The sequence below is a fragment of the Streptomyces sp. NPDC001348 genome (assembly GCF_053597535.1).
This window is the reverse complement of sequence record NZ_JBSFIK010000023.1, coordinates 95,078-137,617: the sequence shown is the minus strand read 5'-3', so window position 1 is coordinate 137,617 and position 42,540 is coordinate 95,078. Positions and strand designations below refer to the sequence as shown.

Here is a 42,540-nt window from a genome sequence, read left to right as displayed (position 1 = left end):
ACCGAACTGCAGTCCTCCAACCCCGCCGTCCTCGCCTTCCTCCGCGAGTACGAGGACGACCTGGTCCTCTGCGTGCACAACTTCTCCCGGTTCGCCCAGCCCACCGAACTCGACCTGCGGGCCTACGACGGACGGCACCCGGTGGAACTCATCGGCGGAGTGCGCTTCCCCGCCATCGGTGAACTGCCCTACCTCCTCACCCTCGCAGGCCACGGCTTCTACTGGTTCCGGCTCTCCCGAGTCGCATCCCGCATCGGCCGACGGCGCTGAGCGCGTCGCCGAGGAAAGGACGCGTCACCATGGCGAAGACCGCAATACTCCAGCGGAGAAGCACGGGCATCGAGCGGCGCCTGTCCTCGCTGTGCGAGCTGCTGCGCGAGTGGCTGCCCCGGCAGCGCTGGTTCGCCGGCAAGGACCGGCCCGTCACCGAGCTCACCGTGCTGTCCGCGACGGAGATCTTCCCGGGCTGTCTGCACGTACTGGTCGACGCCGGATGCTTTCCGGTCCCGTCGCCCGGCGGCGGCACTCCCCCGCCCGGTGACTGCTACCAGTTGCTGCTCGGTGTGCACGAGCACCTGTCACCGCGCCTCGGAAGCGCGCTCATCGGCCGGGTGCAGGACGGTCCGCTGGCCGGTCTCACGGTCTATGACGCACTGCACGACCCGCGCTCGGCCGCGTTGCTCCTGGACCGGCTGAGGCGGCCCGGTACGGCGGGCCCGGTACGCTTCGAGGTTGATCCGGCCGCCGAGCTCCCCACCGGACTCGCGCCGCGGCTGCTGGACGCCGAGCAGTCCAACTCGTCGCTGGTGTACGGCGACGCGTTCATCCTGAAGGTGTTCCGGCGCATACAGCCGGGCGTCAACCCGGACCTGGAGGTCACCCGGGCACTGGCCGCGCAGGGCTGTGGCCGCGTCCCCGCCCCGGTGGCCTGGCTGCGCACGACCGAGCCCTGGGCGGCGACGCTCGGTGTGCTCCAGCCGTACCTGCGCGACGCCGCCGACGGCTGGACGCTGGCCCTGCGCGCGCTCGCCGTCGGCGGGGACTTCACCGAGGAGGCCTACGAACTGGGGCAGGCGACCGCAGACGTCCACCTCGCCCTGGCGTCCGCCTTCCCCGCCGGCGTCCACGGCGACACGGCGTGCGCGGCGACGGCGATGAAGGCCCGGCTGGAGGCCGCCGCAACGTGTGTCCCCGCACTCAGGCCGTTCGTCACCGGTCTGCGCACCGCCTTCGGCGCCCTCGCCACCTGCGACGCGGGACCGCCCGCCCAGCGCATCCACGGCGACCTGCACCTGGGGCAGGTGCTGCGGGCGGACCGGGAGTGGTTCGTCATCGACTTCGAGGGCGAACCGTCCCGCCCGCTCGCCGAACGTCGCGAGGCCCAGTCCCCGGTGCGGGACGTCGCGGGCATGCTGCGCTCCTTCGACTACGCGGCCCGCCAGCGGCGCCCCTGGCGCCCGGAGTGGGCCCGGCGCTGCCGGGAGGCGTACTGCGCGGGCTACGCGGCCCGCGCCGGCTGGGACCCGCGCAAGAAGCACGCGCTGCTGCGCGCCTACGAGACCGACAGGGCGGTCTACGAAGTGCTGTACGAGGCCAGGCACCGACCGGCCTGGCTCCCCGTCCCGATGGCGGCGATCGAACGACTGGCCGTACGAGGAGGATGAACCGTGGCACTGCGCGACAACTCACTGCCCGAGTCGGCCGGCCCCCGCCCGCTGCCGGCCCCCGCCCTGGACCCGGCCGACCGGGAACGCCTGCTGGCGGGCGCCCACCACGACCCGCACGCGCTGCTCGGCGCCCACCCGACGGCGGCCGGGATCGTCTTCCGGGCGCTCAGACCGTTCGCCCGCGCGGTGAGCGTCGTACTCGACGGCGAGCGCCATCGGCTGCTCTCCGAGGGGGACGGCCTGTTCACCGCCGTTCTGCCCCTGGACGCGGTTCCCGCGTACACCCTGCTGGTGGAGTACGCGGAGGGCGAGCAGGAGGTGCACGACCCCTACCGCTTCCTGCCTGCGCTGGGCGAGATCGATCTGCACCTGATCGGCGAGGGGCGGCACGAACAGCTGTGGCGGGCCCTGGGAGCCGAGCCGATGGTCCACCAGGGGGTGGCAGGCACCCGGTTCACGGTGTGGGCGCCGAACGCGCGCGGGGTCCGGGTCGCCGGGGACTTCACCTTCTGGGACGGGACGGCGTTCCCGATGCGCTCCCTCGGCTCGTCCGGGGTGTGGGAGCTGTTCCTGCCCGGCGTCGGGGAGGGCGCCACGTACAAGTTCGAGATCACCTCACGGTACGGGCATCGGTTCCTCAAGGCCGACCCGATGGCACGGCGCACCGAGGTGCCGCCCGCGACGGCCTCCGTGGTGACGGCCTCGCACTACGAGTGGGGCGACGCGGAGTGGATGGCGCACCGGGCGAAGACCCCGGTGCACGAAGCGCCGTTCTCGGTGTACGAGGTCCACCTGCCGTCCTGGCGGCCGGGCCTCGGCTACCGGGAGCTGGCCGAGCGACTGCCCGCGTACGTCAAGGACCTGGGCTTCACCCATGTCGAGCTGATGCCGGTCGCCGAGCACCCCTTCGGCGGCTCGTGGGGCTACCAGGTCACCGGTTTCTACGCGCCGACCGCCCGCCTCGGCACCCCCGACGACTTCCGGTACTTCATCGACGCCTGCCACCGGGCGGGCATCGGCGTGATCATGGACTGGGTGCCGGCGCACTTCCCCAAGGACGACTGGGCCCTCGCCCGCTTCGACGGGGACCCGCTGTACGAACCGGGGGACGCGCGGCGGGCGGAGCACCCGGACTGGGGGACGTACGAGTTCGACCACGCCCGTACCGAGGTGCGCAACTTCCTCGTGGCCAACGCCGTGTACTGGTGCGAGGAGTTCCACATCGACGGCCTGCGGGTGGACGCCGTCGCCTCCATGCTCTACCTGGACTACTCGCGCGAGCCGGGGCAGTGGGAGCCCAATGCGCACGGCGGCCGGGAGGACCTGGCGGCCATGGCGTTCCTGCAGGAGATGAACGCGACCGTCTACCGCCGGGTGCCCGGAGTGGTGACGATCGCGGAGGAGTCCACCGCGTGGGGCGGCGTCACCAGGCCCACGGACACCGGCGGCCTCGGCTTCGGGCTGAAGTGGAACATGGGCTGGATGCACGACTCGCTGGAGTACATCGCCCGTGAGCCGGTGCACCGCAGGTACCACCACCATGAGATGACGTTCTCGATGGTGTACGCCTACAGCGAGAACTACGTGCTGCCGATCTCCCACGACGAGGTGGTGCACGGCAAGCGGTCACTGGTGTCGAAGATGCCGGGCGACTGGTGGCAGCGGCGGGCGGGCGTCCGCGCCTATCTGGGCTTCATGTGGGCGCATCCCGGCAAGCAGCTGCTGTTCATGGGGCAGGAGTTCGCCCAGGGCGCCGAGTGGTCCGCGGACCACGGACCGGAGTGGTGGCTGCTGGACCCCGGTCACTGCGCCGCGGGCGACCACCGGGGGGTGCAGGACCTGGTCCGCGACCTGAACGCCGTCTACCGCTCCACCCCCGCCCTGTGGCAGCGCGACGCCGACCCCGGGGGCTTCCGGTGGGTCGCCGTGGACGCCGCGGACGACAACGTCTTCGCCTTCCTGCGCTTCGACACGGCGGGCCGGCCGCTGCTGGCGGTGTCGAACTTCTCCCCGGTCGTCCGTCACGACTACCGCCTCGGCGTGCCCGAGGAGGTCCCCGTCTGGCGGGAGGTCCTCAACACGGACGCCCTGCGGTACGGCGGCAGCGACGTCGCCGTCCCGGATCCGGTCAAGGCGGAGGACGGCGCGATCCGGTTGACGCTTCCCCCGCTCGCCACGGTGTGGCTGACACCGGTGCCGTGAGGGGGCGCCCCAGGTGTCGACAGCCCTCCGAGGGGCATTCGGGGTCGTACCAGCCGCGGCGCCCGGCCGTGGCACGGAAGAAGGGCGGCCCCACGTGCGCACCGTCGGTGTGGAGGAGGAACTTCTTCTGGTCGACCCGGAGAGCGGCGACCCGAAGGCACTGTCGGCCGCGGTGCTCGCGCGTGCCTCGCTGGACGATCCCGGACAGGACGTCTTCGAGAAGGAGCTCTACGGGCAGATGCTCGAGTTCGCCACGCATCCGCAGACGGACATGGCGGACCTCGGCGCGGAGATCGTCCGCTGCCGCAAGGAGGCGGCCCGGCACGCCGGGGAGATCGGCTGCGCGGTCGCCGCGCTCGCCACGTCACCGCTTCCGGTGAGCCCCTCGATCAGCATGAACGACCGCTACCGGTGGATGGCGGAGCACTACGGCATCGCCACCCGCGAGCAACTCGTCTGTGGCTGTCATGTCCATGTGGCAGTTGAGTCCGACGAGGAGGGCGTCGCGGTCCTCGACCGCGTCCGGCCCTGGCTGCCCGTGCTGTCGGCGATCAGCGCCAACTCCCCGTTCTGGCAGGGCCACGACTCCGGGTACGACAGCTACCGCAGCCAGGTGTGGGGCCGCTGGCCCTCGGCCGGACCGACGGAGTTGTTCGGTACACCGGAGCGCTACCACAGCCGGGTCTCCGACATGGTGGCCACCGGCGTCATCCTCGACGAGGGGATGGTCTACTTCGACGCGCGTCTGTCCGAGCGCTACCCCACGGTCGAGATCCGCGTCTCGGACGTCTGCCTGCACTCGGATACGCCCGTCCTCATCGCCACGCTCGCACGCGGCCTGGTGGAGACCGCCGCGTGCGACTGGCGGGCCGGCCGGGAAGCGGCCGAGCACAGCGTGAGCCTGCTGCGGCTGGCCACGTGGCAGGCCTCCCGGTCGGGTCTGAGCGGAGAGCTGCTGCATCCCGGGACGTTGCGGCCGGAGCCGGCCGGGACGGTGGTGCGGGCCCTCCTGGAGCACACCCGGGACGCCCTCGCCGGCACCGGCGACCTGGCCCGGGCCGAGGAGGCCGTGACCGAGCTGCTGGAGCGCGGCAACGGTGCCCGCGTGCAGCGTGAGCTCATGGAACGCACGGGCAGCCTGCGGGACGTGGTCACCGAGTGCGTGCGCCGCACCCAGTCCTGACACGCTCCGGCACGACCGGTCTCACAGGATCAGCGCCAGGGCGTACACCAGGAAGAAGGCCGCGACCAGGGCGACGAGGAGCAGGATCAGCTGAGCGGGGCCTTCGCCCAGCCCTTGGGCGGGTTGTGCGTCTCCAGGGGCCCGGCCTCGGGCATGCTGCTCTCCGCGGGCGGCGTCTCGCCGGGCATACGCCGCCCCCGGGCTCCAGGCCGGTGGTGCGCTCGGGCTCCGGGTCGGGGTGCACGTGAGTCATGCCCTCCGAGTCCCAGGACGGCCGAGATCATCAGTCGGCCACGACTTCTCCGTTCCCGGCACCAACCGCTCGCAGCTGGGCTAGATTCGAGCACCGCCGACGACGGGACTCGTCGGCAACATCACTCTCCGTACACACGAGGAGCAGCGCATGCGCGACCTCGCTCTCGCTCCAGCGGCCGTCCCGCCACTGGCCGGCGGACTGGCCGACGGCGTCTTCGAGACGGCGGCCCGGACTCCGACCCTGCCGGTGCTCGCCCGGCGTCCGGACGGCTCGTCGGCCGCCTGGGAGGAGGTGACGGCCGCAGACCTGCGGGACGAAGTGGTCGACGTGGCCAAGGGACTGGTGGCCGCCGGGATCTCGCCCGGTCACCGGGTGGCCGTCATGGCACGCACCCGGTACGAGTGGACGGTGCTGGCGCACGCACTGTGGGCGGTGGGCGCCGAGGTGGTCCCGATCCACCCGGCGTCCGCACGCGACCAGGTCGAGTTCATCCTGCGGGACGCCGGCTGCGTGGCCGTGGTGGTGGAGGACGAGCAGGGCGTCATGACGGTCGGCACGGTCTGCGCGGTGCTGCCCCGGCTCAAGCACGTGTGGCAGCTGGACGCCGGCGCGCTGGCGCAGTTGGCGAAGCAGGGCGAGTTCGTGTCACTGACCACGGTGGAGTCGCTGCGCCGGATCGTCATGCCGGACTCCACCGCGGCCGTCGCCTACACCTCCGGCACCACGGGCCGTCCGCAGGGCTGTGCGCTGAGCCACCGGGGGCTCGCCCATCCGTGCGACACACTTCTCGCGGGCTGGGGGCACACGGCGGCGCGTCCGGGCGAACAGGCGTCGGTGCTGGCCTTCCTGCCGTTCTCCCATGTCTACGGGCTCATGGTCCAGGTGATGTGTCTGCGCGGCGGGGTCCTCATGGGCCACGAGCCGGAGATGAGCGAGTCGGCGCTCGCGTCGGCGCTGCGCACGTTCCGGCCGACGTACCTCTACGGCGTGCCGTCCCTCTTCGAGAGGCTCTACAAGACCTTTCTGCGCACGGCCCAGCAGAATGGCCGCGGGGCTCTCTTCGAACGGGCCGCGCAGACCGCGCGGGACTTCGCCGCGGCCGAGGAGCGGCAGCGGCTGGGCAAGGGGGCGGGGCCCGGGTTCGACCTGCGCCTGCAGCACGCCCTGTACGAACGGACGGTCTACCGGCGGCTGCGGGCCACGCTGGGCGGCCGGGTGGTCCGGGCCACGTCCGGCGGGTCGTCGCTCGGCCGCGAGCTCTCCCTGTTCTTCGAGGGCATCGGCATCTACGTGCACGACGGGTACGGGCTGACGGAGAGCAGCGGCGGGATCACCATGCAGCCGCTCGGCCGGGAGAAGTCCGGGACCGTAGGGCGGGCCCTGCCGGGCACGGAGATACGGGTGGCCGACGACGGGGAGATCCTGGTGCGCGGGCCCTCGGTGTTCCAGGGGTACGTGGGCGACGAGACCGCGACACGGGCGGCGACCCGCGGCGGCTGGCTGGCCACCGGCGACATCGGGCAGCTCGACTCCGAGGGCTATCTGACCATCACGGGCCGCAAGAAGGACGTGATCGTCACCAGCGGCGGCAAGAGCGTGGCACCGGCCCCGCTCGAGGAGCGCCTGCGGATGCATCCGCTGATCCACCAGGCGGTGGTGGTGGGCGACGACCGGCCCTGTGTGGGGGCGCTGCTCACCCTGGACCCGGACTTCCTCGCGCACTGGCGGACGGTCCTGGCCCTGCAGGGCGACACCGCGGGCCGGGAGGACCGCGAGGACAGCGCGCTGCGCGAGGAACTGAACCGGGCCGTCGCCGCCGCCAACAGCGCGGTGTCGCGCGCCGAGTCCATCCGGGTCTACCGGGTGGTCACCGAGCCGTTCGCCCCGGCCAACGGGCTGCTGACGCCGTCGATGAAGCTGCGCAGGGACGCGATCGTCGAGCGCTTCGCCGCTGAGATCGACGCGATGTACCTGGCACGGAGCCGGGTCTCGACGCGGCCCGCACCGGCCGAGCCCGCCGACTGGGAGGACTCGGACAACGTGTTCCGGTGAGGCGGCCGGCGGTGTGACGACCGCGACCGGACGAGGACGCGTACCCGGCTCGCCTGCGGGAACCCAAGGACGTGGGAAAGCTGAGCAACTACGGCAGCCGCGATGATCCGGGCTGAGGAAGATGTGATGGCTACGGAGCCACGTTGGGACGACACACCGGACTCGGAGGAGACCCACGAGCGCACGGTCTCCTTCGCCGGCGAGCTGCGCAATGTGACAGGTGCGCGGCTCGCCGCGGAAGAGTTCCTGGCTGCCCTGGCGCGGGCGGCACCGCCGTCGGCCCCCGAGTCCTGGGACGACATCCTGCTGGTCGTGACGGAACTGGCGGCCAACGTCGTACAGTACGCACCAGGCCCCTTCGAGCTGCGGATGAGACGCACGTTCGACGGCGTGCACCTCACGATGCACGACACCAGTACCACCCGGCCGGAGCCGCGCCCGTTCCACCCGAACGCCGGCGGCGGCGGCATCGGCTGGCACCTCGTGCACACGCTCTGCGATCAGGTGAGCGTGGTGGTGACGGACACCGGCAAGGACATCCACGCGTTCCTGCCCTGGTGAGGCCCGCACCGCATATTGACGCGGAACCCTGGTTACTCAGCTCGGTGCCGGGGCATGCTGGTGCCCACGCGTTCGTCTGCCTGCCGCACCTGGCTGGCATGGCGGCTCGGGGCACGGTGGGATCGATGTGGTGCGAAGCAGCGATCCAGGGGCATGCGAACGGCGTCGACTCGAACCGCCTGGAGCCGCAGAAAGGGATGGACACCGTGACACGACCCAGGATCCTGGTGGTTGGCGCAGGCTTCGCCGGAGTGGAGTGCGTTCGCCGTCTGGAACGCAAACTCGCACCCGACGAGGCCGACGTCACCCTGGTGACACCGTTCGCCTACCAGCTCTACCTCCCCCTGCTGCCCCAGGTCGCCTCGGGTGTGCTGACACCCCAGTCGATCGCCGTCTCCCTGCGCCGGAGCAAGAAGTACCGCACCCGGATCATCCCGGGCGGCGCCATCGGTGTGGATCTGAAGGCCAAGGTCTGCGTCATCCGCACCATCACCGACGAGATCGTCGACGAACGCTACGACTACATAGTCCTGGCACCCGGCAGCGTCACCCGGACCTTCGACATCCCCGGGCTGACCGAGCACGCCTTCGGCATGAAGACCCTCGCCGAGGCCGCCTACATCCGTGACCACGTGATCTCGCAGCTCGACCTCGCCGACGCCAGCCACGACCCGGCGGAGCGCGCCTCACGACTGCAGTTCGTGGTGGTCGGCGGCGGTTACGCGGGCACCGAGACCGCGGCATGTCTGCAACGGCTGACGCACGCCGCCGTCAAGCGTTACCCGCGCATAGACCCGAAGCTGATCAAGTGGCATCTGATCGACATCGCGCCCAAGCTGATGCCGGAGCTGGGCGACAAGCTCGGCCGCAGCGCGCAGGAGATCCTGCGGCGGCGCGGGATCGAAGTCTCCCTGGGCGTGTCCATCGCCAAGGCGGCTCCGGAGGAGGTCACCTTCACCGACGGCCGGGTGGTGCCCACCCGCACCCTCATCTGGACGGCCGGTGTGGTCGCCAGTCCGCTGATCGCGACGCTGGACGCGGAGACGGTCCGCGGCCGGCTCGCGGTCACCCCCGAGATGTGCCTGCCGGGCCAGGACGGCGTCTTCGCGCTCGGTGACGCCGCCGCCGTCCCCGACAAGGCGAAGGACCAGGAGGGCGCGGTCTGTCCGCCGACGGCGCAGCACGCCATGCGGCAGGGGAAGGTGGTCGCCGACAACGTCATCGCGACGCTGCGCAACCAGCCGATGCAGCCGTACGTGCACAAGGACCTGGGACTGGTCGTCGACCTCGGCGGCAAGGACGCGGTGTCCAAGCCGCTCGGCATCGAGCTGCGCGGCGTGCCCGCCCAGGCCGTGGCGCGCGGCTACCACTGGTCGGCGCTGCGCACCAACGTGGCCAAGACCCGCGTGATGACGAACTGGCTGCTCAACGCGGTCGCGGGCGACGATTTCGTGCGTACCGGGTTCCAGGCCCGCAAGCCGGCGAAGCTCAAGGACTTCGAGTACACGGACGCGTACATGAAGCCGGAGGAGGTACGGGCGCATGTGGAGGGCGGCCAGGACACTCCGCCGCTGCCCTGACGGCCCGGCCTGACTTCAGAACACGGTCCGACGTTCGCGACACGGGAGAGAGCACGGCGGCGTGAGCACAGCGGGACGGTCGGTGCGGACGCGGGCGTGGGACCGGGTCGCGGCGTCCGACCCCGGGCTGCTCCGGCTCACCGCGGGACTGCGGACCGTGTCCGCCATCACGCTCACGCTGCTCGTGCTGGGCCCGCTGCGGGTGGGTGTGACCCATCTGGTGGCCGGCGCGATGGCGGCGATGGCCGCCACCTTCGCCATCCGGGAGAAGCAGCCGGCCCGGCAGGCCGTCACCCTCGCGCTCGGCCTCCCGGTCGCGCTGGCCTCCGTGTCACTGGGCGCGCTGCTCAACGCCCGGGTGGTGACGGGCGACCTGTTCTTCGTGGCGCTCATCTTCTGTGCCGTGTACGGCCGCCGGTTCGGCGACCGTGGCACCGCGCTGGGGCTCATCGCCTTCCAGACCTACTTCGTCTCCCTGTTCGTGCGCGCCACACCGGGCGGACTGCCGGGGCTGTACGGCACGATCGCGGTGGCCTTCGGGTGCGCCGCGGCCGCTCGGTTCGTCCTCGTACGGCAGACGTCCGCGGGCATCCTGGACCGGCTGCGCCGCGCTTTCCGGGCCCGGCTGGCCCAGCTGATCGACGCTCAGGTCCAGTTGCTGGACGCCGCCGGCCCCGAGGAGGCGGACAAGGCGCTGGACGAGGTCCGTACCGGGACGGCCCGGTTGCACGAGGCGGCCCTGATGATCCAGGGCCGGCTGGAGGACGGCACCGCGGACGAGGGGGTGGCCCGCATGGTGCAGCGCCGGATCGCGGACGCCGAGATCGCCGCCGAACGGCTGGGCCTGCTGCTGCTCACCGCGCGCGCCGAGCGGCGGGCGGACACGCTCACCCTGCACCTACCGGGCGCGCCCGTGCCCTTCTCGGCGGGGGAGCCGGTGCGGGACGTGGCGCTCGACGGGCTGCGCCGGGACCTCCTGGCGCTGCGCGTGCTGGTGCTGCGGTCGGCCGGCGGGGCCACCGGGACGGGCGTGTCGCAGGTGCGCAACCGGCTGCTCGGCTACCGGGAGGGCGAGAACCTGCCCTCCGCGCCGCCCGCCGTCCAGGACGTCTTCCGAGGCGTCGGGGAGGCCGCGCGGGCGGTGCTGGGACTGCGCATCGCCCTGGACGGGCCGCAGGACGAGTCCGACGACAGCCCGGCCACCACCCGGTCGCGCGAGGAGCTGGACGCGGAGGACGCCGCCATCGCCGGCGGCGAGGACGAACCGCGGGAGGAGGAGCGGCAGGACCGGCTGCGGCCGACCACCCGGGCGGCGGTACAGGTGTCCGTCGGTTCCGCCCTCGCCATCCTGGGTGGCGAGCTGCTCTCCGCCCACCGCTGGTACTGGGCGGTGCTGGCCTGCTGGATCGTGTTCATCAACACCGCGTCCACCGGGGAGATCCTGGTCAAGGGCTACCGCCGGGTGCTGGGTACCGTGCTGGGCGTGGTGGCGGGGATCGGACTGGCGGGGCTGGTCGGGCACCACACCTGGACGGCGTTCGGGTTGATGCTGCTGTTCATCTTCGCGATGTTCTACACCGCCCCGCTGTCCTACACCCTGATGTCCTTCTTCGTGACGGCGATGATCGGCCTGTTGTACACGCTGCTGAACACCTACAGCACGGCCGTCCTGGTGCTGCGCGTGGAGGAGACCGCGCTGGGCGCCGCCTGCGGGGTCGTCGCGGCGGCGGTGGTCCTGCCGGTGCGCACCGACCGCCGGACCAACGAACTCCTCGTCGGCGCGCTGGACCGCCTCGCGGACGTGACCCGGGCCGCGGTCGACCAGCTCAGCGGCGGCCCGCCGGCCGACCTGCTGGACAAGGCGCGGGATCTGGACCAGGCACTCGCCGACCTGCGCGCGTCCACGCAGCCGCTGACCCATCCGATCACGCCGCTGCGGTCCCGGCGGAACACCGCGCGCTACGTCGTGGCGCTGCTGGAGACCTGCGCCTACCACGCACGCGCCCTGGCCGCCACGGCGGAACTGCTGCCCAGTCATCCCTCGATCGCCGCGGACCCCCGGCTGCGCGGGGCGGGACGGCGCATCGTGCACAACATCGAGACGATCGCCGCGCACGTCCGGGACCGGCGGTCCACCCCCCGGCTGGAGACCGGCCCCAGCATCGCCTCTCTCCTGGAACCCGGCTCGTACCACGCCCCCCGCTACGACCGGGTCACGGACCGGGTCCTACGGCATCTCCAGCGCCTCGACGAAGCGGCGGCAGGACTGGCCCGACCACTGGACATCCCGGTACGGCAGCCGGACGAATGACCGCGGGGCCGCCCCCGCCCGACGGCGAGGGCGGCCCCGAAGACGGCACCCGACGCCTCTCCCCCGCCACAACGGGGACACCACCGGGCCCATGGCCGCAGGGGGTCAGGTGCGGATCCAGCGGGCCTCCGCGATGGAGAAGACGCCGAACAGTGCGAGGCCGGCCGCGACGAGCGCCAGCAGCCAGGGGCCCACCGGGGTGTCGGCGAAGGTACGGAGCGTGTCGTCGAGGCCCTTGGCCCTGTCGGGCCGGGAGTCGATCGCGGCCCGTACCGCGAAGGCGCCCGCCGCCGCGAAGACCACGCCGCGCGCGACGCCACCGGCCACGCCCGTCACGTCCACCAGGCGCCGTGTGGCGGGTGACATCTCGCCCCTCCTGAGCCGGTCGCGGTACTTGCGCCGTGCGGCCTGCACCGCGATCCAGACGCCGCTGACGACGATCCCGGCGCCCGCCGCGCCGACGAGCCACTGGCCGGCCGGTACGGACAGGACCCGGGCGGTGAGGTCGCGCGACTGACTGTCGCTGGACCGCTCGCCGCCCGCGCCGGCCGCGAAGGACAGGACGGAGGAGGCGACGAACCCGTAGAACACGCACCGCACCAAGGCCGTCAGCCTCTTCCGCGCCGAACGGCCGTCCTTGCCCATGGAGCCGAGGAGCGCCTCGGACAGCCGCCACAGGGCCATGCCGACGAGCCCCAGGCCCAGTGCCCACAGCAGCACGGCGCCGAACGGGCGGTGGGCGAGCTCCTCCAGCGCTCCGCTGCGGTCCGCCTGCTTCCCGCTGCCGCCGAAGGCGATCTGCAGTGCCAGCAGTCCCACCAGCAGATAGATCACACCGCGCGCGGTGAGTCCCGCCCGCGCGGCCCACTCGGTCACCGTTCCGGTCGGCCCCGTCCGGGCCCTCGCCCCTGCACCCCGTACCACAGCACTCGTGTCCATCTCGACCTCCCCAACTCCGACTGCCCCCGGGCCGGCCGGGGACACACCTTCGGTGACGACGGCGGGAGCCGCCGGGGCGACCGCGTGCCTGCGGCCGCCCCGGCGGCTCCCTCTGACGGTGGGGCGGGCTCAGAGCTGCCCGGCTCCGGCCACCGTCACTTCCGGCTGGATCCCTGCCACGCCCAGGTGCCGGCGGGCCGTGTCCAGGGCGGCGCCCACGTCCCGGGTGCCGGTCAACACGCACAGCGTGTACGCCAGGTCCTGTGCCCGCGCGCCGGACCCGGCCGGGGCCAGACCTCCGTCGCGGTCGAGGAGTTCCTCGTACTCCTCGAGGAGTTTCCTTAAGGTCCCGGGATTCGGCCTGAGGGGAATCAGCATCGTTCGAACTCCTTGGTCGTTCGCGTCGCTCGGATGGTCGCTGACGTCGCTCGGGTATGACTCACGCCGTGGGCCGACCGCCGGAAACCCGTCCACCGGGGCGCCCGCCGAGCGCCTCCTCCCGGATGCGTGCGCAGCTGCGGCTGATGAGCCGGGAGACGTGCATCTGGGAGATGCCCAGCTGGTCGGCGATCCGGCTCTGCGTCATGTCCTCGAAGAAGCGCATGTAGAGGATGGCGCGCTCGCGTTCGGGGAGGCGGCGCAGGCCTTCCTTGGCGGACTCGCGGTCCACGACGACGTCGAACGAGGAGTCGGTCGCGCCGAGGGTGTCCGCGAGGCTGTATCCGTCGTCCCCGGCCGACAGCTCGGCGTCGAGGGAGAGCGTACTGAAGCTCTCCAGCGCCTCGAGCCCCGTGTTGACCTCGTCCTCCGTCAGGCCGGTGTGCGCGGCGAGGTCGGCGACCGAGGGTTCCGGGCTGCCGGGGTTCTGGGTGAGTTCGCGGCGGGCCACCCGCACCCTGTTGCGCAGTTCCTGGACCCTGCGGGGTACCCGCAGCGCCCACATCCGGTCCCGGAAGTGCCGCTTGACCTCGCCGGTGATGGTGGGCACGGCGTAGCTCTCGAACGCGCCGCGCTCGGGGTCGAACCGGTCGATGGCCTTGACCAGCCCGAGCGCGGCCACCTGGCGCAGGTCCTCGACGGACTCGCCGCGGTCGCGGAAGCGGCCGGCGATCCGGTGGGCCATGGGCAGCCAGGCGGTCACCAGCTCGTCACGCAGCGCGTCGCGTTCCGGGCCCTCCTCGAGCTCCGCGAGCCGGGCGAACAGGGCCGCGGTGTCGGGTGCGTCGTCGTGGGACCGCTTCGGTGCGGTCGTGGTGGCCGGGGCAGCGTCGGGCGAGGGGTCGGCGGAGGGACGGACGGGCGTGCCAGGACGGTTGGTCGACATATCGGTGAGCATGCGGAATCGCTCCTGAACTGGTGATTTCAGGGAATTGCCGCGGGAGAGTGGCCCGGATCACTGCGAAGGGGCCGCTGAGCTGGGACAACACTCCCGCTGGGCGCGCCTCCGGTCCGAAGCACGAAACTCCGTCTGCCCTGACCCCCGGGGCCCAAACTCCGGTTTTTCCATTCGCCGGTAAGAGTTTCCGTGTGAGGGCCCGGGCGCCTTCAGATCAGCGGTACGAGGGCGGTGATCCGCTTGCCGCCGTGGGGCAGGCACGCGACATGGACGTCGTGCGCCAGCCGGCAGACGATCGGCCAGCCGCGCCCTCCGACGCGGGAGCGTCCCTGGTCGTCGATGAGGCCGAGGGCCACCGGGAGGTCGTCACTGCGGTCGCTCACGGTGACGCGCACGTCCCCGTCGACGACGTCGACGGAGAAGTCGGTGATCCCGCCGCCGTGCAGCATCGCGTTGGTGGTCAGCTCGGAGACGACGAGCAGGGCGTCGTCGAGGGCCTCCGTGTCCCAGTCGGCGTGCCGGCTCTCGCACCGCTCGGCCACCGCGGACCGCACCCTTCTGCGAGCGTCCGCGGGCCGGCACGGCGTGGTGCGGCGCGGTTCCGACGGCCCGAGGGCGGATTCCGTCCTGTGCGTCTCGTGCATCCTTTCGCTCCCTGGGTGGTGCGGACCGAGATCCGGTGCCTGCTCGAGCCCGAGCGGATTGCCCGGGTCTCTCCACTTTCGGCTGACCTGTCGTGGCACGGCCAAACACGTGGAGCTCATCGAGGCCGGGTTCGGGGGTACGCGGATGCCATGACGGATGTCGTGGACTCGAACGAACTGCTGCGCCGGATGCAGCGCGCGAAGGCATGTGCACGAGAGGAGGAGCAGACGTGGCGGGAGCGCCGTGACGCCCTGCGGGAGGACGATCCGGCGGGCGCACGGGACGCCGCGGTACGGGCGACGGCGTACGAAGTCGTGCTGCGGGTGCTGGACGAGATCCTCACTCCGGGGGCACACCGGAGCGACGGGCGCGGCGCCTCCCCGGCTGATTGACGGTCAACGGCCTGGGCAGACGGGACGCATGCCCGTCTGCCACACCCGAGCACCTGTTCTGGAAGCCCTCGCCGACCACCGCTGCGAGGGGCGGCTGTCGTTCACCCCGCCGGGGCACAAGCAGGCCCGGGGCGCCGATCCCGCGGTGCGGGAGGTGCTGGGGGGACGCCGTCTTCCTGGGCGACGTACTGGCCTCCGGCGGGCTGGACGACCGGCTGGAGGGGGGCGGGGTCCTGGAGCGGGCCGAGCGGGCGATGGCGGACGCGGTGCACGCCGAGCACGCCTTCGCTGTCGGTGAAGGCGGCGATGCTCGCGGTGGCGGGGCCCCACGAGCGTCTGCTCATCGGGCGGGACGCACACAAGTCCGTGGTGTCGGGACTGGTCCTGGCCGGCATCGAACCGGTCTGGGTGGAACCGCGGTGGGACGCGGAGCGGCACATCGCGCATCCGCCGTCGGCCGCTGACTTCGAGAGGGCGTTCGCCGCGCACCCGGATGCCGAGGGTGCCCTGATCACCAGCCCGACACCGTACGGCGCCTGCGCCGACCTGCGGGCCGTGGCGGAGGTCTGTCACCGGCCGTTCGCGCCCGCTGATCGTGGACGAGGCGTGGGGTGCGCACCTGCCCTTCCACCCCGGCCTGCCGTTCTGGGCGATGGACGCGGGCGCCGATGTCTGCGTGACCAGCATCCACAAGATGGGCAGCGGCCTCGAACAGGGGTCGGTGTTCCACCTGCGGGGCGACCTGGTGCCGGAGGTGCTGAAGACGTGTGCGGACCTGCTGGGCACCACCAGTCCGTCCGTGCTGATCTACGCGGGCCTGGACGGCTGACGGCGGCAGATGATGGCGCACGGGCGGGAACTCATGGGCGGCCCGCTGGAACTGGCCGAACGGGTCAGGTCGGCCGTGGAGCAGTTGGACGGCCTGCACGTCGACGGCCGCGAGGACTAATGCGGGGCGGGCGCTGCCGACGACTTCGATCCGCTGCAGTGTGTCATCGGTGTGACCGGCCTCGGGATCACGGGCTACCGCGCGACCGACTGGCTGCGTGAAAACCGGTCCGTGGAAGCACATCTGACCGACCATCGGCGCATCGGCGTCCAGCTCACCCATGCCGACGACTCCGCCACGGCGGACGAACTGCCGGCCGCGCCGAAGGACCTGGTGCGTGCCGCGCCGCAGTCGGGTCCGGCTCCCGGGGTGGACGTCCCGCCGCCGTCCGAACTACGCCTGGAGCAGGCGATGCCGCCGCGGGACGCGTTCTTCGGGCCCGCCGAGGACGTGCCGGTGACGGAGGCGGCCGGACGGGTCACCGCCGAGATGATCACCCCGTATCCGCCGGGCATCCCGGCCGTCCTGCCGGGCGAGCGGCTGAACGAGCTTGTGCTGCGGTATCTGCGCACCGGGCGGGCCGCGGGCATGAACCTGCCCGATCCGGGCGATCCGGAGGTCGGCACCGTCCGCGTGGTGGCGCGAGGCGTCCGAGCGGCGGGGACGTGAAACGGGTCACGGGCCCCGCTCCCGGTTCCACGGATGCACCTCGGGTGGTTTATCGTTCATTCATACGTGGACGGGAAGTGGACCATGACGTCCTTCCCGGACCACCGCGTACGGCCCTGGCTGGCCTCCCCCGTCCAGCCAGGGCTTTTTCCTGTCCGGTGAACCGCCGTCCACCGCATCCCTCCTTCCTCCGAGGTGCTCCCGGCCGCCGCAGCGGCTGAAATGGGCGTAGGGAAAGACACCGGAACCCGTCGCCGGCGAAGGGCCGCGCCATGACCAAAGCGATCAAACTGCTGACCGCCCTGCCGCAGAAACAGCGCGAGCGTCTGATGGAACTGGCGAAGGAGGTCTCCTTCCCCGAGGACACCCGGATCTTCGAGGCCGGGGGCACCGCCGACCGTTTCTGGGTGATCCGCTCCGGCGCCGTCAACCTGGACCAGCAGGTGACGTCCACCCAGCGGGTGACCGTGGCGACCCTCGGCGCGGGCGACATGCTCGGCTGGTCGTGGCTGTTCCCGCCGTACGAGTGGGACTTCGGGGCGGTGGCCTTCAGCCGGGTCAGGGCCTACGAGTTCGACGGAGCGGCCGTGCTCGGGCTCTGCGTGGAGGACCCGCTGCTCGGGCTGTCCCTGGTGCGCACCGTCGCCGAGGTCCTCGCCCACCGGCTGGAGACGACCCGGGGCAAACTCATGGACCAGTACACGATGCGCCGGCGCGGCGGACTGTAGTTCAGACCCGGTAGCGGCGCAGCGCCGGTACCGTCGCGGCCAGGAGGAGCATCACGGCGACCACCAGCAGACCGCCGCCCGCCACGGCCGCGCGGGGGCCGAGGACGGAGCCCGCCGTGCCGTGCAGGACATCGGCCAGACGCGGGCCGCCCGCGACGACCACCGTGAACACGCCCTGCATGCGGCCGCGCATCTCGTCGGTCGCCGCGGACAGCAGGATCGCCCCGCGGAAGACCATGGAGACCATGTCGGCGACCCCGGCCGCCGCCAGGAACGCCGCCGCCACCCAGAGGTTCCGGCTCAGTCCGAAGCCGGTGACGGCCACGCCCCAGCCGACGACCGCGCCGATGACCATCCAGCCGTGCCGGCGGGCCCGCGAGAACGTGCCGGAGAACAGGCCGCCGGCCACCGCGCCGATGGGGATCGCGGCGAACAGCAGGCCCAGCGCGAGCCCCTCACCGTACGAGCCGAAGGTCTGCGCGGCGAGCTGCGGGAACAGTGCGCGGGGCATGCCGAGGACCATCGCGACGATGTCGGCGAGGAAGGACAGCAGCAGCACCTTGTGCCCGGCGATGTAGCGGAAGCCCTCCGCGATCTCCCGCGGGCCGGCCCGACGCGCGGCCGAGCCGGCCAGCGGCGGCAGGGAGGGCAGCCGGTATACCGCCCACACGGTGACGCACAGCGCCAGCGCGTCGATCAGGTACAGCTCGGGCAGTCCGACCACGGGGATGAGTACGCCCGCGAGCAGCGGCCCCACCACCTGCCCGGTCTGCATGACGGTCGAGCCGAGGGCGTTCGCGGCGGGCAGCTCGTCCGCGGGCACCAGACGCGCGATGGAGGCGTTGCGGGCCGGCGCGTTCAGGCCCCAGAACGCCTGCTGCACGGCGAGCAGCACCATCAGCACCGCCACCGACTCCAGCCCGACGAGCGCCTGGAGCCAGAACAGCACCGAGGTGACGGCTATGCCGCTGTTGGTGATCAGCAGCAGCCTGCGGCGGTCCATGGTGTCGGCGACCGCGCCGCCCCACAGGGCGAACACGATCAGCGGCAGCAGCCCCGCGAGGCTCGCGGCGCCGACCCACGCCGAGGACCCGGTGATGTCGTAGATCTGCTTGGGCACGGCGACCGCGGTGAGCTGACTGCCGACGGCCGTGACGATGGTCGACGACCAGAGGCGGCGGTAGGCCGGGATCCGCAGCGGGCGGGTGTCCATCGCCCAGCGGCGCCAGCCGCTGCGCGGCGGGGGCGCGGCGGATGCGGAGGTGCCGGTCCGGGGCTCGGTGTTGCTGCTCTCGCTCGTGTCCACGGGGTTCCTGGGGTTCCTGGGGGCTCGTCAGGTCTTTGCTTGTTACACCTTTCGGTGCGGCTTCACTATCCCAGGACCGGCTGTGGACGCCGAACCGGTTTCCGTCAGGCCCCGGCCACGAGTACGGCGCCGAGCGCGACCATGGTCGCCGCGACCAGACCGTCCAGCACCCGCCAGGCCGACGGACGGGCGAGGAACCGGCCGAGCAGCCGGGCGCCGAACCCCAGCGCGGCGAACCAGCACAGGCTGGCGCTCGCGGCACCCAGCCCGAACGTCCAGCGCAGGGACCCGCGGTCGGCGGCGAGGGAGCCGAGCAGGAAGACGGTGTCGAGATAGACGTGCGGGTTGAGCCAGGTCATCGCCAGGCAGGTGAGCACCGCCCGCCTGCGGGAGCCCACCGCCTCGCCCTCCGTGCGCAGACCGCCTGCCGGGCGGAACACCCGACGGGCGGCGAGGGCGCCGTAGCAGAGCAGGAAGGCGCCTCCGATCAGCCCGACCGCGGTCAGCGCGCCCGGCCATGCCACCACGACCGCGCCGACTCCGCCCACGCCGAGCGCGATGAGCACCGCGTCGGACAGGGCGCAGATCCCTACGACGGCGAGGACCGCGTCGCGGCGGATCCCCTGGCGCAGCACGAAGGCGTTCTGGGCGCCGATGGCGACGATGAGCGAGAGGCCGGTGCCGAATCCGGCGGCCGCGGTGGTCAGTGCGTTGGACATGCCGTCGACGCTAAGAGCGCGACGACATGGCGTCCAGCTAAAGATTCTTACGTAGCCTTAGCTGAACTAATGATCCTCAGGAAGGGGACAGCTCGTGATGTCCGACCTGCCCCTCGAACAGGTGCGCACGCTGCTCGCCGTGGTGGACGAGGGCACGTTCGACGCGGCGGCCGCCGCCCTGCACGTGACGCCGTCGGCGGTCAGCCAGCGGGTGAAGGCGCTGGAGCAGCGCACGGGCCGGGTCCTGCTGCTGCGGACGAGGCCGGTGAAGCCGACCGAGTCAGGCGCCGTGCTCGTGCGGTTCGCCCGGCAACTCGCCCGGTTGGAGCGCGACGCCCGCGGTGAGCTGGGGCTGAGCGGCGCCGGGGAGCCGACCCTGGTGCCGGTGGCGGTGAACGCCGACTCACTGGCGACCTGGTTTCTCGGGGCGCTCACCCGGCTCCCGCGGCAGCCGCGGATCTGTCTCGACCTGCGCCGCGAGGACGAGGACCACACGGCCGCGTTGCTGCGCGAGGGCCTGGTGATGGCCGCGGTGACCTCCTCCGCCGACCCGGTGCCGGGGTGCTCGGTGCGGCCGCTGGGCCGGATGCGCTATCTCGCCTTGGCCGCACCGGACTTCACCGAGCGGTATCTGCGCGGACCGCTGCGCGAGGTGCTTCCCGGGGCGCCGGTGGTGGTCTTCGACCGGCGCGACGACTTCCAGGACGGCTTCGTACGGAACCTGCTCGGCGGGAGCGGCACCGCGAGTGCCCTGCGGCACTACGTGCCGACCTCCGAGGGCTTCGCCGAGGCCGTCGGCGCGGGACTGGGCTGGGGAATGGTGCCCGAGCCGCAGGCCGCCGAACTGCTCGGCGAGGGGCGGGTGGTGCAGCTGGCGCCGGACCGTCCGGTGGACGTCCCGCTGTACTGGCAGCAGTGGAAGCTGGATTCCCCCGCGCTGGTGGCGGTGGCGCGGGCGGTGGCGGAGGCCGCGGCCCAGACGCTCACGGGCGGGCCGTGAAAGACCGGCGCCTTCACGCGCCCCTGGTCTCCCCCGCCCTGCGGAGAGCCCGCGCGACGGGTCCCGCGACGCTCGGCTGGGCCAGGTACTTGGTCGCGGTGTGCGCCCACAGGCCGTCGGAGTCGACCCGGTCGGTCACCGGTCGGCAGCCCAGGTCGTTGGGCAGCACGTCGTCCTCCAGGCGGGGGCGCGGTACGACGATGTCGTCGCGGTCCCAGAAGTTCAGCCAGCGTTCCACGCAGCCGGGCACGGCCGGCGGCTGCGGCAGGAGCCGGGGACGCACCACCGCGCGCATGCCGATCGGGGATCCCAGGGTGACGAACAGCGGCACCGGCCCCGGGTGGTGGTGCAGGGCCTCCATGGCGACGACGCTGCCCAGGGAGTGGGCCACCACGACGGCGGGCCGCGCCGCGTCCAGCAGTTCCAGGACGCGCTCGCGGATCCGCCGGTCGACGGTCAGCCCGGTGGCGTCCCGTTCGGTCCTGCCCAGATAGCGGGTGACCTGGGCGAGGTGTCCCGCCATCAGCCGGCCGCCGGCCCACTGGCCGGCCCGGCGCAGTCCCGGCAACGCCAGCAGGGTCGTGCAGACACTCACGATCCGGCGGATCGGCTCGCCGGCGTTCCGGGCCGGGCGCGGCGGACGCAGTTCGGCGCGCGCGTGCTCCAGGATGCGGCGCTCCCGCGGGTCCGGCCCGAGTTCGAGCCGTACCTCGATCAACTCGTCCAGCAGGTCGCGTAGTTCCTCCGTGTCGGCGGGATCGACACCCGCCATGCCCAGGGGTCGGCGGGCGGCGAAGAGATCCCCGTAGTAGGCGAACGCCGGTTCGGCGAGGCCGTTCAGGGCGGCTGCCGAGGACTCCCCCGGGCCGTCGGCCTTCCGGACGCCCACGGCAAGCGCCTCGAGCCATGCGGTGCACTCCGCCCGCGGATCGCGGGCGCCGCCGATTCCGTGCACGAACAGCAAGGCCGGTCTCATACCCCGTACCCCTCCCCCTCGGGACAGCCCCCCACCCCCGGCTCACCGGGAGCAACGACACTCCGCAGTAAGGGAGTTGGCGCAGTCGCCCCGGGAGGGTGAGAGTAGCAAGCGCGGCGGTCGTCGAGGACCCGTGTGGGCGAGGCCGTCCGGAACCATGCTGCTCTGCTGTTTCAGCCGGCATCCACCGGTCACCCGGACAAGGCGAGCATGTGGCAACACAAGGACTGTACGGACGACTTGGAACGCAGGTGAACTTCGATGGACAACTGGCGCGACCACGCCGCCTGCCGTCACGAGGACCCGGACCTTTTCTTCCCGGTCGGCACCACCGGACCAGCCGTGCTGCAGGCGCGTCAGGCCAAGACGGTCTGCGAGCGCTGCCCCGTGCGTGAGCAGTGCCTGGACTGGGCCCTGGACACGAGTCAGACCATCGGGATCTGGGGTGGTACGACGGAGGGCGAACGCCGCGCTCTCAAGCGCCGTGCGGCCTCGCGCCGGCGCTCCGGCTGACCGGGGCGAGCGCCTGGCCGACGGCTGACGGAAGCCACCCGCCGCACCGGGACCGGCGCCGCCCTCCGGGCTTGCCCCGGTCCCGCACCGGCCGGGCCGGGCGGGAGGCGTCAGCCGCCGGTCCGGCGCAGCGGACCCCACTCCCGCTCCTGCCGGGCCACCACCGCCTCCGCCTCCTCGATCGCCTCCGGGGCGATCCAGCACAGGGGCTCGACATGTGTCACGAGCGGCTCGTTGTCGGGGCCGCGGCCGTTCTCCCTGCCTTTGAGGACCCAGGGCCGCACACCGGTCCCCTTCTCGCGCGGCAGGTGCGCGTAGTCGTACAGGCGGCGTGCCACCCACAGCTCCGCCGAGCGGCTCTCCCACCAGTCCTCGATGTCGAGCGGGTTGGCGGACAGTCCGGGCATCTCCACACCGGTGAGCTCGTCGGTGCTGGAGGTCGCGGTGAGGTCGACCTCGGGGCCGCGGGACCAGCGCACGTAGAGAGCCCGGTGCCGCTCGACCAGGTCGGTCAGCTCGGTGATCCGGTGCACTACCGGCAGGTCGTCCCCTCCAGCCATGGCGTGCCCTCCCTCCTCGGCTGTCTCAGGTCCGTCAGGCCTGCGGAGTACCCGTGCCCGGCGGATGAAAGCGGAGGTTCAGGGTCCTTCCTGACCTCCGCTTTCCTTCCCGCCCCCGCCTTCAGCCGTCGCCCGGCGGCGGGCTTCCCGGCAGGCGCAGCGTGAAGACGGTGCCCGCGCCGGGTTCGCTCGCCACGTCGACGGTGCCACCGTGGGCGGCGACCAGATGGCGCACTATGGCCAGGCCGAGGCCGCTGCCGCCGGTGCGCCGGCTGCGGGACTTCTCGGCGCGCCAGAACCGGTCGAAGACATGCGGCAGGTCGTCCGGCGCGATGCCGGTGCCGGTGTCGGCCACGGTGAAAACCACCCCTTCTCGGCCGTCGCCGTCGCGGCGGGCGGCCAGGGTGACGTCGCCGCCGGCGGGCGTGTGCCGCAGGGCGTTGGAGACGAGGTTGCCGAGCGCCTGCCGCATCCGCACCGGATCGGCGTCCAGCCACGGCGTGCCGTCGGTCCAGGGCTCGGTGCGCAGGGCGACCCCGGCGGCGTCGGCGGCGACCCGGTGGGCGGCGGCGACCTGGTCGAGCAGGTCGTCCGCGCGCACCGGCTCGCGATGCAGGCGCAGGGTGCCCGCGTCGGCCGCGGCGAGGTCCTGCAGGTCGTCGATGATCCGCTGGAGCACGACGGCTTCCTCGTGCAGCGAGGCGAGCAGCGCCGGATCGGGGTCCACGAGGCCGTCCCGGGTGACCTCCAGCCAGCCCCGGATGTTGGTCAGCGGGCTGCGCAGCTCGTGCGCGATGTCGCTGACCATGGCCTTGCGCTGGGCCTCCAGCCGCTCACGGCGCTCGGTCAGGTCGTTGAAGGCCTCCGCGAGGATGCCGGTCTCGTCCCGGGTCGTCACCGGGACCCGTACGTGCAGCTCGGGCGGTTGCTGGGCGGCCGCGGTCAGCGCGCGCAGGGGCCGTACCAGCCGGACGGCGACCACGGCGGTCACCGCGACGGTCACGGCGAGGACCAGCCCCGCCACGCCGACGATCTTCGCCTTGTTCGCCGAGGACATGTCGAAGCGGGGTGCGGGCCGGTCACCGATGCCGAGGAACAGCTCCGCGACCGGGGCCACATAGGGGTCGAGCTGCGCGCGCAACGCACTGTCGGCGCAGGGCTGGGCCTCCCGCACGGCCTTCGTCCCGCCCCGTTTGTCCAGCCTGTCGAACCCGGCCACGACGTACCGGTACGGCTTGGCGGGGTCGGGCGCGACGAACTTCGGCCTGCCGAGTGCGAGGCCGTGCCGCTGCAGGCAGGTGCTGGTGCCATCGGCGAGTGCGTGTATGGCCTTTCTCTCGGTGCGGGTGGGGGTGATGAGCACGTAGTAGCCGCACTGCTCCGGCAGGTACGCCGAGCGCGGGAACCCGTCCGAGCCGCTGAGGACGGGGCGTCCACTCGGGGCCCGCCGGAGCGTGACCTCGACGCCCTGCCGGTCGTAGCACTGCCGCACCTTGTCCGCGAGGGCGTCCGCCTCCCTGCGTTCGCCCGTCGTGAGCCGGTACGGGCCGACGGCGCGCGGATCGACGCCGCTGAGCTGGGCGCCGGGCTCGGTGTAGGTGTCGGTGTGCAGGGGGTCGACGGTGGCGGCGGCGCCCAGGGGCAGGGTCGTGCCGTGCGGTGCGGAGTCGGCGATCGGAACGCGGTCGGCGCTGGTCAGGGCGATGCGCCGGCCCGTCTGCGCAGCGAGGGCGCGGACCGTGCCGTCGACGCCCTGCCAGCTCGGGTGGGTGGCGGCGTAGCCGCTGAGCCGGGCGAGGATCTTCATGTCGGCGGCGAGGTCCTGCCCCTGCTCCTCCCTCAGGGCGCTGGTGGTGGTGGTCACCGCGAGCCAGGCCGTGGCCGCGACCGAGCACACGGCGATCAGCGCGGAGACGGACAGCAGCCTGACCAGCAGCCGCTTGCGCACGGGTATCCGCCGCTTCGGGTCCGGCCGTCGCCCCCCTGACGGCCGGCGCTTCACGGGCGGCCGCCGCTGAGCTTGTAGCCCACGCCGAAGACGGTCAGCAGCCGCACCGGATGCCGGGGGTCGTTCTCGATCTTCTTGCGCAGGTTCATGATGTGGACGTCGACGGCGCGTTCGGTGGAGGCCCGGTCGAGTCCGCGGGTGCACTGCAGCAGCTGCCGCCGGGTGAAGACCCGGTCCGGTTCCCCGGCCATGGACAGCAGGATCTGGAACTCGGCCGGCGTGCATTCCACCGGCAGCCCGTCGCAGCGCACCTCGTGGCGCCGCGGGTCGACGGCGATCCCCCCGGCGCGTACGACGGGGTCGTCCCGGACGTCGAGGGCGCGCCCGCTGCGCCGCAGTACGGTGCGGATGCGGGCCATCAGCTCGCGCGGGCTGTACGGCTTCGTCATGTAGTCGTCGGCGCCCAGCTCCAGGCCGAGCAGGACGTCGTCCTCCTCGGAACGGGCCGTGAGCATCAGCACGGGGATGTCCCCGTCGCCGGAGCGCAGCGCCCGGCACACGCCGAAACCGTCGATCACCGGCAGCATCAGGTCCAGGACGACCAGATCCGGTCCCAGTCTGCGGGCCGCGTCCAGCGCGGCCGCGCCGTCATGGACCACGGTCGCGGTGTGGCCCTCCGCCAGCAGGGACCGGCGTATCAACTCGGCCTGCATCTCGTCGTCCTCGGCGACCAGCACATGTGCGCACACTCGGCGGATCCTAAGGCGGTCAGCGCGCGAGCCAGTCGGCGTACCCCATGACGACGACCGGATGCCGGCCGGGGTCGAGGGTGCGCAGCAGGTCCTTCATGTGGGCCTTGGCGACGCTGACACAGCCGTGGGTGGGCCCGCCGTGGTCGACGTGCAGCCAGATGCCGCCGCCGCGGCCCGGGCCCAGGGGGCGGGTCCAGTCGAGGGGCGAGGTGCCGGGCTCGCGGTTGTAGTTGACGGCGATCACGTAGTCGAAGGAGCCCTGCAGCGGCTCGCCCTCGAAGCCGGTGCCCGGTGAACTGAAGCCGCCGGAGCGGGTGTACGGCAGCCGGGAGCCGGGGTCGGGGAGCAGGCCTCCGGCGTCGGTGAGGGTGTACACCCCGAGGGGCGAGCGCAGGTCCCCGGCCATGTGGTGGTCGCTCCAGCCCCGCAGGGCGTTGTGTGCGGGCCAGCTCCGGCCGGCCTGCCAGCCCAGGTCGGTGCGGTCGTACAGCACCATGGTGGACACCGGCGAGTTCGCTCCGCGCCCGGTCACGACCACCGCCTGCCGTGACCGGCCGGGTATCGCGGCCGTCGTCCGCGGCCCCAGGCCGGGTATGCGCTGCGGGGCCGCCTGCGCGGTGACCCCGGGAGCGGGCGCGGCCGTCCCCTTCGGGGCGGCGGCGCCACGGCGGGGTGTCTTGGTGGCGCCGCCGCCGCAGCCGGTGAGCAGAAGGGGGGTCGTCAGCAGTGCGACGGCGGTCCTGCGATTGATCATGAATGGAACCTTGGCCGACAGTTGTGAGGAACTGGTCAGCTTCTAGGATCCGTTGGGTTTCCCGGCTTGGTAGAGCCAGGTGCTGAACAACGTGTGGAGGTCCTTGCCCGACTTGTGCTCGGCCAGCCTGACGAACTGGCCGGTGGTGCCGTGCCCGTGGCGGTGCTCGGCCGCCCAGGCGCGCAGGATCCGGAAGAACACCGGGTCGCCGACGGCCCTGCGCAGCTCGTGCAGGGTCATGGCGCCGCGGTCGTAGACGGGGGTGTCGAAGATATGGGCGCCACTGCCCGGGTTCCCGGGCGGGAACGCCCACAGGCGATCGCTCGTCGGCCGGGCGTACAGCGCGTCGAAGGTCTTCTGGGCGCTGTCACCGCCGTGCTGTTCGCTGTAGAGCCACTCGGCGTAGGTGGCGAAGCCCTCGTTGAGCCAGATGTCCTTCCAGGAGGTGAGCGAGACGGAGTCGCCGAACCACTGGTGGGCGTTCTCGTGGACGAGGGTGCTCAGGGAGGGCGCCCGGTCGTAGAGGGGGCGGGACTGGGTCTCCAGCGCGTAGCCGATGTCGTGCGCGTGGTCGACGATCGAGCCGGCGGCACGGAAGGGGTAGGGCCCGAAGACCTTGCTCTCCCACTCCAGGACGGACGGCAGCTTCTTCAGGACGGGCGCCGCCGCGCTCGCCTCCCGTGCGTCGACGGCGTTGTACACCTGGATGCCGTCGCGGGTGGTGTACCGCTCGGTCCTGAACCTGCCGATGGTGGCGGTGGCCAGGTAGGCGGCCATCGGCTCGGTCTGGCGCCAGCGGAAGGTGGTGCGTCCGTGGGCGGTGGACCGCCCGAGGAGGACGCCGTTGGACACGGCGGTGCGGCCCTCGGGGACGGTGATGGTGATGTCGTAGGAGGACTTGTCCTTCGGGTGGTTGTTCGCCGGGAACCAGGTCATCGCGCCCTGCGGCTCCCCGGCCAGGAACGCGCCGTCGTCGGTGGGGATCCAGCCGTCCGCGGAGCCGTCCGGGTCGGTGACCGGCTTGGGGGTGCCCTGGTAGGTGACGGTGACCTTGAAGTCCTCGCCCTGGCGCAGCGCATGACGCGGGGTGACGACGAGTTCCTGGCCGCTCCGTCCGTAGCCCGCGGCCCTGCCGTCGATCGTGAGGCCGGTGACCTTCAGTCCCTTGAGGTCGAGGTCGAAGCGGGTCAGCGGCTGGGTGGCGCGGGCGCTGATGACCGCTCTGCCCTGCAACTCGGGAGCACCACTCTGGTAACGGAGCGTCAGGCCGTAGTGTCTGACGTGGTAGCCGCCGTTGCCCGCGAGGGGGAAGTACGGGTCGCCCGCGCCGGACGATCCGGTTGTCCCGGCCGCGGCGCCTGGTCCGGCGGCCGCGACCAGCGCCGCCAGGGCGACCGGTACGGTGGCCAGCATCGCGCGGCGGTTCACAACCGCGCCGCGTGCGGCCGCGGTGTGCTGTCGGGGTGACGTCACTTGCGCTCCTTGGGGGGTGGCTCGTGATCAATCACCCCAGACTAGGGACGATCGGGTCGCGGTTCACTCTTCTTCAGGTCAAGTCACGCCGCGTCGCCGACCGGTCGGCGGCAGCCGTCGCAGTACGCTCGCCGCACCGACCGCGACCCGAGAGGGGCCCCACCGTGAGCGTGCGCGTGCGCCGGATCTACGAACCGCCCGAGCCCGACGACGGCTTGCGCGTCCTGGTCGACCGGCTGTGGCCGCGCGGCGTGTCCAAGGAGGCCGCACACGTCGACCAGTGGCCCAAGGGCCTCACCCCGTCGGACGAGCTGCGCCGCTGGTACCACGGCGACCAGGGGTCGTACGAGGAGTTCCGGGAGCGGTACGAGGCCGAGCTCGCCGCTCCGGAGGCCGCCGAACTCCTCGACGCCCTCCGGGAGTCGGCGCGCAGCGGCCCGGTCACCCTGGTCACCGCGTCGAAGAACGTGGAGCAGGGCCATGCGTCGGTGCTGGCCCTGCTCCTGCGGACGTGATCAGGCCCGAGACGTCCTGACGGCGGCTCAGGCGGTCTGCTGCGCCGCGGCCCGCCCCGCCGCCCGGCCCGAGAAGAGGCAGCCGCCGAGGAAGGTGCCCTCCAGCGCGTTGTAGCCGTGGACGCCGCCGCCGCCGAAGCCGGCCACCTCGCCCGCCGCGTAGAGCCCGCCGATCGGCTGTCCGTCGGCGCCCAGCGCACGGGAGTCCAGGTCGGTCTGGATGCCGCCGAGGGTCTTGCGGGTGAGGACGTGCAGCTTCACGCCGATCAGCGGTCCGGCCGCCGGGTCCAGGATGCGGTGCGGGGTGGCGACTCGGCCGAGGCGGTCACCGATGTAGCGGCGGGCGTTGCGGATGCCCTGGATCTGGGAGTCCTTGCTGTAGGGGTTGGCGATCTGCAGGTCGCGGGCCTCGATCTGGCGCCGCACCTCGGCCGCGTCCAGCAGCGGCTTGTCCGTCAGCGCGTTCATCTTCTCGACGAGCTTCTCGGGGGTGTCCGCGGTCACGAAGTCGGCGCCGTGGCGCACGAAGTCCTGCACCGGGCCGGGCGCGCCCTTGCCGAGCAGCCGGTCACGCAGCACGGCCTTCTTGTCCTTGGCGGTGATGTCGGGGTTCTGCTCGGAACCCGACAACGCGAACTCCTTCTCGATGATCTTCCGGGTGACGATGAACCAGGAGTGGTCGTACCCCGCTATGTCCTCGGTGGTGCGCAGGTGCTTCAGGGTGCTGAGGGTGTCGTAGCCCGGCAGGCAGGGGTCGGGCAGACGGCGGCCGAGGGCGTCCAGCCACAGCGAGGACGGGCCGGGCAGGATGCGGATGCCGTGGCCGGGCCAGATCGGGTTCCAGTTCTGCACGCCCTCGGTGTAGTGCCACATCCGGTCCCGGTTGACCAGCCGTACGCCGGCGTCGGCGCTGATGTCGAGCATCCGGCCGTCGACGTACGCGGGGACGCCCGTCACCATGTCGGCGGGAGGCGTACCGAGCCGCTCGGGCCAGTACCGGCGGACGATGTCGTGGTTGCCGCCGATGCCGCCGCTGGTGACGATCACGGCCTGGGCGGTCAGTTCGAAGTCGCCCGCACGGTCGCGGTTGGAGGCCGCTCCGCGCGGCGAGTCGTCGTCGGCCAGGACGGTGCCGCGCACCCCGCGCGCGGTCCCGTCCTCGATGATCAGCTCGTCCACCCGGTGGCGGTGGTGGAAGGTGAGCAGCCCGTCCCGGGCGGCCTGCTCGGCGTACCGTACGAACGGCTCGACGACGCCCGTGCCGGTGCCCCAGGCTATGTGGAAGCGCGGTACGGAGTTGCCGTGCCCGTCGGCACGCAGGTCGCCGCGCTCGGCCCAGCCGACGGTGGGCAGCAGTGTGATGCCGTGCCCCTCGAGCCAGGACCGCTTCTCCCCCGCCGCCCACTCGACGTAGGCGCGCGCCCAGCGCACCGCCCAGGAGTCCTCGTCGTCGTGGCGGTCGAACTTCGCGCTGCCCTGCCAGTCGTTCCAGGCGAGGTCGTAGGAGTCCTTGATGCCCAGGCGGCGCTGCTCGGGCGAGTCGACGAGGAAGAGCCCGCCGAAGGACCAGAACGCCTGGCCGCCGAGGTTGGCGGCGTTCTCCTGGTCGAGCAGGGCGACCCGCCGGCCCCGGCTGGTGAGTTCGTGCGCCGCGACCAGGCCCGCGAGGCCCGCGCCGACGACGATGACGTCCGCGTCCATGACGACTGTGTCCTTCCTCGGATGTGCTTCGGATGGTGCCTCGGCAGGTGCTCCGGCACGTGCTTCTGTGCTTCGGATGCGCGCGGCGCGGGTGTTACCCGGCGGTGTCGCTGCCGTCCGTCAGCAGCGCGGTGAGGAGCTGCTTGAGCCACGCGCGAGCGGCTTCCAGGTCCTTGTCGAGCAGCAGTTGGGTGGTCACGCCGTCGTAGGCGGCGACGACCGCGCGGGCGGCACCCTCGGCGTCGCCGAGCACGGCGGGGAGTTCCGTGTGGCCCCGGGCCCGGGAGAGCCGGTCGGCGATCGCACCGCGCAGACGCGTCCGGTGGTCCAGCAGGACATGGGCGACGTCCGGGTCGCGGGCGGCGTGCACCAGGAAGTCCGTCTTCACCAGCAGCCAGTCCACGTCGAGCAGGAGCACCTCGGTGACCCGGTCCACGGAGGCGGGCACGTCGAGATCCGGTCCGTCGAGGGCGAGGGCGGCGGCCACCTGTCCGGCGATGAGGTCGGCCCGTTCCCGGTAGAGGGCGAAGAAGAGCTCGTCGAGGGTCGCGAAGTTGGAGTAGAAGGCGCCCCGGCTGAAGCCGGCGGCCTCGCAGACCTCCTCGATGGATACCCGGCCGAAGCCCTTGGCCGCGAACACCGCGAAGGCGGCGTCGAGCAGCTTGGCCCGGGTGTGCACCCGGCGCCGGGTGACGCGCCTGCCCGTCGTGTCGTCCATCGCCGTACGCACCCCCTTTCGATACACCAACGTATCCGATACATCGATGTATCGAAAGCCCGGGGCGCCCGCGCATCGACAACGGGGAACACGTTTTCGATTAAGGAGTACGCTGGCCGCATGGCCGCGCACCACCTGCAGGGCTCCCTCTTCGACCAGACCGACGAACTGCGGCTCGGCCGCCTCGACGGCCTGCGCCGCACCGTGCTCTCCGCCGGCGCCTGGATCGACGTGCTGCCCGGCTGGCTGAGCGGCGCCGACACACTGTTCGAACAACTGGCGGCCGAGGTGCCGTGGCGCGCCGAGCACCGCAAGATGTACGACAACGTCGTGGCCGTACCGCGTCTGCTCGCCTTCTACGGGGCCGCGGACCCGTTGCCGCACCCCACACTCACCGAGGCCCGTGACGCGCTCTCCCGGCACTATGCCGATGAACTGGGCGAACCCTTCACCACCGCCGGGCTGTGCTTCTACCGCGACGGCCGGGACAGCGTGGCCTGGCACGGCGACCGCATCGGACGGGGCGCCCACGAGGACACCATGGTCGCGATCCTCTCCGTGGGCACCCCTCGTGACCTGCTACTGCGGCCGGCACACGGCGGCGGCGCCGGCATCCGGCGGCCACTGGGCCACGGCGACCTCATCGTCATGGGCGGCTCCTGCCAACGCACATGGCAGCACTGCATACCCAAGACCACCCGGGCCACGGGACCACGCATCAGCATCCAGTTCCGCCCCCACGGCGTGCACTGAGCCGGGCCGACCGCCGACGTGCCACGGTCGTCGGCGTGCCCCGGGCGTTGTGCGCGGCTCCGGCAATACATCCCATCTATGGGGAGTATGCGGCACCTTGGCATGCCGCCCACCGGCAACAGATCGCCGCACGGCACAGCTGGTGCTACCCCGCTCAAGATTCTCCCCTCCCGACCCTGGACACGACAACAGGCCGCCCCTGTAATACATCCCATGTCCTTGGCGGCCTCTTGCAACCCGGGAGAACGTCCCCGTCTTCCCTCCCGCGCATCACCGGGCCGCCCCGCCGCGCCTGGAGACCGGCGGCCTCAACGCCGTGGCCAGGCGCGCCCACCATCAGACAATGGAGTCGCCCCGTGGAACTGCCCGAGCTCCCCACCAACCGCCGGCGCTTCCTCACCGCCGCCGCCCTGGCAGCCGGCGCCACGGCCCTGCCCGGCTTCCTGTTCGCCGCCCGGGCCGCCGCGGCCTTACCGCCCGAGGTCACCCTCCCCGGCCGAGGCATCTGGGACAACGCCACCGCTTCGACCTGGACCAACGGGTTCCTGAGCGGCAACGGTGAGTACGGCGCCCTCTACTACGGGGCCCCCGCGCTCGAAAAGATGATCTTGAACTATCACAAGCTCGTGCTGCCCAACGGCAGCCGGCGCGTCATGCCCCCGGTGATCTCGGGCCACCTCGAGGCGGCCCGCGACAAGGCACTGGCCGGTGACTACTCCGGGGCCGCCGCCACCTTCGCCTCCGGCTGGAGCCTGCGGTGGACGCAGACCTTCCACCCCGGCTACGAGCTGCGGTTGAGCACCCCGGCCATGACCACCGTCGACAACTTCGCCCGCGTCACCGACTTCCGTACCGGCGAGGTCACCCATACGTGGACCGACCAGGCCGGTACATGGAAGCGCCACGTCTTCGTCTCGCGTGCCGACAAGGTCGTCGTCCACGAGCTCCTGCCCGCCACCGGCCGCACGATCGACACCACCATCAGCATCAGCACCGCCCTCGACGGCGTTCCGTCCAGCGTCTCCTTCGCCACCACCGCGCGAGTCTCGGGCGGCGACGGCTACCTGAACCTGCGCGGCACCTACCCCTCCGGCGGCGCCTACGGCTACGAGGGCGTCACCCGCATCGTCGTCACCGGCAGCGGCTCCTCCGTCACCGCCAACGGGCAGACGCTGGTGGTCGCCAGGGCCGCCACAGTCGTGCTGCTGACCAAACTCGGCCGGTACGAGAACTCCACCGACTGGAACTCCCAGCCGCTGCAGACCGCCCTCGCGGGACTGACCGCCGACTACACCACCCTGCTGGACAGGCACGCCCCGCTGCACCAGGCGATGTACGACCGCTCCGGCATCGACCTGAACGTTCCCACCGCCGACCGTCAGATGGCCACCAGTGACCTGATCGCCCGGCAGAACAGCAACACGTCCGCCATCGACGTCGCGCTGCTGGAGCGGATGTACGACTCCGGCCGCTACATGTTCGTCAGCTCCACCGGCGTCCTCCCGCCGCGCCTGACCGGTATCTGGACCGGCACGTGGAACGGCTCGTGGGCGGACGACTTCACCACCGACGCCAATATCAACCTGCAGGTCGCGGGGGGCAACATCCTCGATCTCGGCGACGCCATGGAGGGCTACTTCGACCTGGTCCTCGGCCAGCTGGCCGACTGGAGAACCAACGCCACCAACCTCTACGGCGCCCGCGGCTTCTTCGCCCCGTCCCGTACCGACGGCGAGTACGGGCACATGCTCCACTTCGATGCCGGCTCCTTCCCCGGCGAAGCCTGGACCGGCGGCGCCGACTGGCTGCTCCACCCGCTGCTGGAGCACTACCAGGTCACCGGTGACACCGACTTCCTGAAGCACAGGCTCGGCCCGGCGCTGATGGAACTGGCCCTGTTCTACGAGGACTTCCTCACACGCACGGACTCCAGCGGCAAGGCGGTCTTCGTCCCCTCCTTCTCCATGGAGAACTCACCGGCCAGCACCGGCCAGTTGTTCTCCGTCAACGCCACCGCCGACATCATGGCCGGCAAGCACGCCCTGCAGGCCGCCGTCGACGCGGCCAACAGCCTCGGCGTCGAACAGGGCAGCGGCCAGGGCGTGGCACGCTGGACCGCTCTGCTCGCCAAGCTTCCCGACTACACCGTCAACGGCGACGGTGCGCTCGCCGAGTGGTCCTGGCCGGGGCTGACCGACCGCTACAACCACCGGCACATCTCCCACCTGTACGGCGCCTGGCCGCTGCACGAGATCAACCCCGAGGACAAGCCCGACCTCGTCGGATACGCCCGCACGGCGCTGGACAAGCGCGGCGACGAGAACTACTCGGCCCACGGCAGCCTGCACCGTGCACTGGCCCGCGCCCGCCTCAAGGACGGCCCCGGCGTCTACGGCAACCTGCTGAAGATCTACGGCAGGAACATGGTGTGGCGATCGCTCATGACCTCCCACAACCCCAACCTGGACATCTACAACTGCGACGCCGCCAACACCATCCCAGCCGTCATCGCCGAGGCGCTCGTGTACACGCGTCCCCGCATCCTGGAAATCCTCCCCGCGCTGCCCGACCAGCTCGCCAAGGGCAGTATCAACGGCGTGCGCGGCCGTAACCGCGTCACCATCCAGTCGCTGTCCTGGGACACCGCCGCGCGCACCGCCACCGTCAAGCTCACCTCCGACATCGACCAGGACATCACGTTCATCTGTCGGCGCGGCATCACGTCCGTCAGCACAGACGCCACGGTCACCACGTCGTCTCTCGGCAACCACGCCCGAGTGGTGTCGCTGACCGCCGGAACGCGCACCACGATCACCATCGGCCTTCTGACCGGCGCCTTCAAGCTGGTCAACCGCAACAGCGGCAAGGTCATGGACGTCTCCGGCGCCTCCACGTCCAACGGCGCGTCCGTCATCCAGTGGCCGTGGTCGGGCAGTGCGAACCAGCAGTGGAAGCTGCTGCCGGACTACGACGGCTCCTTCCGCCTGTCCAGTGTCGGCAGCGCGAAGGTGCTCGACAGCCCGGGCGGCTCCGCCGGCGTCGGCACGGCCCTGGACCAGTGGTCGGACACCAACAGCAGCAACCAGTGGTGGAAGCTCGTCCCGGCGGCCACCAGCGGCCACTACCGCCTCGTCAACGTCAGGAACGGACTGAGCGCGGACGTGCAGAACGGATCCACCGCCGACGGCGCCAAGATCGTCCAGTGGTCCGCCGGCAGCGGCGCCAGTCAGGAATGGCAGCCCGTCGCGCTGTGACGCCACGGGTGCGCGGACCGGGCGACGCCGCTGATCGCCGGCCTGTCCGTCACCCCTGACCTACTCCCATCGGCGTACGGTCCGAACGCCGGCCGCGGTGACGGGCCGCGCCGAACGCGGTGACGGCGGTCACCCTGAGAACCCGCGTGCGCAGGGGCGGCTTGGGCAGGGACGCGGCGCCCCTTTCCGGCAGGGCGGTCGGCGCGTCCCGGCCCTTCTCGCGGGCTGGTTTCATGACCTCTGCGACGTGCAGTGCCTGCCGTCCGGTGCCCGCGTCCTTGATCTGTGTCTTGCAGGAGAATCGCGCCGCACATGGCAGCGGCGGGCAACGGACGCATCGTTCTGATCGGCTCGGTCGCGGGCAGCGTGGGCGTGCGTGGCGAGGCCGTCTACCCAGCGGTCAAGGCCGGGCTCGGCGCCTTCGCCGACGCCCTGCGATACGAGCTGCGCGGGACGAGCATCGGCGTCAGTCATGTGATCCCCGGGGTGGTGGACACGCCGTTCTTCGTCCGGCGCGGAGTGCCGTACCTGAGGTCGTCGCCCAGGCCGATGGCGGCCGAGCGAGTGGCCGACGCCGTGTGCCGTGCTGTACGGCACGGCCGTGACGAGGTGTACGTCCCGGGGTGGCTGTGGCTGCCCGCCCGGGTGCGGGGCACGGCTCCCGGGCTGTACCGGTGGCTCGCCGCACGGTTCGGATGAGGGGCCGCGGAACCGCGGCGGCGGAGCCGGACGGGCGGGCGACCCGACGTGCCGTCACGGCATTCCGTACGGCTGCGGCCACATGGACCAGGACGCCGGCCCGCGAGATCGCACCGGGCCGCGGCCCCCGCGTCTCGGCAGGGGGGCCACTCGCTCGCGGTTCCCACCCGGTTCGAGACCGCCCACGGCCGGACCGGCGACGGTCCCCCGCGGCATTCGGCTTCTTACGGCGGACCGGCGACACCGTTCGGCACACCGGCGCGCACGGCGCTCGGCCCTGTGCCGCGGCACCCCGGCCGGTGGCCATCGCCCCGGTCGCGCGCCCGGCCGACGCCGGCGCTCTCGCCCGGCACGACCACGACCCGGAAGTTCGATGGGGCGGCACGGGCCGCCCTCGCACCGCAGTCCCCCGGCCACCGTGTCCGACACGGCGCCCCGCTGCCGTGGTGCGGACCCTCGTCAGGCCGGGTGCCCGGTCCGCCGCCCCGGTCCTGTTCGGTTTTCGTGCCTTCCGGGTATTCGGACCCTACGGACGAATCGGCGGCGGGCAGGGGGCGGGGGTTCCGTACGCGCGCCGGACCGGGTCGAGGGAGCGGCCAGTGAACGGCTACCGCCGCAGGCTTCACCGGGTACTGGACCGGCTCGCGGCCCTCGCTCTGATCAGGGAGGGCCGGAAGCTGGAACTGATGCACCGTGCCCTGGGTTTCGCCACCCTCTCCCTCGTCACCTTGGCGCCTCTCCTGATCGTCGTCGCCGCCGCCGACCCTCTCGGCAAGGGCGGCTTCGCCACTTGGCTCGTCGACGGGATGGGCCTTTCCGGGCGATCGGGGCATGTTCTGACAGATGTCATCACCCCGCCCCGGAAGGTCATCGGAGCCACCAGCGTGCTGGGCGGCATCGCCCTCGCCGTGTTCGGCGTGCCGTTCGGGGGCAGCGTGCAGAACGGCTACGAGCGGATCTGGCGGCTGCCGCCCGGTCCGTGGCACCGCATCTGGCGGCAGGCGGTGTGGCTGGCGGTGCTGACCGCCTACCTCTACCAGGAAGTACAGACGGGCATCGCCTTCCACGGGTGGCCCCGGATCGGGCTGTCGGCGCTGACCGGCGTGCTGTTCTTCTGGTGGGCGCAGCACTTCCTGCTGGGCGGGAAGATCCGCCGGCGCGATCTGCTGCCCGGAGCGATCGCCACCATGATCGGCCTGGGGGGGCTCCGTGTGTTCTCGCAGCTGGTCTTCACCCCGATGCTCGCGACCAACGCGGTGAGCTACGGGGGCGTGGGCATCGTCCTCGTCGTGGAGTCGTGGCTCACGGGCGTCGGGTTCGTGGTCTACGGCGGCGCCATGGTCGGTCACTGGTTCTGTGAGCATCACTGGTGGCGGCGGGCGACGAGTCCCGACGATCAGGCGCCGGGTCCCGAAGAAGGCCGACCGCACGAGTGATCCGTCCGAGACCGTCGCCACCGCTGCCGAGCACGGCCACATGCCCGGAGGAACCGGCGTGATGTGGATGGTCGAAGGAAGAACCAGGTCCTTGGCCAGTGGCAGGAGGTTGGGGGTGCGCCTGTATCACAGTCGTCCGACGGATCCCGGGTACCGCCGTCTTCGGCACGGGCGTGGCCGCCCTGCCCGAGCTGGGCGGCGAGGGCACCAACGGCGTCCCCGCCACGCGCCCCGGCCGGAGAACTTCAGGCGGCCTGCTGGGAGGCGGCCGCATCGGGGTGCAGGTCGTCGAGGGTGAGTCGGTGTGCGGGAGGATCCGGAAGGACGACCTGGTGGGAGATACGCAGGTCGGGGCCGACGTGGAGCAGTTCGCCGGGTGCCATCTCGCGCCAGTGGGGATGGTCGTCCATGCGCTCGCTGGCGACGACGACCGCGGGGTGCTCGGCGAGGTACGCCGAGTGGATGCGCATGCGGCCGTGGCTGCCGCTGTGGTCGAGGTGCCGACTGCCGTGCTGGCCGCCTGCGGGGCGTGCGAGGACGTACAGGTCGTGGGTGTCCGGATAGCGCAGCGCCCACAGTTCCTGCGGAGTGATGAGGATCAGGTTCAGGGCGTAGACCGGCAGGTTCGCGGCGATCCAGCGGGCGGCCTGCCGGATGCCGGCGGTGACGTCGCCGTCGTGCCGTCGGGTTTCCCTGGTGATCAGGGCGAAGAACCGCTCGGAGTCGGTGTCGCCCTTCACCAGTGTCCGGTCCTCGCCCAGGTGGTCGTCGAGCCTGTCCAGGCCCTCGACGACCCCGTTGTGCGCGAAGAGCCGTCCGTCCTGCTCGAAGGGGTGGGTGTTACGCATGTCCAGGCTGCCGGTGGAGGCGAAGCGCACGTGGGCGATGAAGGTCGCCGACTCCTCCTGCCGGGCCTCCTCGGCGAAGGCGCGGTCACGGTAGGCGGCGATGGGGGCCTTGTCCACGCGCGGGGTGCCTTCGGCGGTGAAGTGGCCGAGGCCCGTGCCGTCGGGATCGCGGTGACTCTGCCGACTGAGGCTGTCGGGGGCGTCGAGGAGCCAGAAGGTGGCGTGCGTACGTTGCGGGGCACTGCTGAGGCCGAACAGGCGGCACATGGGATTCCTCCATGCTGGGCGACCGGCTCTTCGCCGCTCATGCGGGGGCGGCGGCTCGTGCTCTGGGTGATGTACAGGTCAAGGTTCTCACCACGGGCGTGGACTTCCACACCGGAGGGCGTCGGGTGCCGTGCATCCCCGCCTCGTCCCCGATCCAGCCCAGCGGGGGCAGCTTCGGGTCGTCGCCGGCGGGAGCCACCGGTGGCTCTCCTCCCGCCCTGTTGAAGGCGCCCAGGGCCTCGATGAGTGCCAGCCGCTGTGTGGGGCCGAGCCGGGCGACGATCGCGGCGATCTCGGAGCGCCGCCGGGTGGTGACGTCCTGGACGGTGCGTCGCCCCTCCTCGGTGAGCTGCAGCAGGGTCTCGCGACGGTTGTCGGGGTTGGTCTGCCGGTCGGCGAGCCCGGCCGCGATGAGCCGGTCCACCATCCGCATCGCTGTCGACGGTGCCACCTGGAGCAGGTCGGCGAGACCGACCAGCTTGGTGGCGCCCCGGGTGGCCAGTACGACGAGCATCCGGAACTGCGGCAGGGTCACTCTCTCCTCGACCTCGGCGAGGGAACGGGCGGAAACAGCCACCAGCAGACGGGAGGCGGTCAGCACCGCCCGGGTGACCGCGTCGATGTCGTCCATCGCCCCCGCAGGGTGCATTTCATGCTCCGGCACGTGTCCTTTCTACCGTGGCGAAGTCGCCTCACACTCACGCATGCGAACAGGCTTTCCTTCCCCACGAGAGGTCAGGCGGCGGACAGGGAGTCCAGGGCGGCGTCCAGGCGGGCGGTGGCTTCGTCGGCGACCGGCTTGAGCGCGTCGAGACCGGTGAGGGTCACCATGGTGTTCGGGTCGAGGGCCTGGACGAGCAGGTGGTCCCCTTCGCGGCGGACGACGACATTGCAGGGCAGGAGCAGACCGATGGAGCGGTCCGCTTCCAGTGCGCGGTGGGCCAGCGGCGGGTTGCAGGCGCCGAGGATCAGGTAGTCCTCCATGTCGTGGCCGAGCTTGGCCTGCAAGGTGCCTTTGACGTCGATCTCGGTGAGGATGCCGAACCCCTGGTCGGCCAGGGCCTGGCGGACCGCGGCGACGGCGGCGCCGAAGTCGGTGGCGGCCAGGCGGACGGTGCGGTCGTAGGACACGGCGCGCGCTCCTTCGGCTATGGGGAATACGTGGTGTTCGGTACCCCGCCGGGTACCCGCCGCAGAGGTCGCGATGCCGCGCGGGGGCCCGGACACCACCGCAATGATACCCCCCGGGGTATCTCCGCGCTCGGTCCGTGCACCGGGGCCGCGATACTGGACAAGGGGACGGCGAAGCACCTCGCCGGGAGAGCCTCCGGCCTCCGCCGCGACAGGACGCGCCCGGGACTCAGGCAAGGGAGAGGAACAGCTTCTCCAGCCTCGCCCGCATCCGTTCGCGGTCCTCGGCCGCTTGCCCGCTGTCGGCCATGCAGTGCTGCAGCCCCGTCGCGATGATCGCGAACCCGGCCCGGTCCAGCGCCCGGGAGACCGCCGCGAGCTGGGTGATCACATCCTCGCAGTCACGGCCTTCCTCGATCATCTTGATGATGCCCGCGATCTGCCCCTGCGCCCGCCGCAGCCGGTTGAGCACATTCTTGAGCTCTTCGGCCGCCATCTCCAGTTCCACACGCCCTCCTCCATGGATACCCCCTAGGGTATTCTAGGCCGTCCGGAACAGCCACGACCCGGACGACGACGGCGGCGCGGCGGGACAACTCGTCGTGCGACATCGAGGGCGCGCCGGCCCTGGACGGCCTGCCGCTCCCGCGAGGGCCCGGAAGAGGGCCGACCGGCCCTACCGTGCGCCGATGGCCCACGGCGAGGATGGCCGGATGCTCCAAGACGACGCCTTTCGCGCACTCGACCGGCAGGAGTGCTTGCGGCTGCTGGCCAAGGTGCCGGTCGGCCGCGTGGTGTTCACCAGGCAGGCCCTGCCCGCGGTACTCCCCATCAACTTCTCCCTGGACGAGGACGCCTCAGTGCTGCTGTTCACCTCGGCCGGCTCCGACCTGGTGCGTGCCATCGACGGCGTGGTGGTCGCCTTCGAGGCGGACGAGTTCGACGCGGACACCCGGTCCGGTTGGAGCGTGATCGTCACCGGAAGGGCCACCCTGGTGACCGACCCCGTCGAGCGACAGCGTCTTTCAGAGACCGGACCGAACTCCTGGATGCCGGTGCGGGACGGGGTCTTCGTACGGATCGAGTCCGCACTGGTCACCGGACGCGAACTCGCCGGGGCACGCACCACGCAGTGAGCCCCGGCCGACGTGAGCGCTTCACGTGCGGTCCGCCGGCCGGGCCCTGGGCGGCACTGGCGGTGGCCCCGGACCAGGCTCGGCCCGATCCCAGAAGGGTCTCGCGCCTGGTCAGACGATGTCGAGAATGTCTCTCACCGGGCGGCGAGGAGTGGCCGGGCCTCTGGGGCCGTAGCCGAGGCGCAGCACCATCTGCACCTGCCCGGAGCCGGTTCCCGGGTCGCGGGCCAGCAGACGCAGCTCGGGCGTCTCCAAGGCATGGGACGTCAGGGAGGTCGCCAGATCGGCCAGGGTGGCCTCCAGCAGGACACGCTCAAGCGCCTGCCCGGCGCGCAGCCAGTCGGCAGGGCCGTCACCGGGCGTGGTCAACAGCGCCAGGTGCGGGGCGTGCTCGAAGGTCGTACTACCCCGCTCGGCCACCGGCCGGCGCCCGGCGAAGTCCCGCACCGGTGCCCTGCCGTCCCGTCGCCGTGGCCCGAAGGCGTATTCGGGAACCCCGTCGACCGCCGTGTCGGCCTCCGGCCCCAGCCGGGTCCATCTGACCAGGTCCTCATTGGACGACGGATCCATGACGTCACGGCTTTCCGCGTCCTGGAGCAGGTCGAGAAGTGTCTCGGCATGCCAGGGCCCGGGAAAGCGCAGAACGGCTCCCTCCCGCTCGGCGGCCTCCCGCAGGGCGGTCCGCACATCCTCGGGGAGGTCCTTCTCGGCGAAGGGATGGCGGCTGGTGTGCCGCTGCCGGATCGCGGGGTGCAGCCTCGCAAGATCCTCGCCCCGCGGTGGCCCGGCCTGTTCGGCGAGACGGACGGTGGCGAGCAGCAGCGGGTCCTGCGGCTCGGGCAGCAGCCGGGCCTCCGCGGTGAGGCCACGGTGCGCGGCGGCCACCCGCAGGTTGAACAGTGCCGCCCCGCATCCGATGTGCAACGCCCGGTTGTCGGGGTCGGACCGCGGCATGGCACGCTGGAGATCGGCATACAGCAGCAGGAGACGTTCGCCGGTCAGAAGGCGGAAGCGCCACGGCTGCGCGTTGTGCATGGACGGCGCCGCGGCGGCCTCGGCCACCAGAACGGTCACCGTCTCCTCGTCGAACTGCGGCGATGGCATGTCATCCTCCTCACGTCCCGACGAGAGGTGGTCACTGGTACCAGGTACCCCTGAGCCGCTCGGTGGCCACGGCACCGTGCGGGCCGGCCCGTGTTCCCGGAGGAAGATCCCGCGTCGCAAGACGCTCTCGGCGAGCGGCCGGCTGGGTCAGGGCGGTGAAGGCACGGAGCCGTGGCTCATGCGGCGCGCCGCGAGGCGGAGGCCGGCCGGGTGCGGTGCGCGGCCGTCGGGGCCCCTGCCGGTGTGGCCCGCCTCCGGTAGACCAGATAGGGCCGGACCAGATACCCGATCGGGGCGCTCCACACATGCACCAGCCGGGTGAACGGCCAGGCCGCGAAGAGCAGGCAGGCCGTCAGGGCGTGCAGTTGGAACAGCAGTGGGGCTCCGGCGATGGCCTCCGGCCGCGGCTGGAGGACGAACAGGCCGCGGAACCAGACGGAGACGGTGGCGCGGTAGTCGTAACCGGGCCCGAAGACGTTGTGGGCGGCGGTGGTGGTGATGCCGAGCAGAACCGTGGCGGACAGCAGGGGGAAGAGCAGTTTGTCGCTGCGGTCGGTGGTGAGACGGATCCGGCGGGTGAGAAGCCGGCGGGCGCACAGCATGACCAGCCCGGTGACCATGGCGGTTCCCGCCACGGAACCGGCCCAGACGGCCGTGGTGTGGTAGGCACGCTCGGAGATGCCTGCCGCTTCGGTCCACGAGTCGGGGATGGCGAGTCCCACGACGTGCCCGGCGATCACCATGAAGGCGCCCAGGTGGAACAGCGGGCTGCCCCAGCGCAGCCAGCGGTGCTCCAGCAGTGCGCTGGTGTGGGTGGTCCAGCCGAACTGGTCCTGGCGGTAGCGCCAGATGTGCCCGACCACGAACACGGCGAGACAGATGTAGGGGAAGGCGACCCACAGCAGAAGGTCGGTGCCACTCGCCGGTGCGGCGGCCGACGGGGAAAGTGCTGCGGCGTTCATCGGCTGTCTTCCCTGCGGGTGATGGTCTGGGCGGCGGGCGGCACACGGGTCGGCGAGGCGGCCGTCGGGGGCACGAACGTGCCCGGAGGGGCGAACTCGCCGTCGCCGTAACGTCCGTAGGGGTCAAGGCCGACCTCTTCGTTCGGTGGGCCCTCTGCCACGAGCCGGGCCACCGCCGCGCGGTCGGCCTCGGTGGGCGGCGGCAGCAGACTGAGCAGTGCGGCCAGGACGTGCCGGTACGGCGAGCCTGCGTCGGTCAGGGCGCGGTGGATCAGCTCCAGTCCCCGCCGGTGCTGCCGCAGCGGCGCCTCTCCCCCGCCCGGGCCTGCCAGAGCGGCGAACTCCAGCACGACCGGGAGGTGGTCGGGCAGTTCACCGCCGTCGGTGTCCCAGCCCGCGGCCTTGTACCGCTGGTTCAGGGTGAGCAGGGCCATGCCGCGGCGGCGGGTGTCGCCGTGCAGGTAGTAGGTGAGGTAGAGGCTGCTCCGGCGGCGCAGGTCGAACATCTCGACGTAGTGGCGTTCCAGCGCCTCGGGATCCTGTGCGGCGAACCAGCCGTTGAACCGGACCAGGTGTTCCGCCCCGGGCGTGGCCGGCAGGGCCTCCACCACGGTCGTCAAGTCGCCCCTGGCTCCGGTCAGTTCGGGGTCGGGGTACTGCAGCAG

General features: G+C 72.0%; 38 protein-coding genes and 4 pseudogenes. 19 read left to right on the top strand and 23 right to left on the bottom strand.

The features are described from left to right. The 4 genes from ACWC21_RS24105 to ACWC21_RS24090 all read left to right on the top strand — a co-directional run. The coding region (locus ACWC21_RS24105) for an alpha-glucosidase C-terminal domain-containing protein (RefSeq protein ID WP_450884871.1) at window positions 1–270 on the top strand (270 nt) is incomplete at its 5' end. Window positions 271–299: 29 nt separating this feature from the next. Next, window positions 300–1,664, top strand: a complete 1,365-nt coding sequence (locus ACWC21_RS24100; protein WP_450884870.1) for a maltokinase N-terminal cap-like domain-containing protein — start codon at window positions 300–302, stop codon at window positions 1,662–1,664. Between the two features lie 3 nt (window positions 1,665–1,667). Next, entirely contained in the window at window positions 1,668–3,869 is a 2,202-nt protein-coding gene (gene glgB / locus ACWC21_RS24095; protein ID WP_450884869.1) for a 1,4-alpha-glucan branching enzyme, read from the top strand. 94 nt (window positions 3,870–3,963) lie between these two features. Then, window positions 3,964–5,052 carry a glutamate--cysteine ligase 2 gene (locus ACWC21_RS24090; protein ID WP_450884868.1) on the top strand — a complete coding sequence of 363 codons (1,089 nt, stop codon included), beginning with the start codon at window positions 3,964–3,966 and terminating at the stop codon, window positions 5,050–5,052. 21 nt (window positions 5,053–5,073) lie between these two features. On the opposite strand, the pseudogene ACWC21_RS24085 reads toward ACWC21_RS24090, so the two are convergent. Together ACWC21_RS24085 and ACWC21_RS24080 are read right to left on the bottom strand one after the other, a co-directional pair. Then, window positions 5,074–5,166: pseudogene (locus tag ACWC21_RS24085) on the bottom strand (DUF6480 family protein); the annotation flags it as partial. After that, complete coding sequence (locus ACWC21_RS24080; protein WP_450884867.1) at window positions 5,139–5,336, bottom strand: DUF6480 family protein; 198 nt, start codon at window positions 5,334–5,336, stop codon at window positions 5,139–5,141. The pseudogene ACWC21_RS24085 and the gene ACWC21_RS24080, both read right to left, overlap by 28 nt. Window positions 5,337–5,455: 119 nt before the next feature. Between ACWC21_RS24080 and ACWC21_RS24075 the strand changes: the two genes are divergently transcribed. From ACWC21_RS24075 to ACWC21_RS24060, 4 genes are all read left to right on the top strand, one after another. Next, window positions 5,456–7,360 (top strand): AMP-dependent synthetase/ligase, encoded by a 1,905-nt coding sequence (locus ACWC21_RS24075; protein WP_450884866.1) that lies wholly within the window; start codon window positions 5,456–5,458, stop codon window positions 7,358–7,360. A 126-nt stretch (window positions 7,361–7,486) separates the two neighbouring features. Further along, complete coding sequence (locus ACWC21_RS24070) at window positions 7,487–7,921, top strand: ATP-binding protein (protein ID WP_450884865.1); 435 nt, start codon at window positions 7,487–7,489, stop codon at window positions 7,919–7,921. A 197-nt stretch (window positions 7,922–8,118) separates the two neighbouring features. Further along, window positions 8,119–9,501 (top strand): NAD(P)/FAD-dependent oxidoreductase, encoded by a 1,383-nt coding sequence (locus ACWC21_RS24065; protein ID WP_450884864.1) that lies wholly within the window; start codon window positions 8,119–8,121, stop codon window positions 9,499–9,501. Window positions 9,502–9,562: 61 nt separating this feature from the next. After that, window positions 9,563–11,812 (top strand): FUSC family protein, encoded by a 2,250-nt coding sequence (locus ACWC21_RS24060; protein ID WP_450884863.1) that lies wholly within the window; start codon window positions 9,563–9,565, stop codon window positions 11,810–11,812. A gap of 105 nt (window positions 11,813–11,917) precedes the next feature. On the opposite strand, the gene ACWC21_RS24055 is transcribed toward ACWC21_RS24060, so the two are convergent. The 4 genes from ACWC21_RS24055 to ACWC21_RS24040 form a co-directional block, all read right to left on the bottom strand. Next, on the bottom strand, window positions 11,918–12,751 hold the full coding sequence (locus ACWC21_RS24055) for a DUF1206 domain-containing protein (protein ID WP_450884862.1): 834 nt from the start codon (window positions 12,749–12,751) through the stop codon (window positions 11,918–11,920). 129 nt (window positions 12,752–12,880) lie between these two features. Then, window positions 12,881–13,129, bottom strand: a complete 249-nt coding sequence (locus ACWC21_RS24050) for a DUF5133 domain-containing protein (protein ID WP_450884861.1) — start codon at window positions 13,127–13,129, stop codon at window positions 12,881–12,883. Between the two features lie 61 nt (window positions 13,130–13,190). Then, a complete protein-coding gene (locus ACWC21_RS24045) occupies window positions 13,191–14,087 on the bottom strand; it encodes an RNA polymerase sigma factor SigF (protein ID WP_450884860.1) in 897 nt (298 codons plus the stop codon). 209 nt (window positions 14,088–14,296) lie between these two features. Continuing rightward, entirely contained in the window at window positions 14,297–14,731 is a 435-nt protein-coding gene (locus ACWC21_RS24040; RefSeq protein ID WP_450884859.1) for an ATP-binding protein, read from the bottom strand. A 150-nt stretch (window positions 14,732–14,881) separates the two neighbouring features. On the opposite strand from ACWC21_RS24040, the gene ACWC21_RS24035 reads away from it, so the two are divergent. The 3 genes and pseudogenes from ACWC21_RS24035 (at window position 14,882) to ACWC21_RS24025 (ending at window position 17,350) form a co-directional block, all read left to right on the top strand. Further along, entirely contained in the window at window positions 14,882–15,124 is a 243-nt protein-coding gene (locus ACWC21_RS24035; RefSeq protein WP_450884858.1) for a hypothetical protein, read from the top strand. Window positions 15,125–15,152: 28 nt separating this feature from the next. Then, window positions 15,153–16,622 (top strand): annotated as a pseudogene (locus ACWC21_RS24030) (aminotransferase class I/II-fold pyridoxal phosphate-dependent enzyme). A 272-nt stretch (window positions 16,623–16,894) separates the two neighbouring features. After that, window positions 16,895–17,350 (top strand): cyclic nucleotide-binding domain-containing protein, encoded by a 456-nt coding sequence (locus ACWC21_RS24025; RefSeq protein WP_388805610.1) that lies wholly within the window; start codon window positions 16,895–16,897, stop codon window positions 17,348–17,350. A 1-nt stretch (window position 17,351) separates the two neighbouring features. On the opposite strand, the gene ACWC21_RS24020 is transcribed toward ACWC21_RS24025, so the two are convergent. Together ACWC21_RS24020 and ACWC21_RS24015 are read right to left on the bottom strand one after the other, a co-directional pair. Further along, complete coding sequence (locus ACWC21_RS24020; protein ID WP_450884857.1) at window positions 17,352–18,656, bottom strand: MFS transporter; 1,305 nt, start codon at window positions 18,654–18,656, stop codon at window positions 17,352–17,354. A gap of 104 nt (window positions 18,657–18,760) precedes the next feature. Further along, entirely contained in the window at window positions 18,761–19,375 is a 615-nt protein-coding gene (locus ACWC21_RS24015) for a LysE/ArgO family amino acid transporter (protein ID WP_450884856.1), read from the bottom strand. Window positions 19,376–19,472: 97 nt separating this feature from the next. Here ACWC21_RS24015 and ACWC21_RS24010 point away from each other — a divergent pair, with 97 nt between their 5' ends. Next, window positions 19,473–20,375, top strand: coding sequence for a LysR family transcriptional regulator ArgP (locus ACWC21_RS24010; RefSeq protein ID WP_450884855.1), 903 nt, complete (start codon window positions 19,473–19,475; stop codon window positions 20,373–20,375). Between the two features lie 13 nt (window positions 20,376–20,388). Here ACWC21_RS24010 and ACWC21_RS24005 read toward each other — a convergent pair whose 3' ends face one another. After that, window positions 20,389–21,351: an alpha/beta fold hydrolase gene (locus tag ACWC21_RS24005; RefSeq protein WP_450884854.1), complete on the bottom strand. Its 963-nt coding sequence runs from the start codon at window positions 21,349–21,351 to the stop codon at window positions 20,389–20,391. Between the two features lie 261 nt (window positions 21,352–21,612). On the opposite strand from ACWC21_RS24005, the gene ACWC21_RS24000 reads away from it, so the two are divergent. Further along, window positions 21,613–21,864 carry a WhiB family transcriptional regulator gene (locus tag ACWC21_RS24000; protein ID WP_450884853.1) on the top strand — a complete coding sequence of 84 codons (252 nt, stop codon included), beginning with the start codon at window positions 21,613–21,615 and terminating at the stop codon, window positions 21,862–21,864. A 110-nt stretch (window positions 21,865–21,974) separates the two neighbouring features. Here the strand turns inward: ACWC21_RS24000 and ACWC21_RS23995 are convergent, their stop codons facing one another. From ACWC21_RS23995 to ACWC21_RS23975, 5 genes are all read right to left on the bottom strand, one after another. Beyond that, window positions 21,975–22,424, bottom strand: coding sequence for a DUF6098 family protein (locus ACWC21_RS23995; protein ID WP_450884852.1), 450 nt, complete (start codon window positions 22,422–22,424; stop codon window positions 21,975–21,977). A 121-nt stretch (window positions 22,425–22,545) separates the two neighbouring features. Next, window positions 22,546–24,372 carry a sensor histidine kinase gene (locus tag ACWC21_RS23990; RefSeq protein ID WP_450884851.1) on the bottom strand — a complete coding sequence of 609 codons (1,827 nt, stop codon included), beginning with the start codon at window positions 24,370–24,372 and terminating at the stop codon, window positions 22,546–22,548. Between the two features lie 50 nt (window positions 24,373–24,422). After that, window positions 24,423–25,121, bottom strand: coding sequence for a response regulator transcription factor (locus ACWC21_RS23985; protein ID WP_450884850.1), 699 nt, complete (start codon window positions 25,119–25,121; stop codon window positions 24,423–24,425). 19 nt (window positions 25,122–25,140) lie between these two features. Continuing rightward, entirely contained in the window at window positions 25,141–25,878 is a 738-nt protein-coding gene (locus ACWC21_RS23980) for a L,D-transpeptidase family protein (RefSeq protein ID WP_450884849.1), read from the bottom strand. Window positions 25,879–25,920: 42 nt separating this feature from the next. Next, window positions 25,921–27,291 (bottom strand): M1 family metallopeptidase, encoded by a 1,371-nt coding sequence (locus ACWC21_RS23975; protein WP_450884876.1) that lies wholly within the window; start codon window positions 27,289–27,291, stop codon window positions 25,921–25,923. A gap of 224 nt (window positions 27,292–27,515) precedes the next feature. Between ACWC21_RS23975 and ACWC21_RS23970 the strand changes: the two genes are divergently transcribed. After that, window positions 27,516–27,866, top strand: a complete 351-nt coding sequence (locus tag ACWC21_RS23970; RefSeq protein WP_450884848.1) for a DUF488 domain-containing protein — start codon at window positions 27,516–27,518, stop codon at window positions 27,864–27,866. Between the two features lie 27 nt (window positions 27,867–27,893). Here the strand turns inward: ACWC21_RS23970 and ACWC21_RS23965 are convergent, their stop codons facing one another. Further along, window positions 27,894–29,567 (bottom strand): FAD-binding dehydrogenase, encoded by a 1,674-nt coding sequence (locus ACWC21_RS23965; RefSeq protein ID WP_450884847.1) that lies wholly within the window; start codon window positions 29,565–29,567, stop codon window positions 27,894–27,896. Window positions 29,568–29,661: 94 nt separating this feature from the next. Next, window positions 29,662–30,285, bottom strand: coding sequence for a TetR/AcrR family transcriptional regulator (locus tag ACWC21_RS23960; RefSeq protein WP_450884846.1), 624 nt, complete (start codon window positions 30,283–30,285; stop codon window positions 29,662–29,664). 120 nt (window positions 30,286–30,405) lie between these two features. On the opposite strand from ACWC21_RS23960, the gene ACWC21_RS23955 reads away from it, so the two are divergent. From ACWC21_RS23955 to ACWC21_RS23940, 4 genes and pseudogenes are all read left to right on the top strand, one after another. Further along, window positions 30,406–31,038 (top strand): alpha-ketoglutarate-dependent dioxygenase AlkB, encoded by a 633-nt coding sequence (locus ACWC21_RS23955; protein WP_450884845.1) that lies wholly within the window; start codon window positions 30,406–30,408, stop codon window positions 31,036–31,038. Between the two features lie 356 nt (window positions 31,039–31,394). Next, window positions 31,395–34,292 (top strand): glycosyl hydrolase family 95 catalytic domain-containing protein, encoded by a 2,898-nt coding sequence (locus ACWC21_RS23950; protein WP_450884844.1) that lies wholly within the window; start codon window positions 31,395–31,397, stop codon window positions 34,290–34,292. 294 nt (window positions 34,293–34,586) lie between these two features. Then, window positions 34,587–34,991: pseudogene (locus ACWC21_RS23945) on the top strand (SDR family NAD(P)-dependent oxidoreductase); the annotation flags it as partial. Window positions 34,992–35,590: 599 nt separating this feature from the next. Beyond that, window positions 35,591–36,427 carry a ribonuclease BN gene (locus ACWC21_RS23940; RefSeq protein WP_450884843.1) on the top strand — a complete coding sequence of 279 codons (837 nt, stop codon included), beginning with the start codon at window positions 35,591–35,593 and terminating at the stop codon, window positions 36,425–36,427. A gap of 245 nt (window positions 36,428–36,672) precedes the next feature. Here the strand turns inward: ACWC21_RS23940 and ACWC21_RS23935 are convergent, their stop codons facing one another. The 4 genes and pseudogenes from ACWC21_RS23935 to ACWC21_RS23920 all read right to left on the bottom strand — a co-directional run bounded on the left by ACWC21_RS23935 (window position 36,673) and on the right by ACWC21_RS23920 (window position 39,181). After that, window positions 36,673–37,542 carry a class II glutamine amidotransferase gene (locus ACWC21_RS23935; protein ID WP_450884842.1) on the bottom strand — a complete coding sequence of 290 codons (870 nt, stop codon included), beginning with the start codon at window positions 37,540–37,542 and terminating at the stop codon, window positions 36,673–36,675. 136 nt (window positions 37,543–37,678) lie between these two features. After that, window positions 37,679–38,173: pseudogene (locus ACWC21_RS23930) on the bottom strand (MarR family winged helix-turn-helix transcriptional regulator); the annotation flags it as partial. 104 nt (window positions 38,174–38,277) lie between these two features. Beyond that, window positions 38,278–38,673, bottom strand: coding sequence for a DUF302 domain-containing protein (locus ACWC21_RS23925; protein ID WP_450884841.1), 396 nt, complete (start codon window positions 38,671–38,673; stop codon window positions 38,278–38,280). Between the two features lie 229 nt (window positions 38,674–38,902). After that, window positions 38,903–39,181 (bottom strand): metal-sensitive transcriptional regulator, encoded by a 279-nt coding sequence (locus ACWC21_RS23920; RefSeq protein WP_450884840.1) that lies wholly within the window; start codon window positions 39,179–39,181, stop codon window positions 38,903–38,905. Between the two features lie 205 nt (window positions 39,182–39,386). Between ACWC21_RS23920 and ACWC21_RS23915 the strand changes: the two genes are divergently transcribed. Further along, window positions 39,387–39,809 carry a pyridoxamine 5'-phosphate oxidase family protein gene (locus tag ACWC21_RS23915; protein ID WP_450884839.1) on the top strand — a complete coding sequence of 141 codons (423 nt, stop codon included), beginning with the start codon at window positions 39,387–39,389 and terminating at the stop codon, window positions 39,807–39,809. Between the two features lie 111 nt (window positions 39,810–39,920). On the opposite strand, the gene ACWC21_RS23910 is transcribed toward ACWC21_RS23915, so the two are convergent. From ACWC21_RS23910 to narJ, 3 genes are all read right to left on the bottom strand, one after another. Next, window positions 39,921–40,913 (bottom strand): Acg family FMN-binding oxidoreductase, encoded by a 993-nt coding sequence (locus ACWC21_RS23910; protein ID WP_450884838.1) that lies wholly within the window; start codon window positions 40,911–40,913, stop codon window positions 39,921–39,923. A 176-nt stretch (window positions 40,914–41,089) separates the two neighbouring features. Then, window positions 41,090–41,875, bottom strand: coding sequence for a respiratory nitrate reductase subunit gamma (gene narI / locus ACWC21_RS23905; RefSeq protein ID WP_450884837.1), 786 nt, complete (start codon window positions 41,873–41,875; stop codon window positions 41,090–41,092). After that, on the bottom strand, window positions 41,872–42,540 hold a 669-nt coding region (narJ, locus tag ACWC21_RS23900; RefSeq protein WP_450884836.1), incomplete at its 5' end, for a nitrate reductase molybdenum cofactor assembly chaperone. The genes narI and narJ, both read right to left, overlap by 4 nt.

Excerpts from the sequence above, each read along its gene's own strand:
- ACWC21_RS24080 (WP_450884867.1), bottom strand. The coding sequence starts at position 5,336 with ATGATCTCGGCCGTCCTGGGACTCGGAGGGCATGACTCACGTGCACCC.
- ACWC21_RS24015 (WP_450884856.1), bottom strand. The coding sequence starts at position 19,375 with ATGTCCAACGCACTGACCACCGCGGCCGCCGGATTCGGCACCGGCCTC.
- ACWC21_RS24000 (WP_450884853.1), top strand. The coding sequence starts at position 21,613 with ATGGACAACTGGCGCGACCACGCCGCCTGCCGTCACGAGGACCCGGAC.
- narI (WP_450884837.1), bottom strand. The coding sequence starts at position 41,875 with ATGAACGCCGCAGCACTTTCCCCGTCGGCCGCCGCACCGGCGAGTGGC.
- ACWC21_RS24005 (WP_450884854.1), bottom strand. The coding sequence starts at position 21,351 with ATGAGACCGGCCTTGCTGTTCGTGCACGGAATCGGCGGCGCCCGCGAT.
- ACWC21_RS24050 (WP_450884861.1), bottom strand. The coding sequence starts at position 13,129 with ATGCTGATTCCCCTCAGGCCGAATCCCGGGACCTTAAGGAAACTCCTC.
- ACWC21_RS24035 (WP_450884858.1), top strand. The coding sequence starts at position 14,882 with ATGACGGATGTCGTGGACTCGAACGAACTGCTGCGCCGGATGCAGCGC.
- ACWC21_RS24040 (WP_450884859.1), bottom strand. The coding sequence starts at position 14,731 with ATGCACGAGACGCACAGGACGGAATCCGCCCTCGGGCCGTCGGAACCG.
- ACWC21_RS24025 (WP_388805610.1), top strand. The coding sequence starts at position 16,895 with ATGACCAAAGCGATCAAACTGCTGACCGCCCTGCCGCAGAAACAGCGC.
- ACWC21_RS24045 (WP_450884860.1), bottom strand. The coding sequence starts at position 14,087 with ATGCTCACCGATATGTCGACCAACCGTCCTGGCACGCCCGTCCGTCCC.
- ACWC21_RS23955 (WP_450884845.1), top strand. The coding sequence starts at position 30,406 with ATGGCCGCGCACCACCTGCAGGGCTCCCTCTTCGACCAGACCGACGAA.
- ACWC21_RS23915 (WP_450884839.1), top strand. The coding sequence starts at position 39,387 with ATGCTCCAAGACGACGCCTTTCGCGCACTCGACCGGCAGGAGTGCTTG.
- ACWC21_RS23935 (WP_450884842.1), bottom strand. The coding sequence starts at position 37,542 with ATGTGCCGCCTGTTCGGCCTCAGCAGTGCCCCGCAACGTACGCACGCC.
- ACWC21_RS23910 (WP_450884838.1), bottom strand. The coding sequence starts at position 40,913 with ATGCCATCGCCGCAGTTCGACGAGGAGACGGTGACCGTTCTGGTGGCC.
- ACWC21_RS24065 (WP_450884864.1), top strand. The coding sequence starts at position 8,119 with ATGGACACCGTGACACGACCCAGGATCCTGGTGGTTGGCGCAGGCTTC.
- ACWC21_RS24010 (WP_450884855.1), top strand. The coding sequence starts at position 19,473 with ATGTCCGACCTGCCCCTCGAACAGGTGCGCACGCTGCTCGCCGTGGTG.
- ACWC21_RS24075 (WP_450884866.1), top strand. The coding sequence starts at position 5,456 with ATGCGCGACCTCGCTCTCGCTCCAGCGGCCGTCCCGCCACTGGCCGGC.
- ACWC21_RS24100 (WP_450884870.1), top strand. The coding sequence starts at position 300 with ATGGCGAAGACCGCAATACTCCAGCGGAGAAGCACGGGCATCGAGCGG.
- ACWC21_RS23960 (WP_450884846.1), bottom strand. The coding sequence starts at position 30,285 with ATGGACGACACGACGGGCAGGCGCGTCACCCGGCGCCGGGTGCACACC.
- ACWC21_RS23965 (WP_450884847.1), bottom strand. The coding sequence starts at position 29,567 with ATGGACGCGGACGTCATCGTCGTCGGCGCGGGCCTCGCGGGCCTGGTC.
- ACWC21_RS24055 (WP_450884862.1), bottom strand. The coding sequence starts at position 12,751 with ATGGACACGAGTGCTGTGGTACGGGGTGCAGGGGCGAGGGCCCGGACG.
- ACWC21_RS23980 (WP_450884849.1), bottom strand. The coding sequence starts at position 25,878 with ATGATCAATCGCAGGACCGCCGTCGCACTGCTGACGACCCCCCTTCTG.
- ACWC21_RS23995 (WP_450884852.1), bottom strand. The coding sequence starts at position 22,424 with ATGGCTGGAGGGGACGACCTGCCGGTAGTGCACCGGATCACCGAGCTG.
- ACWC21_RS23975 (WP_450884876.1), bottom strand. The coding sequence starts at position 27,291 with ATGCTGGCCACCGTACCGGTCGCCCTGGCGGCGCTGGTCGCGGCCGCC.
- ACWC21_RS24070 (WP_450884865.1), top strand. The coding sequence starts at position 7,487 with ATGGCTACGGAGCCACGTTGGGACGACACACCGGACTCGGAGGAGACC.